The organism is Izhakiella capsodis, from assembly GCF_900115045.1.
Classification (GTDB): Bacteria; Pseudomonadota; Gammaproteobacteria; order Enterobacterales; family Enterobacteriaceae; genus Izhakiella; species Izhakiella capsodis.
The window spans coordinates 57,672-115,342 of record NZ_FOVC01000008.1; the positions used below are offsets into that span (position 1 = coordinate 57,672).

At 50.0% G+C, this 57,671-nt stretch carries 53 protein-coding genes and 4 pseudogenes (2 of these 57 cut by a window edge); 25 read left to right on the plus strand and 32 right to left on the minus strand.

The window, feature by feature from the left end; translation table 11 throughout:
* Positions 1-167 carry the 3' portion of a potassium/proton antiporter gene (locus tag BM191_RS11865; RefSeq protein WP_092878432.1) on the plus strand. 1,555 nt of this gene lie to the left of the window's left edge, so the window shows 167 of its 1,722 coding nt (coding positions 1,556-1,722); the start codon falls outside the window, past its left edge; it ends in the stop codon at positions 165-167.
* 499 nt (positions 168-666) lie between these two features.
* On the plus strand, positions 667-1,857 hold the full coding sequence (locus BM191_RS11870; RefSeq protein ID WP_092878434.1) for a multidrug effflux MFS transporter: 1,191 nt from the start codon (positions 667-669) through the stop codon (positions 1,855-1,857).
* Between the two features lie 3 nt (positions 1,858-1,860).
* Here BM191_RS11870 and dadX read toward each other — a convergent pair whose 3' ends face one another.
* Positions 1,861-2,934, minus strand: a complete 1,074-nt coding sequence (gene dadX / locus BM191_RS11875; RefSeq protein ID WP_092878436.1) for a catabolic alanine racemase DadX — start codon at positions 2,932-2,934, stop codon at positions 1,861-1,863.
* Positions 2,935-2,965: 31 nt separating this feature from the next.
* On the minus strand, positions 2,966-4,270 hold the full coding sequence (locus tag BM191_RS11880; protein ID WP_092878438.1) for a D-amino acid dehydrogenase: 1,305 nt from the start codon (positions 4,268-4,270) through the stop codon (positions 2,966-2,968).
* Between the two features lie 503 nt (positions 4,271-4,773).
* Between BM191_RS11880 and BM191_RS11885 the strand changes: the two genes are divergently transcribed.
* The gene (locus BM191_RS11885) at positions 4,774-6,309 is read left to right on the plus strand and encodes a SpoVR family protein (protein ID WP_092878440.1); all 1,536 of its coding nucleotides are present in this window, start codon (positions 4,774-4,776) and stop codon (positions 6,307-6,309) included.
* A 191-nt stretch (positions 6,310-6,500) separates the two neighbouring features.
* Here BM191_RS11885 and tnpA read toward each other — a convergent pair.
* Positions 6,501-6,954, minus strand: a pseudogene (tnpA, locus tag BM191_RS11890) (IS200/IS605 family transposase).
* A gap of 175 nt (positions 6,955-7,129) precedes the next feature.
* A complete protein-coding gene (gene fadR, locus BM191_RS11895; RefSeq protein WP_092878442.1) occupies positions 7,130-7,855 on the minus strand; it encodes a fatty acid metabolism transcriptional regulator FadR in 726 nt (241 codons plus the stop codon).
* Between the two features lie 270 nt (positions 7,856-8,125).
* Here fadR and dsbB point away from each other — a divergent pair, with 270 nt between their 5' ends.
* On the plus strand, positions 8,126-8,635 hold the full coding sequence (gene dsbB, locus BM191_RS11900) for a disulfide bond formation protein DsbB (RefSeq protein WP_092878444.1): 510 nt from the start codon (positions 8,126-8,128) through the stop codon (positions 8,633-8,635).
* 132 nt (positions 8,636-8,767) lie between these two features.
* Here dsbB and BM191_RS11905 read toward each other — a convergent pair whose 3' ends face one another.
* The 3 genes from BM191_RS11905 to BM191_RS11915 all read right to left on the minus strand — a co-directional run bounded on the left by BM191_RS11905 (position 8,768) and on the right by BM191_RS11915 (position 10,675).
* Positions 8,768-9,205: a YcgN family cysteine cluster protein gene (locus tag BM191_RS11905; protein WP_092878610.1), complete on the minus strand. Its 438-nt coding sequence runs from the start codon at positions 9,203-9,205 to the stop codon at positions 8,768-8,770.
* A gap of 82 nt (positions 9,206-9,287) precedes the next feature.
* Positions 9,288-9,947 carry a fumarylacetoacetate hydrolase family protein gene (locus tag BM191_RS11910; protein WP_092878446.1) on the minus strand — a complete coding sequence of 220 codons (660 nt, stop codon included), beginning with the start codon at positions 9,945-9,947 and terminating at the stop codon, positions 9,288-9,290.
* Between the two features lie 449 nt (positions 9,948-10,396).
* The gene (locus tag BM191_RS11915) at positions 10,397-10,675 is read right to left on the minus strand and encodes a YcgL domain-containing protein (protein ID WP_092878448.1); all 279 of its coding nucleotides are present in this window, start codon (positions 10,673-10,675) and stop codon (positions 10,397-10,399) included.
* A gap of 157 nt (positions 10,676-10,832) precedes the next feature.
* Here BM191_RS11915 and minC point away from each other — a divergent pair, with 157 nt between their 5' ends.
* Genes minC through minE form a run of 3 tightly spaced genes read left to right on the plus strand, consistent with a single transcriptional unit; the run spans position 10,833 to position 12,658 of the window.
* Positions 10,833-11,534, plus strand: a complete 702-nt coding sequence (gene minC / locus BM191_RS11920) for a septum site-determining protein MinC (protein WP_092878450.1) — start codon at positions 10,833-10,835, stop codon at positions 11,532-11,534.
* A gap of 38 nt (positions 11,535-11,572) precedes the next feature.
* Positions 11,573-12,385 (plus strand): septum site-determining protein MinD, encoded by an 813-nt coding sequence (gene minD, locus BM191_RS11925; protein ID WP_092878452.1) that lies wholly within the window; start codon positions 11,573-11,575, stop codon positions 12,383-12,385.
* A gap of 3 nt (positions 12,386-12,388) precedes the next feature.
* Positions 12,389-12,658: a cell division topological specificity factor MinE gene (minE, locus tag BM191_RS11930; RefSeq protein ID WP_092878454.1), complete on the plus strand. Its 270-nt coding sequence runs from the start codon at positions 12,389-12,391 to the stop codon at positions 12,656-12,658.
* A 50-nt stretch (positions 12,659-12,708) separates the two neighbouring features.
* On the opposite strand, the gene rnd is transcribed toward minE, so the two are convergent.
* The 5 genes from rnd to BM191_RS11955 all read right to left on the minus strand — a co-directional run bounded on the left by rnd (position 12,709) and on the right by BM191_RS11955 (position 19,129).
* Positions 12,709-13,839 carry a ribonuclease D gene (rnd, locus tag BM191_RS11935; RefSeq protein WP_092878456.1) on the minus strand — a complete coding sequence of 377 codons (1,131 nt, stop codon included), beginning with the start codon at positions 13,837-13,839 and terminating at the stop codon, positions 12,709-12,711.
* Positions 13,840-13,913: 74 nt separating this feature from the next.
* Positions 13,914-15,620, minus strand: coding sequence for a long-chain-fatty-acid--CoA ligase FadD (gene fadD / locus BM191_RS11940; protein WP_143088827.1), 1,707 nt, complete (start codon positions 15,618-15,620; stop codon positions 13,914-13,916).
* A gap of 199 nt (positions 15,621-15,819) precedes the next feature.
* The gene (locus tag BM191_RS11945; protein WP_092878612.1) at positions 15,820-16,410 is read right to left on the minus strand and encodes a Slp family lipoprotein; all 591 of its coding nucleotides are present in this window, start codon (positions 16,408-16,410) and stop codon (positions 15,820-15,822) included.
* Positions 16,411-16,466: 56 nt separating this feature from the next.
* A complete protein-coding gene (gene tsaB, locus BM191_RS11950) occupies positions 16,467-17,168 on the minus strand; it encodes a tRNA (adenosine(37)-N6)-threonylcarbamoyltransferase complex dimerization subunit type 1 TsaB (RefSeq protein ID WP_092878460.1) in 702 nt (233 codons plus the stop codon).
* A 53-nt stretch (positions 17,169-17,221) separates the two neighbouring features.
* A complete protein-coding gene (locus tag BM191_RS11955; RefSeq protein ID WP_092878462.1) occupies positions 17,222-19,129 on the minus strand; it encodes an ATP-dependent DNA helicase in 1,908 nt (635 codons plus the stop codon).
* 212 nt (positions 19,130-19,341) lie between these two features.
* Here BM191_RS11955 and BM191_RS11960 point away from each other — a divergent pair, with 212 nt between their 5' ends.
* Positions 19,342-19,638 (plus strand): RidA family protein, encoded by a 297-nt coding sequence (locus BM191_RS11960; protein WP_230479586.1) that lies wholly within the window; start codon positions 19,342-19,344, stop codon positions 19,636-19,638.
* A 33-nt stretch (positions 19,639-19,671) separates the two neighbouring features.
* Here the strand turns inward: BM191_RS11960 and BM191_RS11965 are convergent, their stop codons facing one another.
* A complete protein-coding gene (locus BM191_RS11965; protein ID WP_092878464.1) occupies positions 19,672-19,851 on the minus strand; it encodes a YoaH family protein in 180 nt (59 codons plus the stop codon).
* 110 nt (positions 19,852-19,961) lie between these two features.
* Here BM191_RS11965 and pabB point away from each other — a divergent pair, with 110 nt between their 5' ends.
* From pabB to BM191_RS11980, 3 genes are all read left to right on the plus strand, one after another.
* Complete coding sequence (pabB, locus tag BM191_RS11970) at positions 19,962-21,335, plus strand: aminodeoxychorismate synthase component 1 (protein ID WP_092878466.1); 1,374 nt, start codon at positions 19,962-19,964, stop codon at positions 21,333-21,335.
* Positions 21,328-21,909 carry a CoA pyrophosphatase gene (locus BM191_RS11975; RefSeq protein WP_092878468.1) on the plus strand — a complete coding sequence of 194 codons (582 nt, stop codon included), beginning with the start codon at positions 21,328-21,330 and terminating at the stop codon, positions 21,907-21,909. Before pabB ends, BM191_RS11975 begins: the two co-directional genes overlap by 8 nt.
* A 120-nt stretch (positions 21,910-22,029) precedes the next feature.
* Positions 22,030-23,394, plus strand: a complete 1,365-nt coding sequence (locus tag BM191_RS11980; RefSeq protein WP_092878470.1) for an L-serine ammonia-lyase — start codon at positions 22,030-22,032, stop codon at positions 23,392-23,394.
* A 344-nt stretch (positions 23,395-23,738) separates the two neighbouring features.
* Here the strand turns inward: BM191_RS11980 and BM191_RS11990 are convergent, their stop codons facing one another.
* Positions 23,739-25,316, minus strand: a complete 1,578-nt coding sequence (locus BM191_RS11990; RefSeq protein ID WP_092878474.1) for a TerC family protein — start codon at positions 25,314-25,316, stop codon at positions 23,739-23,741.
* A gap of 525 nt (positions 25,317-25,841) precedes the next feature.
* On the opposite strand from BM191_RS11990, the gene manX reads away from it, so the two are divergent.
* From manX to BM191_RS12010, 4 genes are all read left to right on the plus strand, one after another.
* Complete coding sequence (manX, locus tag BM191_RS11995; protein ID WP_092878476.1) at positions 25,842-26,804, plus strand: PTS mannose transporter subunit IIAB; 963 nt, start codon at positions 25,842-25,844, stop codon at positions 26,802-26,804.
* Between the two features lie 69 nt (positions 26,805-26,873).
* On the plus strand, positions 26,874-27,677 hold the full coding sequence (locus BM191_RS12000; protein ID WP_092878478.1) for a PTS mannose/fructose/sorbose transporter subunit IIC: 804 nt from the start codon (positions 26,874-26,876) through the stop codon (positions 27,675-27,677).
* Positions 27,678-27,692: 15 nt separating this feature from the next.
* Positions 27,693-28,538, plus strand: coding sequence for a PTS mannose transporter subunit IID (locus BM191_RS12005; RefSeq protein WP_092878480.1), 846 nt, complete (start codon positions 27,693-27,695; stop codon positions 28,536-28,538).
* Between the two features lie 92 nt (positions 28,539-28,630).
* Positions 28,631-29,107, plus strand: a complete 477-nt coding sequence (locus tag BM191_RS12010; RefSeq protein ID WP_092878482.1) for a DUF986 family protein — start codon at positions 28,631-28,633, stop codon at positions 29,105-29,107.
* On the opposite strand, the gene rlmA is transcribed toward BM191_RS12010, so the two are convergent.
* The 5 genes and pseudogenes from rlmA to BM191_RS12030 all read right to left on the minus strand — a co-directional run bounded on the left by rlmA (position 29,098) and on the right by BM191_RS12030 (position 32,240).
* Positions 29,098-29,922 (minus strand): 23S rRNA (guanine(745)-N(1))-methyltransferase, encoded by an 825-nt coding sequence (rlmA, locus tag BM191_RS12015; RefSeq protein ID WP_092878484.1) that lies wholly within the window; start codon positions 29,920-29,922, stop codon positions 29,098-29,100. The two genes, BM191_RS12010 and rlmA, sit on opposite strands and share 10 nt — an antisense overlap.
* A 127-nt stretch (positions 29,923-30,049) precedes the next feature.
* Positions 30,050-30,259 (minus strand): transcription antiterminator/RNA stability regulator CspE, encoded by a 210-nt coding sequence (cspE, locus tag BM191_RS12020; protein ID WP_002221949.1) that lies wholly within the window; start codon positions 30,257-30,259, stop codon positions 30,050-30,052.
* 13 nt (positions 30,260-30,272) lie between these two features.
* Positions 30,273-30,390: pseudogene (locus BM191_RS17200) on the minus strand (DUF2627 domain-containing protein).
* A 548-nt stretch (positions 30,391-30,938) separates the two neighbouring features.
* Positions 30,939-31,946, minus strand: a complete 1,008-nt coding sequence (locus BM191_RS12025; protein WP_092878486.1) for an MBL fold metallo-hydrolase — start codon at positions 31,944-31,946, stop codon at positions 30,939-30,941.
* Between the two features lie 27 nt (positions 31,947-31,973).
* A complete protein-coding gene (locus BM191_RS12030) occupies positions 31,974-32,240 on the minus strand; it encodes a YebO family protein (RefSeq protein WP_092878488.1) in 267 nt (88 codons plus the stop codon).
* Positions 32,241-32,537: 297 nt separating this feature from the next.
* On the opposite strand from BM191_RS12030, the pseudogene BM191_RS12035 reads away from it, so the two are divergent.
* A pseudogene (locus BM191_RS12035) lies at positions 32,538-32,747 on the plus strand (YobH family protein).
* 36 nt (positions 32,748-32,783) lie between these two features.
* On the opposite strand, the gene kdgR reads toward BM191_RS12035, so the two are convergent.
* A complete protein-coding gene (gene kdgR / locus BM191_RS12040) occupies positions 32,784-33,575 on the minus strand; it encodes a DNA-binding transcriptional regulator KdgR (RefSeq protein WP_092878490.1) in 792 nt (263 codons plus the stop codon).
* A 199-nt stretch (positions 33,576-33,774) separates the two neighbouring features.
* Here kdgR and BM191_RS12045 point away from each other — a divergent pair, with 199 nt between their 5' ends.
* Entirely contained in the window at positions 33,775-35,148 is a 1,374-nt protein-coding gene (locus BM191_RS12045) for an MFS transporter (RefSeq protein ID WP_092878614.1), read from the plus strand.
* A 57-nt stretch (positions 35,149-35,205) separates the two neighbouring features.
* On the opposite strand, the gene htpX is transcribed toward BM191_RS12045, so the two are convergent.
* From htpX to BM191_RS12065, 4 genes are all read right to left on the minus strand, one after another.
* Positions 35,206-36,087, minus strand: coding sequence for a protease HtpX (gene htpX / locus BM191_RS12050; protein WP_092878492.1), 882 nt, complete (start codon positions 36,085-36,087; stop codon positions 35,206-35,208).
* A gap of 273 nt (positions 36,088-36,360) precedes the next feature.
* Entirely contained in the window at positions 36,361-38,412 is a 2,052-nt protein-coding gene (prc, locus tag BM191_RS12055; RefSeq protein WP_092878494.1) for a carboxy terminal-processing peptidase, read from the minus strand.
* Between the two features lie 20 nt (positions 38,413-38,432).
* Complete coding sequence (proQ, locus tag BM191_RS12060; RefSeq protein ID WP_092878496.1) at positions 38,433-39,122, minus strand: RNA chaperone ProQ; 690 nt, start codon at positions 39,120-39,122, stop codon at positions 38,433-38,435.
* 96 nt (positions 39,123-39,218) lie between these two features.
* Positions 39,219-39,719 (minus strand): GAF domain-containing protein, encoded by a 501-nt coding sequence (locus BM191_RS12065; RefSeq protein WP_092878498.1) that lies wholly within the window; start codon positions 39,717-39,719, stop codon positions 39,219-39,221.
* A gap of 196 nt (positions 39,720-39,915) precedes the next feature.
* On the opposite strand from BM191_RS12065, the gene yebS reads away from it, so the two are divergent.
* The 3 genes from yebS to rsmF are packed head-to-tail and all read left to right on the plus strand — an operon-like array spanning position 39,916 to position 45,306.
* Positions 39,916-41,160 (plus strand): membrane integrity lipid transport subunit YebS, encoded by a 1,245-nt coding sequence (yebS, locus tag BM191_RS12070; protein ID WP_092878500.1) that lies wholly within the window; start codon positions 39,916-39,918, stop codon positions 41,158-41,160.
* Positions 41,129-43,768: a PqiB family protein gene (locus BM191_RS12075; protein ID WP_092878502.1), complete on the plus strand. Its 2,640-nt coding sequence runs from the start codon at positions 41,129-41,131 to the stop codon at positions 43,766-43,768. Before yebS ends, BM191_RS12075 begins: the two co-directional genes overlap by 32 nt.
* Entirely contained in the window at positions 43,765-45,306 is a 1,542-nt protein-coding gene (rsmF, locus tag BM191_RS12080; protein WP_269017639.1) for a 16S rRNA (cytosine(1407)-C(5))-methyltransferase RsmF, read from the plus strand. The genes BM191_RS12075 and rsmF overlap by 4 nt, the downstream gene beginning before the upstream one ends.
* 232 nt (positions 45,307-45,538) lie before the next feature.
* On the opposite strand, the gene BM191_RS12085 is transcribed toward rsmF, so the two are convergent.
* Together BM191_RS12085 and copD are read right to left on the minus strand one after the other, a co-directional pair.
* Positions 45,539-45,880: a YebY family protein gene (locus BM191_RS12085; protein WP_092878506.1), complete on the minus strand. Its 342-nt coding sequence runs from the start codon at positions 45,878-45,880 to the stop codon at positions 45,539-45,541.
* A gap of 17 nt (positions 45,881-45,897) precedes the next feature.
* Complete coding sequence (gene copD, locus BM191_RS12090; RefSeq protein ID WP_092878508.1) at positions 45,898-46,776, minus strand: copper homeostasis membrane protein CopD; 879 nt, start codon at positions 46,774-46,776, stop codon at positions 45,898-45,900.
* A 171-nt stretch (positions 46,777-46,947) separates the two neighbouring features.
* Here copD and BM191_RS12095 point away from each other — a divergent pair, with 171 nt between their 5' ends.
* Together BM191_RS12095 and BM191_RS16585 are read left to right on the plus strand one after the other, a co-directional pair.
* Positions 46,948-47,178, plus strand: a complete 231-nt coding sequence (locus BM191_RS12095) for a DNA polymerase III subunit theta (RefSeq protein ID WP_092878510.1) — start codon at positions 46,948-46,950, stop codon at positions 47,176-47,178.
* A 102-nt stretch (positions 47,179-47,280) separates the two neighbouring features.
* A complete protein-coding gene (locus BM191_RS16585; RefSeq protein ID WP_143088823.1) occupies positions 47,281-47,487 on the plus strand; it encodes a hypothetical protein in 207 nt (68 codons plus the stop codon).
* Between the two features lie 494 nt (positions 47,488-47,981).
* Here BM191_RS16585 and BM191_RS12105 read toward each other — a convergent pair whose 3' ends face one another.
* Positions 47,982-48,302 (minus strand): YebG family protein, encoded by a 321-nt coding sequence (locus BM191_RS12105; RefSeq protein WP_092878514.1) that lies wholly within the window; start codon positions 48,300-48,302, stop codon positions 47,982-47,984.
* Positions 48,303-48,433: 131 nt separating this feature from the next.
* Here BM191_RS12105 and purT point away from each other — a divergent pair, with 131 nt between their 5' ends.
* A complete protein-coding gene (purT, locus tag BM191_RS12110) occupies positions 48,434-49,612 on the plus strand; it encodes a formate-dependent phosphoribosylglycinamide formyltransferase (protein ID WP_092878516.1) in 1,179 nt (392 codons plus the stop codon).
* A gap of 42 nt (positions 49,613-49,654) precedes the next feature.
* Here the strand turns inward: purT and BM191_RS12115 are convergent, their stop codons facing one another.
* Both BM191_RS12115 and BM191_RS17565 read right to left on the minus strand, forming a co-directional pair.
* Entirely contained in the window at positions 49,655-50,296 is a 642-nt protein-coding gene (locus BM191_RS12115; protein WP_092878518.1) for a bifunctional 4-hydroxy-2-oxoglutarate aldolase/2-dehydro-3-deoxy-phosphogluconate aldolase, read from the minus strand.
* Between the two features lie 182 nt (positions 50,297-50,478).
* Positions 50,479-50,739, minus strand: a complete 261-nt coding sequence (locus BM191_RS17565) for a fimbrial protein (RefSeq protein ID WP_092878616.1) — start codon at positions 50,737-50,739, stop codon at positions 50,479-50,481.
* 8 nt (positions 50,740-50,747) lie between these two features.
* On the opposite strand from BM191_RS17565, the pseudogene BM191_RS12125 reads away from it, so the two are divergent.
* Positions 50,748-51,424 (plus strand): annotated as a pseudogene (locus BM191_RS12125) (IS1 family transposase).
* 23 nt (positions 51,425-51,447) lie between these two features.
* Here the strand turns inward: BM191_RS12125 and zwf are convergent.
* On the minus strand, positions 51,448-52,923 hold the full coding sequence (zwf, locus tag BM191_RS12130) for a glucose-6-phosphate dehydrogenase (RefSeq protein WP_092878520.1): 1,476 nt from the start codon (positions 52,921-52,923) through the stop codon (positions 51,448-51,450).
* A 1,274-nt stretch (positions 52,924-54,197) separates the two neighbouring features.
* On the opposite strand from zwf, the gene pyk reads away from it, so the two are divergent.
* Positions 54,198-55,640, plus strand: a complete 1,443-nt coding sequence (gene pyk, locus BM191_RS12135; RefSeq protein WP_092878522.1) for a pyruvate kinase — start codon at positions 54,198-54,200, stop codon at positions 55,638-55,640.
* Between the two features lie 150 nt (positions 55,641-55,790).
* Here pyk and lpxM read toward each other — a convergent pair whose 3' ends face one another.
* Together lpxM and mepM are read right to left on the minus strand one after the other, a co-directional pair.
* On the minus strand, positions 55,791-56,762 hold the full coding sequence (gene lpxM / locus BM191_RS12140; protein ID WP_092878524.1) for a lauroyl-Kdo(2)-lipid IV(A) myristoyltransferase: 972 nt from the start codon (positions 56,760-56,762) through the stop codon (positions 55,791-55,793).
* Between the two features lie 143 nt (positions 56,763-56,905).
* A protein-coding gene (gene mepM, locus BM191_RS12145; RefSeq protein ID WP_092878526.1) for a murein DD-endopeptidase MepM crosses the window boundary here: on the minus strand, positions 56,906-57,671 show its 3' portion. Its footprint extends 572 nt past the window's final position; the window shows 766 of its 1,338 coding nt (coding positions 573-1,338); its start codon lies beyond the right edge, outside the window; the stop codon is at positions 56,906-56,908.

Here is a 57,671-nt window from a genome sequence, read left to right on the forward strand (position 1 = left end):
ATGAGCACGTTGATGGCCAACAAACGCTTGGCAACCTGGTATTGACGATGCTGGGCGCAGCACCAGTGGTCGGTGATCAGATTGAATGGAATAATTTACTCTGGACCGTGGCAGAAAAAGAAGAAAATCAGATAGTAAAAGTCGGGATCCGCGTCCCGGAAGAATAACGCTGAATACGTGTTCGGTTTGACCGGTCAATAAAAGCACAGTCACTGACGGCCTCATTCCCTGCTGCCCGAACCGCAATCTGTCTGGGAGGAACCTGAAACTTGCGTTGCCGTCAGGACGGGAAAGGGGAAGATAAGCAAGGGTATTAATCATTAGGATAAATATTACACCGGCAGGATATTAAAACCCCCCGCCGAAATTATTTTCAGAGAAAAACATCAATACTGGCATTGTTAACTTTGCTCATCGTCTCCGCTCTATTTTTCATGTTTATTTTTAATATTTTTTCTCTATGCAGTTGATTAGTTGATCATTACCAGGAAGTAATGCTGATAAACTTTATTATACGCCATTATTATCCTGAATAGCGCGTTTGCTTCTCACCAGATTCATTGCATCCTTAGCAAAAGCGTGTGGACATTCGCGCGCCAGCCTTTCTTTTTTATCTTCATCGTTCTACCCTTAGCCCTTCTGTTTAGTTTTTACCACCGGGTTTACATGCAAAAATTCACCCTGTTATTGCTTACGTTGATCCTGTTTGGTCCGCTGGGTATTGATCTCTATCTGCCAGTGCTGCCAGAAATTGCCACTGGTCTTGGTGCGCCAATCTCTCTGATGCAATTAACCATCCCTCTGTTCCTGCTGATCATGGGCCTGGGACAACTCGTCGCGGGCCCACTGGTGGATAATTTCGGCCGTAAGCCGATCGCGCTGTTGGGCATTGCACTTTATCTGGCAGGTAGCGTACTGGCCGCCAGCGTAACGAGCTGGCCGCTTTTTTTTCTGGCTCGGGTGATACAGGGCTGTGCCGTATGTTGCACCGCAGTGGTTTCATTCAGCGGCGTACGCGATCGGCTTGAAGGAGAAGACGCGGCACGCGCCTACAGCTTTCTTAATGCCGCCCTGAATATCGTCCCGGCACTGGCTCCGCTGCTGGGTGGATTGCTTAGTGCCAGCTTTGGCTGGCGTGCCCCCTTCTGGCTTCTCAGTCTCTATGCACTGGTTATCGGGATGCTGATGGTGTTTTTGCTGCCGGAAACCAAACCGCCAGGAACGCTGCGATCGCGGGGAATTCCCTTACGCCAGTACGGTTTGATTATCAAACGTCCCGAGTTTCTGGCTTTTGCCGCCGCCAATGCCGGTGTGATGGGCATGGTGCTGACCTATGTCTCTCTCGCACCCGAAGTACTGATGAATCAGGGTAAACTTTCGCCGCTGCAATTCTCTTTTGCTTTCGGCGCTAACGGTTTCTGGATCATGTTCTTCAGCATACTCGTTAACAAGATGATCCGAAAAGTTGGCCGCCCAGCTTGCTTACTCGCCGGCAGCCTTGCTCAGCTCTGCGCTGCGCTAATTTTGTTAGCCGAATTCAGCCTGCTACCAGCTGAAACGCAGAGCGCCTGGTATTGCTATATGCTCCCGGTTGTTATCGCCTGTGCCGGTCTTGCCTGGACCGTTGGACCGGCAACCAGCTATGCGCTGGAACCCTGGCCACAACAGGCAGGGGTCGCCTCGGCGTTAATGGGCTTTATACAAATGGCCGGGGGCGCATCGGTTGGCATGCTGATCATGGCATTACCGCTAAACGAAAAAAACGCGCTGATGTTGATGATGTTATTGGGTACACTGCTTTGCGCACTGGCATGGCGAATGAGCAAAAAAATGCGCGGTACGATCACCTCGTTGTAACTGTCAGTTGGCAACGACCACCGGCACTCGCGGTGCCAGCGCACACATCAGCTCGTATCCCACCGTGCCAGCGGCTTGGGCTATATCATCAATTCTGATGTTATTGCCCCATAGCTCCACGCGCGTACCAATATGCACCTCGGGGCATGGCGTGAGATCGATGGCGAGCATATCCATCGAGATAGCGCCGACCGTGCAGGTTCGCACGCCGTCAACATAAACCGGGGTGCCGGTCGGTGCATGGCGGGGATAGCCATCTGCATAACCACAAGCGACAATGCCAATCCGTTGTTCTCTACTCGTCTGATAGCGGCGACCATAGCCAACCGTCTCGCCAGAACGCAGGTTTTGTATTCCAATAATTTCGCTTTGAAGCGACATCGCTGGCCGCAGGCCAGTGCTGGCTATATCCTGCCAGCGACCGCTTGGCGAGGCACCATATAAAATAATACCGGGCCTGACCCAATCACGGCGACTATGAGGATGCCAGAGAGTGGCCGCCGAATTCGCCAGCGACCATGATGAGACAATATCTTTTGCCGCCAACTCTATGCGACGCAGTGGCTCCTGGATACCCTCAGGCTCTTCCGCACAGGCAAAATGCGACATCAGGGTTATCTCGCCGACATTGTCTGAATTACGAAGCTTGTGCCAGGCATTGTTAACCTGCTCCGGCTGGAAACCAAGCCGATTCATCCCGCTGTTAACTTTGAGATAAATATCTAACGGCGCGGAAAGCGTGGCCTGCGCCAACGCCTGAATCTGCCAGTTGCTATGCACGCAGGTCGTCAGCCGGTAGCGATCAAGGGTTTCCAGCTCCTCGGGAGAGAAAAAACCCTCCAGCAGCAGGATGGGCTTTTTCCAGCCCTTTTCACGTAGCAGGATCGCCTCTTCCAGGTTCAACAGCGCAAAACCATCGGTATCGCGCAGGCTTTGCCAGATACGCTCCAGACCATGACCGTAACCATTAGCTTTTACCACGGACCAAATCTGAGATTCCGATGCCACCTGACGAATGATGGACAAATTGTGTCGCAATGCATCGCTGTGAATAGTTGCAACAATAGGACGAGCCATTTTTCCTCCTTTCACTCAGTGGCGTTGATGATCAGCGCACAGTGCCGACACGATGTAATTTTTCGCCAGTGTTGTGGTTAAATCCCGGTAGGTAACGTAGTACAGATAAGTCATCAGCAGCAATAGCTGGCGTATGCCCCGAGATCAGATCGGCCAATAATTGCCCCGAACCGCAGGCCATCGTCCAGCCAAGCGTACCGTGACCGGTATTTAAAAACAAATTACTCACGGGTGTACGTCCGACTATCGGGGTACCGTCAGGTGTCATCGGCCGCAGTCCGGTCCAGAAGCTGGCCCGACTGACGTCGCCGCCTTCAGGGTAAAGGTCGTTGACGACCATCTCCAGCGTTTTACGCCGCGTGGCTGATAGTTCTTTGTTAAAACCAACAATTTCCGCCATACCACCAACGCGTATGCGATTTTCAAAGCGGGTAACGGCAACTTTATAGCTTTCATCCAGTACCGTTGAAACAGGTGCAGCCTCAGGGTTGGTTATGGGGATCGTCAGGGAGTACCCCTTCAGTGGATAAACCGGGATATCTATAATCCCCTTGAGCATCGCCGTTGACCAGCAGCCAAGTGCCAGCACAAAGGCATCAGCAGTCCATGTTTCCGATGCGCACTTCACCCCGGTGATGCGATTGCCTTCGCGCACCAGTTGTTGTATGGCAACCCCAAAACGGAAAGTCACACCAGCAGCACGCGCCATCTCTGTCAACCGGCGAGTAAACAGCTGACAATCGCCGGTTTCGTCATGAGGCAAACGTAGCCCACCGGTGAACTTGTGCTGCCTTACAGCTAATGCGGGTTCAGCACGCCCCAGCTCGTCGGCATATAGCAGCTCATAGGGCACGCCCGCCGCTTTCAAAACCGCAATGTCTTTGTTTACGTTATCAAATTGCCGCGCGGTACGAAATAATTGTAGAGTTCCCCCCTGCCGTCCCTCATAGGCAATACCGGTCTGATCACGCAGCGCCTTCAGGCAGTCGCGGCTGTATTCAGCAATACGTACCATGCGGCTTTTATTTTGCTGATAGTGACTCACATCGCAGTTGCGCAGCATTTGCCACATCCAGGCCAGCTGAAAGCGGCTACCGTCAGGGCGTATCGCCAGCGGTGCGTGGCGCTGAAACATCCACTTGATGGCTTTGAGCGGCACGCCGGGCGCCGCCCAGGGTGCCGCATAACCGGGTGAAATTTGCCCGGCATTGCCCGCACTGGTTTCCATCGCAGAGTCAGGCTGGCGCTCAATAACGGTAACCTCATGACCCGCCTGTGCCAGATACCAGGCACTGGTAACACCAATAACGCCACTCCCCAGAATCACTATTTGCATAACCGCTCCGCATTGCTGAAAAGAACAAAATACGAAAGTGATATTTTACGCCGACAATTAGCCGGAAATAATGACGTGAACTTAGCGTCTGTATTTCACCTCTTTTGTTTGCATTTTGATAATCGTAACTCATTACCTGTAAAGAATTTAGCATTGCATCAAGTCTGATGACGCTCTACAGGAGCAAACGCCAAAAGAGATCAAAGTCAGTCCCTCCACCAGCAGAAAGTAAAGCATTCTGTAGTCAACGTATTCAATAACATCAGAAGCTTATTAAAAACAATCGTCACAGAATTTAACGTTGTTGTGCACCTGACAGCTTACGATGCCAGTGCGTCCCGGCAAGATTTCGGTTGTTTTAATTCCAGAGATGACGAAGAGTGAACTATGATTAGCGATGAAGCTCAGATTCAGGATCTGGCTGGCACGGCGATACATTGAGAGATCAAGAATGAACGGTCCGGGCCTTGTCGGTCCGACCGCTTGTAATTAAGGGGTGCGCTATGACAACGAGGTATGACGAGCCAGTTAAGGATTGCAAACGACTAAGCGATGGACCCGACTGGACTTTCGATTTGCTTGGCGTCTATTTGCACGAGATAGATCGCGTCGCCAAACATTACCGGCTTGAAACTTATCCGCACCAAATTGAAGTCATCACCTCCGAGCAGATGATGGATGCCTATTCCAGCGTCGGTATGCCAATTAACTATGCGCACTGGTCATTCGGTAAAAAATTCATTGAAACAGAGCAGCGTTATAAGCAGGGCCAGCAAGGATTAGCTTATGAAATTGTTATAAACTCAAATCCTTGTATTGCCTATTTGATGGAAGAGAACACCCTGACCATGCAAGCGCTGGTGATGGCCCACGCCTGCTATGGGCATAACTCTTTTTTCAAAAATAACTATCTGTTTCGCAGCTGGACTGATGCCAGCTCAATTGTTGATTATCTGATTTTTGCGCGTGGTTATATCAGCAAATGCGAGGAGTTATACGGTCTTGAAGAGGTCGAGCAGCTCCTCGATTCATGCCACGCGCTGATGAACTATGGGGTTGACCGTTACAAGCGTCCGCAAAAGATTTCGCTGGAAGAAGAGAAAGCACGTCAGAAGAGCCGTGAAGAGTATCTTCAAAGTCAGGTCAGTACGCTATGGCGCACGTTGCCACGCAGGGAACAAGAGGAAGCACAGGCACAACAGCGGCGTTTTCCCTCTGAGCCGCAGGAAAATTTGCTCTATTTTATGGAGAAAAATGCCCCCTTGCTGGAGTCATGGCAGCGTGAAATTCTGCGGATTGTGCGAAAAGTCAGTCAGTATTTCTATCCGCAAAAGCAGACGCAAGTAATGAATGAAGGCTGGGCGACATTCTGGCATTACACCCTCCTTAACCACCTTTATGACGAAGGTAAACTTACCGACCGTTTCATGATGGAGTTTTTGCACAGTCATACTAACGTTGTTTTTCAGCCCCCTTATAACAGTCAGTGGTATAACGGAATTAATCCGTATGCGCTGGGTTTCGCCATGTTTCAGGATATTAAACGTATCTGTGAAGCACCAACGGAAGAGGATCGCTACTGGTTTCCGAACATTGCCGGCAAAGACTGGCTGGACACACTGCATTTCGCTATGCGGGAGTTTAAAGATGAAAGTTTTATCAGTCAGTTTCTATCGCCTAAGGTGATGCGTGACCTCCGTCTTTTCACCGTCCTCGATGATGATCGAAATAACTATCTGGAGATCGCTGCTATCCATGACGAAGCCGGTTATCAGGCAGTTCGTCAGCAACTCTCTGCACAGTACAATTTGAGTAATCTAGAACCTAATATTCAAATTTACAACGTGGATTTACGCGGTGACAGGTCGCTTACCCTGCGGTACGTACCCCAAAACCGTACCCCACTGGATAAGAGCTGTCGCGAAGTGTTGAAACATGTTCACCGGCTCTGGGGCTTCGATGTTCACCTTGAACAGCTGAACGAAAATAGCGCTGTGGAACGGTTGGGGAGCTGTCCACCACACCCCGTTACACTGTGATTCAGATGATCTGCTATTGTCACATCTTTTTAACAAGCACTGATCTACTTCGCCAAGGTTAGCATCATCATCAACAACACCTAATAACTGTCCTCCGGTATAGCCGGAGGTTTTTCATATGCGCCAATAAGCCTCTTTTACCCGCCGCGTCCTTACAGGCGCATACGATCTGACATTTGCATTTGGCTTCTCTACTCGCGGCCCGTAAACGGGCTCCCCGAATAGGGTATGGAAACTGTTCGCCCAATTTATCCTCTTCCAGTTGATGCTTTATGTACTCCTGGATAGGTCTTGTATTTTCCCCGACCGTATCCACACAATATTCCTGCACCAAAAATCCCGGTTACGATAGTTGAACTTGAAATCCCCAAATCGATCGTAAAGCATCAGGCTACTTTTACCTTTCAGATACCCCATGAAATCTCAAACACTCATCTTCGGTAGTATGTCCAGTAGCATATTGATGTGATCCACACAGCATTCGGCCTCAAGAGTGCTTACCATCTTCAATTAACACAGTTTTCTTAAAATGCTCCCAATTATTCTGCGTTTCTCACCGTAGATCGTATGTCTTCTGCACTTTGGTGCAAAAAAATGATAATTACCGTCTCACCACGTGCGTGCTAAGCTTTTATCATCCCCCATCGGGACCACCTATCAATGCCATGAATGCACTTTGCAGTTGCCAGAACGCAAGGTTTTTCTAACGAATCAAAAGGGGCTCTGAAAGACTACTCATAGCTGTGCGTTTAACGGGATCCGCAGCCAGGCTGGGGATTTTCGATGCACAAAAAAACCGGCCATTGACCGGGTTTTTTCATCAAAAACTCTTCAGCCTGCTCGTCTCCTGCTGCGGCATTGACAAATGCATGCTGTGCCAGATCTCTCCGCTGCGACGACCATAATCACGTACGACGTCCACCACGCGGTCAGGATGCGACTGCTGACAGAGCGTCAGCAGCTCAAGATAGAAATGTCGCGCCAGTTGCCGGGCCTCCGGATTGCAGAAATAGTGACGCCCGACCCGGATATATAATCCTTTAAGCCCGTTGAGGATTAGTCCGTAGATGGGATTGCCAGAAGCAAATGCCAGACCGCGAAAAATACCATAATCAAGTTCGGTATAGGCATCCGCTCTATCTTCCACGGTTCCGGCCGTAGAGAGTACGGCTTGCGCTTTTTCCGGAAATTTGAGGACCGCTCGACGGATAAAAATTGAGGCGATATCGGTCCGCACCGAGAGTAAATTATCGATCAGCTGCGGCACGCTATCGTGATCCAGACGCGCGAGCGTTTCAAGAATATTCAATCCTGATGTTTCCCAGAAGTCATTAACTCGCGTTGGTTTACCATGCTGTATCGTCAACCAGCCATCACGAGCCAGACGTTGTAAGACTTCGCGCAGCGTGGTTCGCGTTACACCAATCAATTCAGACAGCTCACGTTCAGCGGGTAAAATAGATCCTGGCGGGAAGCGGTTATTCCATATGCTTTCAACAATATACTCTTCCGCAAACCCTGCCGGGCTCTGCGCTTTTATGACCATAACGTTTATTATCCGTTAAAGGGAAAATGCTATAAATGATGACTCATCATACCAGAGGCATTCTGTGCGATATAGCCCACGGGTAACGTATCAGGCGATATATCAAACAATATTCAGCTGGTAGCCTTAACGTTTAACCTACCTGGGTTGGTAGTGGGGAAATCTTTACCTTACGTTATATCTCAGTACTATATTTTAGCGTCTTGCGGGCTGGCAGGACGTTATTTTTCGTTTAAACTTCTCGTTTATCAGTTATTCATGGAACGTCTTATGCTGACTTATCTTTATCGCTGCTCGCGGGGACGCGGAGCCTGGCTGTTATTGGCACTCTCTGCACTGGCGCTGGAATTAGTGGCACTCTGGTTCCAACACGTATTAGGGTTGATGCCCTGCGTAATGTGCATTTATGAACGCTGCGCTTTGTTTGGTGTGATGGGCGCGGGTATCGTTGGCGCCATTGCACCACGTACACCTCTGCGCGGGTTAGCGATTCTGATCTGGATTTACAGCGCCTGGGAAGGTCTGCGCCTCTCATGGCAGCACACCATGTTGCAGCTTCATCCCAATCCTTTCTCGACCTGTGATTTCGCCCCCAACTTTCCCAGCTGGCTGCCACTGGATCACTGGTTCCCGGCCGTTTTCGTCGCTGGCGGTGAATGTTCGGATCGCGGCTGGACGCTGTTTAACCTCAGCATGCCGCAATGGTTGATTGTCACTTTTGCCGTTTATTTAGTGATCGCCCTGCTAGTAACGATAGCCCAGCCCTTGCGCAGGCGGTAGTCAGGCATACATCCCAACTACTGTGCAAATCACGTTGGCTTCATCAGCTTTGCGTTTCAACGCAGAGTTTCATCCTGCAATCGATTAGAACGCTTTTGGTGTGATCCCGGCGTCAGCCGGGATCTAACGGTCTCATGCTGGACGCCTGATAATATGGTCTTCCCAGTCAACCACCTCGCTTTCACGTACAGCAATGTGGCGTACTGAAATACGCTGCGCGTGCATTGCGGCTTTAGAGCCACTTCGCAGCGGGTGCCATGCCGGTAGCGATTTTCCTTCCGCCAGCAGTCGATAGGCACAGGTCCAGGGTAACCACGAGAAGGTTGGAAGATTTGCTCGTGTGAGCTTTATGCAATCGGGCTCATAGTCAAAGCGGCGCTCATAATTTTTACAGCGGCAAGTTTTAATGTTTAGCTGGTCACAGGCGACATTAGTAAAATAAATTTCGTCGCTTTCTTCATCCTGTAGTTTATTTAAACAGCATTGTCCGCAGCCGTCGCAAAGCGACTCCCACTCAGCATCACTCATCTGTTCAAGGCTTTTGCGCTGCCAGAATGCAAGTTCGTTCATCATTGTTCTCGCACAATCAGGAAGCTGCACCTTATAAAACTTACCGGCGACAGATGCAAGCCCTTCCGCCGGGCTGTTCCCCTTAAAGCACTCGGGTTGAAATGCCATAACCGGCAAACGATATCTCCAGCTTATCGCCGGAAAACATCGGCCCCACGCCTTCCGGCGTGCCAGTTAATATTACGTCACCAGCTCTCAAGGTGAAGAACCTACTCATATAGGCAATCAACGGTAATATGGGGGTTATCATATCAGCCGTATTTCCGCTCTGACGCAGGCTGCCGTTAATCAGCAGCTTAAGTTCGGTATTTTGTGGATCTGCGGAAAAATCAGATGCGGGAATAAAACCTGAAATCGGACAGGCATTGTCGAAAGCTTTGGCTTTTTCCCACGGCTGTCCGGCCTTTTTACAGTCAGCCTGAATATCGCGCAGCGTAAGATCCAGCGCAACACCATAGCCAGCAATCGCCTCAAGTACGTGTTCTTCCCTTGCTTGCTTCAGCGTTGATCCAATCAACACCGCCAGCTCCACTTCGTGGTGTACCGCCCCCATATTCTCAGGGATGGTCAGCGGCTGACGCATATCGCATAGAGCCGTTTCTGATTTAATGAACAGCACCGGCTCTGGCGGCGTGTGACTCCCCATCTCGCGGATGTGCTTCGCGTAATTACTGCCGACGCAAATCACTTTATTGACAGGATAATCTGACAGAACGCCCTGCCAGTTATGGTGCTGATACATGTTGTTCCCTCGCTGATTAATCAGAAGACTCGTCGTCAGTCGCCGATCCCAATTTGCCAATTCTTGAGCCATCATACCGACGCTCAGCGCAAATTAGTGAGAATAGCGCCAACATTTAATAATTCGAGAGTTACCAAAAACCCTAATCGTCCGGTTCTGAACGTGGTCTGACCAAATTATACCGGCGCGCTGTGATCAGCCAGTATTGTGTAAATTAATGACCTGACATTGAGCAACGGAACGCATCTGGCATCAGAATAACGGTTTCCTGTTGCCAAGAGCCTAGTAAGAGAAGTTTAAGTGACGTTGTAACGGGATCTGTCTCTTTTCACTTATATTACGAACTGTTTTAACAACGATTGTAGCCAAGGTGTGAGTAGAGGCCCCGGCTAAATTAAGCCAATGCAGCTAAGTTTATCCAGGGGATACGGAATTTATCCGATGGAAGGCTAAACCGACTTTTTGCCGTTCTCAAGACAGGTAGTTAACAAACTTTCAGGTACGGGTGGGATCTGTAAATAAAAACCCTGTTCTCTGAGCGCGGTCGTCACTTTATCAGGATCGGCGTTAGCCAGTTTCTTTCGCCCATCAAGAGGTAACATCATAACAAACTGCGGCCGGCCGAAACTGCATAAAAGTGCCTCAGGCACACGGGAGAAATCATCTCTTTTTTCAACATACAGATAAGTCTGATCGCGAAAAGAACTTCGGTAAATCACACAAAACATATTTTTTACTCGAATTAACCAGGAAGGCATCTTGCCTGAATATAGCTCTAACTATAACATGCTGCTATAACTTCGGAATATTCCCTCCGCCGCGATTATGCTTAGCAAAAGCAGACATAATTTAAGTAGGGAAGATAACTGGACTGAGTTGATATCGATGTCGCAAGCGCCAATTGAGCTTAAAGGCAGTAATTTTACACTGTCGGTTGTTCACCTTCATCACCCGGAACCAGAAATGGTTCGCAAGGCGTTGCAGGATAAAATAGATCAGGCTCCGGCCTTTCTAAAAAACGCCCCTGTCGTATTGAATGTCTCCGCACTGGAAAGCGACGTGAATTGGCCCCAACTACAACAGGCTATTGCTTCAACAGGTTTGTATATCGTTGGTGTCAGCGGCTGCAAAGACGATGACTTAAAGCGTCGGATAGGTCAGGAAGGACTGCCACTGCTCAGCGAAGGTAAACCGCAAAAAAAACAGAATAAAGCTCCTGCGCAAGAGATCAAGTCTATCGGTGTCGCACCTGAGTCCGCTAAAACGCGGCTGGTCAATACGCCAGTGCGATCGGGGCAACAAATTTATGCCAAAAATAGCGATCTCATTGTAACCAGCAGCGTTAGCGCTGGTGCCGAACTTATCGCCGATGGCAATATTCATATTTATGGCATGATGCGTGGTCGTGCGCTGGCAGGTGCCAGCGGGGATCGGCAATGCCAGATTTTTTGCAGTAATTTATCTGCAGAACTGATCTCTATCGCTGGTGAATACTGGATAATGGATCAAATTCCTGCCGATTTTTTTGGGAAAGCGTCCCGACTGTGTTTGCAGGACGGCGCGATGACAATACAGAAATTGTTTTGAGCAGGCTGTTGAGCCCCACTTTGTAAGGAAATCACTTTATGGCACGCATTATTGTAGTTACTTCAGGCAAAGGGGGCGTTGGCAAAACCACCTCCAGCGCTGCGATCGCGACCGGTCTTGCGCTGAAAGGTAAAAAGACCGTCGTGATCGATTTCGATATTGGTCTTCGAAATCTGGATCTGATTATGGGCTGCGAACGCCGCGTGGTGTATGACTTTGTGAATGTCATTCAAGGCGATGCGACGCTGAATCAGGCGCTGATTAAAGATAAACGCACGGATAAACTCTATATCCTACCTGCCTCACAAACCCGCGATAAAGACGCGCTGACTCGCGAAGGCGTAGAAAAAGTGCTCAACGACCTGGCAGCGATGGATTTCGATTTTATCGTCTGCGATTCACCCGCAGGTATTGAAACCGGTGCGCTGATGGCCCTTTATTTCGCTGACGAAGCGATCATTACTACCAACCCGGAAGTCTCATCGGTTCGGGATTCAGATCGCATTCTTGGCATCCTCTCTTCTAAATCCCGTCGTGCAGAGAAAGGCTTGGATCCGATTAAAGAGCATCTGCTGCTAACTCGCTACAACCCAGGCCGGGTGAATCGCGGCGATATGCTGAGCATGGAAGATGTACTTGAGATTTTACGCATTCCATTGGCCGGTGTCATTCCCGAAGACCAGGCGGTACTGAGCGCCTCCAACCAAGGAGAGCCGGTAATTCTAGCAGCCGACTCCGATGCAGGTAAGGCTTATACTGATACGGTAGACCGATTACTTGGTGAAGAACGCCCCTTCCGCTTTATTGAAGAAGAGAAGAAAGGTTTCCTGAAACGCCTTTTTGGGGGATAAGACATGGCACTCCTTGATTTCTTTTTATCCCGTAAAAAAAACACGGCCAACATTGCCAAGGAGCGGCTACAGATTATCGTTGCCGAGCGCAGACGGGGCGACGCTGAGCCCCATTATTTACCGCAGCTGAAAAAGGATTTACTGGAAGTGATTTGCAGATACGTCAAGATCGATCCAGAAATGCTTACAGTTAAGCTGGATCAGAACGACGACGACATCTCCATTCTGGAGCTAAATGTAACCCTGCCGGAGACGGAAGACACGGCGAAATGATAGGGTATTACAAGGCTCTCTGCTGGCAACCAGCAGAGAGCCTTGAATTTTCAGGTCTCAGAAGTTGTCAGTAAGCTATCCAATGATTGCTTGAGCAGATCGCCACGCCAGCCACTGACCAGTTCAGGAACACGTTGCTGCGGTTTTAACTGCCAGTGCCAATTTAGCAGCTGGTTTATCTGGCGCCGTGACGCCAGCAACTCCTGACTTAATCCGGTATCCTGCGCTACCTGGACTATCTGCGCTTTAATCGCCTTAAATAGCCGTTTATAATCCGGCATATCAATCAGATTCATCATTGGTTCAGGCAGTTTCGATTCGTGCAATTCGTTCGCATCAGTAACCAACGACAGCAGCTGCTTACCGTGATAGCGAATTTCCTGGCCGGGTATACCTAAGTGATCCAATTCACCCAGCGTTCCAGGCAAATAACGCGCCACTTTCCACAGGTTTTCTTCACGCACAACAAAGTTAACTGCCAAATCTTTTTGTCTTGCCAGCTCCAGTCGCCAGGCTGCCAGCAGCTTAAGCGCTGCGAGCTGACGCGGCCGTAGTTGCCAGGCATTGGTAATATCACGCCAAGCCTGTTCGGGAGAGGCCACTTCTTGCCGACGCTGGCATAAAAGCTGGCACTCGTTTAGCGCTGCCGGCAGCCAGCCAGCCACGCGGCACTCTTCAACCAGACGCAACGCAACGGGCAGTAAATATCCGACGTCAGCAGCGGCATACTGGCATTGCTTAGCGGTTAACGGACGCGCCAGCCAGTCGGTACGTGCTTCGCTTTTATCAAGCGCCAGCCCGGTATAACTCTCAACCAGGCTGGCAAATCCCAGCGACATCGTCTTTCCACAAAAAGCAGCAAGAATTTGCGTATCAATCAGCGGCGTAGGCATCACGCCATACTCGTGAAGGAAGACGTCCAGATCCTCGCTACCCGCATGGAGAAATTTGGTTACTGCCGTGTCCTGTAGCAACGAGATAAACGGCTGCCAGTCACTTATATTCATCGGATCGATCAGGCTGATCTGCTCACCATCGAACATCTGTATAAGCCCGAGACACGGATAATAGGTTCGGGTGCGAACAAACTCGGTATCCAGCGCCATCGCCTTTTTATGCCTGGCAGCGGCGCAGACTACCGCCAGCTCAGCATTCCCGCTAATCATGGTATAATTGAGCATAAGATCTCTTTCTTGCCCGCATTGCGGGTTATTCCTGGTGAGTAAAAATGCTGGTAAAAACGGCGTTTTTACTGTTATGGGTCAGGTATGATGCCGTCACCCCCCCGCTTTGCCGCCCTGAGCGCTTCGTCACGCAGTTCCCGGCGCAGTATTTTACCCACGTTAGTTTTTGGCAGCTCCTGGTAAAACTCAACCAGCTTAGGTACCTTATAACCGGTTAGATGGAGTTTGCAATGCGCGATCAGCTCCTCTTTGCTTAGCGAAACATCCTTTTTCACCACACAAATTTTAACTATCTCTCCGGCCACCTCATGCGGTACACCAATTGCTGCAACTTCGCGGACTTTAGGGTGCAGCATCAATACATCTTCAATCTCGTTCGGATAAACATTAAAACCGGAAACCAGTATCATATCTTTCTTACGGTCGACGATACGCAAAAAGCCCTGTTCGTCCACGGTAACAATATCACCGCTGTGGAGCCATCCATTTTTGAGAACCTCATTCGTGGCATCCGGATGCTGCCAGTAACCAAGCATGACCTGCGGACCACGAATGCACAGTTCACCAGGATCACCTGGCGCAACTTCATTGCCCTCATCATCCACCAGACTGATATCAGTAGAAGGCACGGGGATACCAATGCTGCCGGTATGATGAGAAATATCATGAGGATTAACGGAAACCAGCGGCGAGCATTCGGTCAGACCGTAGCCCTCCAGCAGAAAGCAGCCGGTAAGCTTTTCCCAGCGCTCAGCAACCGCTTTCTGTACCGACATTCCACCACCGGCTGACATACGCAACGTTGAGAAGTCAATGTGATGAAAATTAGGATCGTTAAGTAAAGCGTTAAACAGCGTATTGACACCCGTCAGTGAGGTGACGGGATATTTACTGATTTCTTTAATCAGACCGGGGATATCACGTGGATTGGTTATCAGCAGATTGCGCCCACCCAGCTCGGTGAACAGCAGGCAATTAACCGTCAACGCAAAAATATGATAGAGCGGCAGAGCAGTGACCACGGTTTCGTCGCCATCACGCAATAACGTCCCATAAGTCGCTTTGGTCTGAGCGAGATTTGCTTGCATATTCCGATGCGTCAGCATTGCACCTTTAGCAATCCCGGTGGTGCCGCCCGTGTATTGTAGAAAAGCCAAATCATTATTATCAATTATCGGGCGTTTATAGCGCATAACTGCGCCCTGCTGTAGCGCACTGCGAAATGAAATAGCCCCCGGCAAATTATACTTAGGCACCATTCGCTTAATGTATTTAACCACGAAATTAATCACAGAACCTTTCACCGGGGAGAGCTGATCGCCAAGCCGCGTCAGCATCACGTGGCGAACCTGGGTTTTTGCCACGACTTTTTCCAGTGTATGAGCAAAATTGGAAACAATCAGAATAGCCTGCGCGCCGCTGTCATTAAGCTGATGCTCCAGCTCACGCGGTGTATAAAGAGGATTCACGTTAACCACTATCATACCCGCGCGCAGCACGCCAAACAGCGCAATAGGATATTGCAAAAGGTTAGGCATCATCAGGGCTACGCGATCGCCTTTTTTCAAGCCTAATCCCTGCTGAAGCCAGGCAGCGAAAGCGCGACTACGACGATCGAGCTGGCTGAAGGTCATATTACGACCCATGTTAACAAACGCGGTCTTGTCGCCGTAACGTTCAACCGCCTGCTCGAAGAGATCAACTAATGACGCATAGCGGTCAGCATCAATTTCTGCCGGAACATCCGCTGGATAGCGGTCCAGCCAGACCTTTTTCAACTCAGCACCTCGAAAGTTATTATTGGTCGTCATCTGGTCCCCACACGCTATTTATTAACATTATTTTAACTCAGCGTACCAGTTTGCCATTCTTAGGTTGTACAGGTTGCGAAGCCCATCACTAAAATTTTACACATGATTTGAGGCACAAAATAACGCCCTGCCATCATTGAGGATAGCAGGGCGTTAAGAGGGAAATTTATTCTGTCAGGAAGGTCTCGACCCGCGCCGGTCCAGGATTATACCAACCAAAGGGTGGCGGCCCCCAGTAGCCGCGGTGATGAAAGCGATCAGGACCATACCATATCCAGGGATCGACAGGCATTGGGGGGGAGACGATTTGCTGTGCAATACGCCAGCGTTGATAGCCAGTAGCATCCACCGTGATAAAATTGTACTTCGCACCACCGATTTTACCCTCCCGGGTACCGGTGATTGGCCCAACGACCGTGACCCAATGGTTATTAAAATCAATCGGATCGACGAAGCCCTTGATGCGGGCAAACAACCGCCCAGTAGAGGCCGCACCCAGAATTGGCCGACCGGAATCGTCAAGCTGGCTGGCAGCGATTTCCAGAAGCGTGTAACCATTTTCGTTAATAACCTTCACCACCTTGCCGCCAAAGCGTGACTCCTGTCCAACGTACAATTGTGGCGCATTCATTACCCGAATTAAATCCTCCTGCGGCGTCGGTGAGGTTCCTTTAATAGAGTCCGGTATGCTAACGCAGCCCGTCAGCAGCAAAATACTCGCGAAAAACGAGAACGTCAGTAAAGCTGATTTACGCATAAAAATCTCCTCAATACCGCTGCTTAGACTGAGCACATAATGAATAGTTGCTTGATCTATTCGCGTCCCGGTAGTTTTTTCCATGCTACTTCGTTACGCAAATAGACAGGCTCCGCATGTTCTGCATCAACCGCTTTGCCCTGAGCCAGCGCCAGCAACGCCAGTGGCAGCATATCTTGCGCGGCAGGAAGCATTACCTCACAGCCAGTCAAATTCAGTTTACTCTTCTGTGTCAGCACAGGCCAGGCCTGCCAGCCGGTGCCTACAGGCGTCCAGTCACCATCGAGCTGTTTCATACGAAGCACAGCAGCTTCAGGATTAAGCACCGCCTCAGTCGATTCACCCTGCCAGTCGCCGACGTCGCTGCGCTGATATTGCGCCCAGTAGACTTCGCCCATCCGCGCATCAATAGCTGCCAGCACGCGCTGCGCACGATGGAGCCGCCAGGCACCTTGAGCCATCGTCTCAAGAGAGGAAACGCCAATCAGTGGCAGTCCAGCGCCAAACGCCAGCCCCTGAGCGATACCGATACCAATACGCACACCGGTAAAACTCCCCGGCCCGCGGCCAAAAGCCAACGCGTCCAGCTGGTTGAGCGCCAGCCCGGCCTCAGCCAGAATCTGTTGCACAAGGGGTAATATACGCTGGGTGTGTTCACGGGCGCAGAGTTCAAACTTCGTGAGCACCTCCTGACCGTCTGACAATGCAACGGAACAGGCTTCAGTGGCGGTATCCAGCGCCAGAATGCGAGTTGACATGCTTACTCCACGGCTGACAATTTTCGGCGCGCATCATATCACAGAGTTTCTCATCAGGTGCGCATCGCACGCAGGAATTCCATCGCCTGATTAATGTCGCGGGTGCGGGGGGTTGCCGGTAAGCTGTTAATAAAAGAGGCCCCATAGGGGCGCATTACCAGACGGTTATCGCATATCACCAGTACGCCGTAATCATCAACATCACGAATTAAGCGCCCCACCCCCTGCTTTAATGTAATCACCGCATCAGGGAGCTGGACATCGTTAAACGGATCACCACCACGCAGCTGGCAATCCTCCATCCGTGCCTTGAGCAGGGGATCTTCTGGCGAGGTGAAAGGTAGTTTATCGATAATAACCAGCGACAGTGCATCGCCGCGCACGTCAACGCCCTCCCAGAAGCTGCTGGTCGCGACCAGCAGTGCATTACCCGCGGCGACAAACTGTTTCATCAGCTGCCCTTTGCTGGTTTCTCCCTGGAGTAGCACCGGCAGCGTGAGGCTGGTACGAAATTCTGCGGCCAGCTCACGCATCACCAGGTGGGAGGTGCAGAGAAAAAAACAGCGACCCTGGTTGGCTTCAATCAGCGGTGCCATCATCTTTGCCAGACGCCGCGCGCCACCGGGTTGATTTGGCGATGGCAACTGGCGCGGTACGCAAAGTAGCGCCTGCCGACTGTAATCAAAGGGACTATTTAAAATCAGCGTCTGCGCTTTCTCAATGCCGAGCCGTTCTACAAAGTGGGTCATCTGTCCGTTGACCGCTAAGGTCGCTGAGGTGAAAATCCAGCTGGCCGGTCGGTCGTTCATAACCTCGCGGAAGCGTTCTGATACCGAAAGCGGCGTTAATGCCAGAACAAAGTGACGGGTGCTACATTCATACCAATAGCTGAATCCCGGCTGATTCACATCTTTCAGCCGTTTTAACCGACTGCGATAAATGACCGTTCGTTCGAAAGCCGCATCGAGTAATGCTGAGCGCCCCAGCGACAACCTGGCGACGTCATAACACAACTCCAGAGCATCATCGAGTAGCACCAGCATGCGCTGAACCGCTTGGTTTTTAAGCAGCTCACGCAGATTTCCGCGAAAGCCTGGCTCGCCAAGCGCAAGACGAAAGTCCTGCGCGCACTGTGCCAGGCGATCGGCCGATTTTTGCAATTGCTGAACGTCACGTAACTCAGTGCGATAAGCCATAGTGATATCTTTTGCCAGGTCCAGCAGCTGGCGACTGGCAAGCTGCTGGCCAAAATACTGACTGGCAATATCCGGCACCTGATGCGCTTCATCGAAAATCATGATGTCGGCCTGAGGGATCAGTTCAGCAAACCCACTCTCCTTGACGACCATGTCGGCGAGAAACAGATGGTGGTTAACTACCACCACATCAGCCTCCATCGCTTTACGCCGCGCTTTCACCACAAAGCAGTCTTTGTACAGCGGACAGTCGCTGCCGAGACAGTTATCATTGGTACTGGTCACCAATGGCCATACCGCGCTGTCTTCGGCAACGGCCGCACAGGTGCTGATGTCACCGTCAACGGTCGCGGCGGACCAGCCGCGTAAATGTATTAAGTCGCTCATCGCCTGCGCAGCCAGATCGCCACCGGATAAGGAATGCTGTTCCAGACGTTCGAGACAGAGATAGTTTGAACGACCTTTTAGCAGCGCCAGCGCGCCTGTGTAGTTAATTGCGCGGATGATAGTGGGTAAATCGCGACTATAAAGCTGATCCTGCAACGCTTTTGATCCGGTGGAGATAATAACTTTTTTATTAGCACGCAGCGCCGGAGCAAGATAAGCATAGGTTTTACCCGTTCCGGTGCCGGCCTCGACCACCAGTTCACCCTGCCCGGCAATAACCCGCGCCACGGCCTGCGCCATTTCACGCTGAGGGGCGCGGGGTTTAAAACCGGGTATTGCCTGCGCCAGTGCGCCGTCGGCTTCAAAATCGTTTGTCACAGATTATCTCAGGCCTGAAAAAGTACTGTGGATTATGTCAGTATCAGACCGTGGAGACAAATGCGGCCAATAGCAACCGGTGGCAATAATGACAGCTCGTGATTACTGTGGCAGGCTGTTATCAGCAATTTTCCGGTTCAAGTTTAAAAGGATCAATACAGACAATGACCATTGAAAGAGTTGATGTGGGACGAAGGATGTCGTAAGCGGTTATTCACAACGACACCATCTATTACACCAGCGTACCGGAAAACCTCGATCTGGATGCAGAGGCACAAACGGCTGACGCGCTGGCGGCAATAGATAAGCTTTTAGACCGCCTGGGTTCAGATAAACGAAAAATCCTTGATGCCACCATTTTTCTGGTTGATATGGCAGATTTTGTTGCGATGAACCGCGCATGGGATGCCTGGGTTTCTCCTGGCTTTGCGCCTGTACGCTGCACGGTACAGGCCCAGTTAATGAATCCGAAATACCGCGTCGAAATAAAAATTATCGCCGCGAAATAGGACCGGACATAGCCTGGGCGGCAGCATCACGGCTTAATCGTCCTCTTCCTCAAAACGCGCATGGATCATACCGCCGGAATGACTTTCGCGGATCTCCTGCGCAACTTGAGCAATCGCCTGACCGCTACTCATGCCAGATTGCATAAGTGACTGAATTCGCTCTACCGCCTGCTGCTGCTGATCGTGAGAAAGCGCCGGTAACCCCTTAAACATAAAATCCTCCTGAATTGGTCCGCTATTATTTCACGCGTAATAAACAGATGCCAGCAACAGAAAAATATGCCAGGCTTCACGCTTGTTGCCGCCACTACATTACGTTTGCCATGTTATTGAAATATCATTCACTTCCTTATCGTCGTGACGCATTGCAAGAGCGCTTTGCACCGCTTGCGTCCCTGCACTGGGCAATGCTATTACATTCAGGGCATGCTCCCCATCCCGACAGCCGGTTTGATATTTTGGTAGCTGACCCGCTGGCCACCCTGGAAACGCGTGGAATGCAAACCACAATCAGCGAAAAAGGGTGCCTGAGGCTGAGCGAGCAGGATCCCCTGCACCTTTGTAAAACACTACTGCAACAGCTCCTGCCAGAAGTCAGGCCGACTGAATCGCTGCCTTTTCAGGGAGGCGCACTCGGACTTTTTGGTTACGATCTCGGGCGGCGCTTTGAACGCTTGCCGCAGCTGACTCAACGCGACCTGCAAACACCCGATATGGCTATCGGCATTTATGACTGGGCAATGATTGCTGATCATCAGCTGCAGCGACTCACGCTGGTTTGCCACGGCGATTTGCAGCAGCGGCTTGACTGGCTGGAAAAGCAAAGTAGCAACTCAGAGAGTGACGCGTTCAAACTTACCAGCCCCTGGCGTTCAAATCTGAGCAAGAAAGACTACAGCCAACGCTATGAGCAGGTTCAACGCTGGATAGCCAGCGGTGACTGTTATCAGGTTAACCTGGCGCAGCGTTTCAACGCAGGATACAGCGGCAATCTCTGGCAAGCGTTCGATCAGCTGTTACGGACGAATAAAGCGCCGTTTAGCGCCTGGCTTAATCTTGCCGACAGTCAGATCCTTAGCTTTTCCCCCGAGCGCTTTTTACGCCTGCAGGCAGGTACAATCCAAACGCGCCCGATTAAAGGTACACGTCCCCGTCTGACAGACGTTGAGGATGACCGGCAACAGGCGCTGCAACTTGCAGAATCGGAGAAAGATCGCGCTGAAAACCTGATGATTGTTGATCTGCTGCGTAACGATATCGGCCGGGTAGCGCTGCCTGGCAGCGTCAGCGTGCCAGAATTGTTTGCTGTCGAAGCCTTTCCCGCCGTCTACCATCTGGTGAGTACCATCAGCGCCCGTCTAAGGCCGGAGCTGCATGCCAGCGATTTACTTCGTGCCTGCTTCCCCGGCGGCTCGATTACTGGCGCACCGAAGGTCAGGGCAATGGAAATTATCGAACAGCTGGAGCCTCATTGCCGCAATGCATGGTGCGGTAGCATCGGCTATTTCAGCGCCTGCGGCACAATGGACAGCAGCATAACCATTCGCACGCTAATCGCTGAAAATCAACAACTTTACTGCGCCGCTGGCGGCGGCATCGTTGCCGACAGTCAGCTGGACGCAGAATACCAGGAGACGTTCGATAAAATTGGCCGCATTCTTTCAGCGCTTACTGCCTTTGCGGTACACGATGAATAGCCCCTATCCCCTGGATGATTTTCTTGCGCATTTTCAGCTACAGCTGCCAAGGTTACCGTGTCACTTTGGTGCAGGCCGTCAGGCGGCGGTATTGGTGCCGGTGGTCAATCGGGCGCAGCCTGGGCTGCTTCTGACTCGCCGTGCGCGATCATTACGGAACCACGCCGGGCAGGTAGCCTTCCCCGGCGGCATGCGTGATGAAACTGACCGTTGTTTGCTTGAAACCGCACTGCGTGAAGCACAAGAGGAGATCGCTCTTCCACGCGATCTGGTGCGGGTGATCGGCCAGCTTCCCACTGTCACCAGCTCTACAGGTTTTCAGGTAATACCGTACCTCGGGATTGTCCCAGCCGATTTGCCGTTGAGCGCCAATAAAAGTGAAGTTGAATCCATCTTCGAAATGCCGCTTCAACTGGCGCTGGATACCGCTCGCTATACTGCGCTGGAGATAAATCATGATGGCCAGACGCGTCGGCTATGGTTCTCACAATTTGATCAGTATTTGATTTGGGGTATGACGGCCGGAATCATTCGACAGCTAAGCCTGCAGGTGGTGCCTGCATCTGTGACTTAATTGCTGGGATGTCATTAGTTTATTTCATGTGAAATGATGCAATGTTTAAACATCCCGAGATTACTATTAGTGAATTAACCTGCTTTATACGGCAGTGTTGCCATTTCAGGAGTTTCCAGCGTGATTAGCGTATTCGATATGTTTAAAGTCGGCATTGGCCCTTCGAGCTCTCATACCATGGGGCCAATGAAAGCCGGAAAACAGTTCATAGATGAATTAGTGCAGAAGGGAATACTGCATGAGACCACCCGCGTGGCAGTTGATGTCTTCGGTTCACTGTCGCTGACCGGAAAAGGGCATCATACCGATATCGCCATTATCATGGGACTGTCCGGCGCATTGCCAGAAGATGTTGATATTGATGCCATACCGGCCTTCATTGAAGACGTCAAACAACGTCAACGACTTCTGGTCGCTAATGGTCAGCATGAAGTCGATTTTCTACGCGAAGGTGGAATGATATTTCGCAGCGAGAATTTACCGCTTCACGAAAATGGGTTGACATTTTATGCCTGGCAAGGTGACCGACTGTTATACACCAATACCTGGTACTCAACGGGCGGTGGTTTCATCGTTGACGCAGCTCACTTCGGTCAATCAACGCTGAACGAAGTTTCAGTACCCCACCCGTTTCACTCTGCTACCGCGCTGCTCATTGAATGTAAGGATACCGGGCTTTCCCTGTCAGGTCTGGTGATGAAAAATGAATTGGCACTTCACTCCCGCGCGGAAATTGAAGCCTATTTCAGACGCATCTGGCAAACAATGAGTGACTGTATTAACCGTGGTCTGAATACTGAAGGCGTGCTGCCCGGCCCACTGCGTGTTCCACGTCGCGCAGCCGCGCTACACAGAATGTTAATGGCTTCGGGCAAGCTAAATAACGATCCGATGAGCATTATTGACTGGATTAATATGTTTGCCCTGGCGGTCAACGAAGAGAATGCCGCAGGCGGACGTGTCGTGACAGCCCCCACTAACGGAGCCTGCGGCATCGTTCCAGCGGTGCTGGCTTATTACGATCGTTTTGTCGAGCCAGTTACCACAGAAATTTTCACCCGCTATTTTCTGGCAGCCGGTGCCATCGGCGTGCTGTATAAAATGAATGCCTCAATTTCGGGTGCAGAAGTTGGCTGTCAAGGTGAAGTGGGCGTCGCCTGTTCGATGGCAGCAGCAGGCATTGCTGAACTGTTCGGGGCCAGTCCGGAACAGGTTTGCGTCGCGGCGGAAATTGGCATGGAGCATAATCTTGGCCTGACCTGCGATCCGGTCGCCGGTCAGGTGCAGGTACCCTGTATCGAGCGAAACGCGATTGCCGCCGTTAAGGCGATCAACTCCGCACGCATGGCACTTCGCCGCACCAGTCAGGCACGCGTTTCCCTCGATAAAGTTATTGAAACCATGTATGAAACCGGGAAAGATATGAATGCGAAATATCGCGAGACCTCGCGTGGCGGTCTGGCAATTAAGGTACAGTGCGATTAACCAGTAGTCCCGCCATTTCTGGCGGCCGAGGCAGCCGGCTGCCAGATAATCCCTTCCCTTCGCCTTTATCTCTTCGCAAACGTTTATTCATCGCTTTTAGTAGCCAAAAAACAGCACAGCAGCACTCCAGCCCGACGAACCAGCCTTATCGACTTTTCAGCCGGAAAGATATTAACGGGATTACGGCGTTGACGCTCTGCTGCTGTTTTCACACCGCCGGTAGCGCGAAAGGATGTCGCATTGGCGGAAAACTGTCAGCAACTGGCCCCTGTCATCTGAAAAATAAAAGCCCACCAGATGATGGCGGGCCAGATATGGACAGAGAGAACCACAAAGATCGGCGATTATGAGTCGCTGTCTTCATCCTTATCGCGAGGAATGCGGGTAACCTTGACAAGGTCAATACGATAGTCCGTCGCTTCAACAATACGGAAGCTAAAGCCGTTCAACTCAATGACATCGTTTACACGCGGTAGCTGGCCATGATGGTGGATTAATAAACCGGCCAATGATGCATAATCTTCGGCTGGATCGACCAGACCGCGGATATCAAGCCGCTGTTGCAGGGAGTGCAAGTCGGTCCCCCCTTTAACCAGCCAGCCATCTTCGTAAACTGAGATATCCGGCGTTTCATCCTCATCAGGGAATTCGCCGGCAATGGCTTCCAGAACATCCAAGGGGGTTATCAGCCCTTGCACCATACCGAACTCATTAGTCACAATCACAAAGCTGCCCTTGGCGCGGCGCAGCACACCGAGCAGATTGATTGGGTCAAGGGTCTCCGGAACGACAATTGCCATATGCGCTGCGGCAAATGCGGCCACATCCATACCATGCTCAACGGCAACCAGCAGTTCCTTCGCCCGCACCACACCGATAATTTCATCCAGCTCGCCACGACATACGGGAAACAGGCTGTGCGGTGTATCCAGAAGCTGGATGCGGATCTCATCGGCCGGACGAGTGGCATCCACCCATGATATTTCCCCGCGTGGCGTCATAATGCTTCGCACTGAGCGTGAGGCCAGCGTTAAAACACCGTTAATCATGTAACGTTCTTCTTCTTTGAACGCCTCATGCGGTAGCTCCTGCTGCCCGGCAGCGGATTCTGGCTCAGTCTGTTGATCCTCATGCTGATTCTGCCTCCGCGTGCCAATCATCTTGATTATTGCTTCTGCGGTTCGCTCACGCATTGGACGGCGCGCTTGATGGCGTAGGAAATTACGCCGGGCAATCTGATTGAACAGCTCGATCAAAATTGAGAAGCCAATTGCGGCGTACAGATAGCCTTTAGGTATATGGAAGCCAAATCCCTCCGCTACCAGGCTCAGACCGATCATCAGCAGGAAACTCAGGCAAAGCACCACCACCGTCGGATGTGCGTTGATAAAACGCGTTAAAGGCTTTGATGCCAGCAGCATCACTGCCATAGCAATAACCACCGCCGTCATCATAATAGCGAGATTATTTACCATCCCCACGGCGGTAATAACCGCATCAAGTGAGAAGACCGCATCCAGTATAACTATCTGTAGCACTACCGCCCAGAAGCTGGCATAACCTTTGCTACCTTCGCTGTTAGTCTCATGATTTTCTAATCGCTCATGCAATTCCATCGTGGCTTTGAACAGTAGAAAAATACCACCAATGAGCAGGATAATGTCGCGCCCCGAAAAGCTGAAATCGCCTACGCTGAATAAAGGTTTTGTCAGCGTGACCATCCAGGATATAAGTGAAAGTAGAGCCAGACGCATCAACAGGGCCAGAGAAAGGCCGATTAACCGCGCTTTGTCACGCTTTTTGGGCGGAAGTTTATCGGCAAGAATGGCAATAAAAACCAGATTGTCGATACCCAGAACAATTTCAAGCACTACCAGCGTAAGCAAACCGGCCCAGACAGAGGGATCCAGAAGAAATTCCATTACCTACTCCGAAGAAATGAAAAGGTTGAACCCGCCGACATAAAGTAATTACGTGAGCAACATGCAGCACGGCAGAAAGAGAAGAAATTACGTTCGGACACATAACAATGAGCCGGATGACCCGGTGGCATGGTGAAAGAACTTCGGTGACAGTCCATATAGGGGGCTGATGCCCGTTACTCCTGTTCAATAAAAGGACCATTACTCTAACAGTGCCTTATAAAGTCACAAAATAGATTGTGAGTTTTAACTGTAAAGTTACTTCAAGTGCTGTGAAATCAATCAACAGGAACCCAGAATGGAATCGACCTCTAAATAACTGATCAATGTCACATAATTTATTTTTTTGCAGACTAAAATAATTCGCGAATTCACTTTTGGTTACTGTATAAGTTTGCAGTCATCCGACCTGAAATATCAGCTCTCCATCAGGAAAAAGTGATGATTAAATGTTGATACAGATAAAATCACACGAACCTTAGTTTCAGTCAGGGTTTGTATAATAAAAGAGACAGGAGGTAGCAAGTGACCATTGCTATTATGATTGGCACACACGGTTGGGCAGCAGAACAACTGCTCAAAACTGCGGAAATGCTATTGGGAGAGCAGGAAAATGTCGGCTGGATCGATTTTGTCCCCGGTGAGAATGCCGAAACCTTAATCGAGAAGTACCAAGCGCGCCTTGCCGAACTTGATACCGGCGGGGGTGTTCTATTCCTCGTCGATACCTGGGGCGGAAGTCCGTTTAACGCCGCCAGTCGGATTGTTGTCGATAAAGACAATTACGAAGTCGTAGCCGGCGTCAATATTCCTATGTTGGTTGAGACGCTGATGGCGCGTGATGATAACCCGGCGTTTGCTGAGTTGGTGGCACAGGCGGTGGAAACCGGTCGGGAAGGCGTAAAAGCGCTAAAAGCAAAACAACCAGAGGCGCCAGTAATAGACGCACCAGCTGACGCCGCTACACCCGTCGCGCCGCAGGCTCCCCTCGGCCCGAACGATCACATGAAAATTGGTCTTGTGCGCATCGATGATCGCTTGATTCACGGTCAGGTAGCCACCCGCTGGACAAAGGAAACGAACGTTACGCGAATTATTGTCGTCAGCGACGAAGTTGCAAATGACAATGTACGTAAAACCCTGCTCACCCAGGTTGCTCCGCCAGGGGTAACTGCACACGTAGTCGATATTGAAAAAATGGTGCGCGTCTGGAATAACCCCAAATATGCTCGCGATCGCGTCATGTTGCTATTCACCAATCCAACAGACGTTTTACGGGTCGTGGAAAAAGGCATTGACATTAAGTCGGTAAACGTTGGTGGTATGGCATTCCGTCAGGGTAAAACTCAGGTGAACAATGCAGTTTCCGTAGATATTAAGGATATTGACGCATTCCGTAAGCTGAACGAGCGCCACATTGAGCTGGAGGTGCGTAAAGTCTCAAGCGATCCTCGACTAAAAATGATGGATTTGATCGCGAAAATCTAATTTCAAAGGTGTGTTTCTTATCCGCAGATGCGGTTTAACTCAGTTATTGATTGTCAGAGGAGAAGTACAATGGAGATAACAATCCTTCAGCTTGTACTGATTTTTATTGTGTCCTGTATTGCCGGGATGGATTCAACACTCGACGAGTTTCAGTTTCACCGTCCGCTGGTCGCCTGTACCCTCATTGGCCTTATTCTGGGTGATATTGAAAAAGGTATCATCATCGGCGGTTCACTAGAGATGATTGCACTTGGCTGGATGAACATCGGTGCGGCAATGGCGCCGGATGCCGCCCTCGCCTCTATCATTTCTACTATTCTGGTTATCGCTGGCGGTCAGAGCATCGGTGCCGGTATTGCGCTGGCTATTCCTCTGGCGGCTGCTGGACAAGTGCTGACCATCGTCGTTCGTACTATTACTGTTGCTTTCCAGCATGCGGCGGATAAAGCCGCGGAAAAGGGCAATCTGACGGCTATTTCCTGGATCCACTTCTCTGCTCTGATCCTGCAGGCATTACGCATCGCCATTCCAGCGCTAATCGTCGCCGTTTCCGTTGGCACCAGCGAAGTACAGGGCTTGCTCGCCTCAATCCCCGAAGTCGTCACTAACGGTCTGAATATCGCTGGCGGAGTGATCGTCGTGGTTGGTTACGCAATGGTGATCAACATGATGCGTGCAGGCTATCTGATGCCCTTCTTCTATCTGGGCTTTGTTACGGCCGCATTTACCAGCTTCAACCTGGTTGCGCTGGGCATAATCGGCGTAGTGATGGCAATTCTCTATATTCAGCTGGCACCAAAATATAACCGCACCGCTGGCTCTGCCCCGGCTGCGGGTCCGGCAAATAACGATCTTGATAATGAACTGGACTAATTGAGGGAATCTCACATGGTGGATACAACAAGCCAGACCAAAAAGCTGACACAGGGCGACGTACGCGGCGTGTTTCTCCGTTCCAATTTATTTCAGGGATCGTGGAATTTTGAACGTATGCAGTCGTTGGGTTTTTGCTATTCAATGGTGCCGGTAATACGTCGTCTTTACCCAATAAATAATGATGAACGGAAACAAGCAATCAAGCGCCATCTGGAATTTTTCAACACACATCCCTACGTGGCAGCACCCGTGCTGGGCGTTACTCTGGCGATGGAAGAACAGCGTGCTAACGGCGCGTCCATTGACGACGCGGCCATTAATGGCATTAAAGTCGGTCTGATGGGACCACTGGCCGGTGTCGGCGATCCTATTTTTTGGGGAACGGTACGGCCTGTATTCGCAGCTCTGGGGGCCGGTCTCGCAATGGGTGGCAGCATACTGGGTCCTATCCTGTTCTTCGTGCTGTTTAACCTGGTGCGCCTGCTGGTTCGCTACTATGGGGTTGCTTACGGCTACCGTAAGGGTGTCGATATTGTCGGCGATATGGGCGGCGGCTTCCTGCAAAAACTGACGGAAGGAGCGTCTATTCTCGGCTTGTTCGTTATGGGAGCCCTGGTAAATAAATGGACCCACATTAATATACCGGTGGTCGTCTCAAAAATTACTGACCAGACAGGAAAAACGACCGTCACGACTGTTCAGACAATCCTCGATCAGTTAATGCCGGGACTGATACCGCTGCTGCTGACCTTTGGCTGCATGTGGTTGTTACGGCGTAAAGTTAACGCCTTGTGGATCATCATGGGCTTTTTCGTGCTGGGAATTTTTGGTTACTGGGTCGGCCTTCTCGGTCTGTAAGCGTTACAGCGGGGGCTTGACTCCCGCTGTTATTAAAAATGATGCGCAACTGCTCTCCCGAGCGGTTGCGCATCATTTTTTAAGGAGAAGTTATGACGTTGAATGACGTAATACTGGTGCTGGTCATCTCTCTGTTTCTGGCTTATGCCATCTACGATGAATTGATCATGCCACGCCGGATGGGGAAAACGGGCATGACGGTAGCACTCAAACGGCGTAATCGCGTCGACAGCCTGATTTTTGTCGGGCTGATCGCTATCCTGTTGTGGCAGAATCTGCAACATCAGGGACCCCAGCTTACCACTACCCTACTCCTGGTGTTGGCGTTTATGTCGCTGTACGTGTTTTGGTTTCGCCAGCCCAGGATCGTATTTAAGCGCTCCGGATTTTTCTATGCCAATATATTTATCGACTATGAGCGAATTCAGTCGATGAATCTTTCGGAAGATGGCGTGCTGGTTATCCAGCTTGAACAAAGACGGCTGCTGATAGAAGTACGCTATCTGGACGATCTGGAGCGTATTTATCACTTCCTATTAGCAGAACAACCCGCTACGTCTCAGCGCTGAAGTCGCCAGAGACGCAACATAAAATCAGTTTCACATGCAAAATGCTCAACAGTCGCAAGGCGCCCCCAGACTTCCGGACGAGCACGCCAGGCAAAGGGCGTCATTTGCAGAAGCGTCGCTGCGCTGTCGCTGCTTAATGATAACGGATATGCCAGGGTTTCCTCGTGACACAATGACCAACCTGATAACGATTCCGGCGCAGGATCATGCATTTTTACTTCCCGGTAGATTAGCGCCTTAAACTGCAATAAATGCCGGGGGCCGGGTGTCACAGTGAGTAAATAACCGCCTGGACACATAACCCGCGCCAGCTCTTCAGGGTTAAAGGGAGCATAAATACGAAGCGCTGTACTGATGCTGCTGTTCATAAAGGGTAAGCGCTGGCTGGAAGCAACACAAAATGACACTTCCGGATAGCGTTTTGCTGCGCTGCGTATCGCTTCACGCGACACGTCCAGTCCACAGACTTCAACGTTGGCACGTGCTGAGAGAGATTGTGCCACTGCGCCGGTGTAATAACCCTCACCACAGCCAATATCCAGCACGGTTTGCTGCTGAGAGCCATCACCAGTGATCCCTGACAACAATTGACAAACAACACGTTGTAACGCCTGATAATGCCCTTCATTAAGAAACTGCCTGCGAGCCTGCATCATTTCAGCATTATCACCCGGCTGCTTAGAGCGTTTATGCTGCACTGGCATCAAATTTACGTAGCCTTCTCGCGCCTTGTCAAACTGATGGCGGTTAATGCATTCCCAGCCCTTTTCTTGCGTAGATAGAGGCTGATGGCAGAGCGGACATTGATAGTGCATTACAGGTGGTCTCACTGGTCAATCAGGCGCGCAGTGTACTGCAAAATAAAAAACCCTGCTATGTTGGCAGGGTTTTATTGATTAGAGTGTCACGCTGCTGGTCTGTGTCGACCAGCGCTGTGGCTCATCAGATAGCAGTAACGTTTACAGCCGAAGGACCTTTCTGACCATCCTGGATTTCGAACTCTACGTTCTGACCTTCAGCCAGAGTTTTGAAACCATTACCCTGGATTGCAGAGAAGTGTACGAATACATCCTTGCTGCCGTCAGCTGGGGTAATGAAACCAAAGCCTTTAGACTCGTTGAACCACTTAACCTGACCTTTAATCTTTGCCATTTTACAAATTTCCTTAGAGTGTATTTTTTGCCCGCAGGCGGTACTGATAGAGAAACCAGAGACATTACTGAATGAGGCACTGATTAAGGTTCGGCAAGGAAGCGGTATTCAACGTCAACGTCTGTACTCAAAACTTCTTTACTGAAATGCCATGCATAAACAGAACTGTACCTCGATTTATCCAACAGGATTTATCACATATCCTCAATATAATGGCAAGCCATTTTTAGACAACAAATGAGATAATGCGCATGAAAAAGAGAGTCAAGCACGTAAAGTGAAAATATCAGCGCTGAATCGCATCAACCGATCAATGGGAAAACAACTTTTAATCAACAGATTATAAATATTATCGAGCAATACATCATTGTATAAGGCAGGTTTATCCTGATAACGTATCCTAAACAAGGATATCTTCCTACCCAATCTCATTGCTTAAATTTAATAAAGATTTATTGTTAAAGTACGAATAAAAAGCCCCGGATAATTAGCCGGGAACATGAAAATGTGTTCATTAATAATCCCGATGCACAGGGTAGTCGTGCAATGTACTAAATTTATGAAAAGCGTTATTCTGCGACTAAAAAAGAAGCAACCTCAATACAAATATAATTTCGCTAACCATACGCAGCAAAAATACAAAAATCATCGACATTGTTTTGGTCTCGCCTGGACTGAATCAGGATGAATTGTTCAGATTCTCCACCAAATATCTCTCGCCTATTCTCCAGGGACGAAAAAACTGAGCTGATAACCCGGCGTCAATTAACGCCTGACGCAGTGCCAACGGTGGTTCGTCCAATGGCTCGTCCGCCAGTTCAAACACCCCCCAGTGTATCGGTATTGTGAGTGGGCAACCTGCTGCTTTATGCAGGTGCACTGATTGTGAAGGATCCATATGTTGTCCCTGCATAAACCATTTAGGGGCATAGGCACCAATCGGCAACGCCAGCAGATTAAATGGGCCGAGACGATCTGGGATAGTCAAAAGATTTTCAGAGTAACCAGTGTCACCGCTAAACCAGAAATTAAGCCGGCTGTGTCTAATCACCCAGCCGCACCACAATGAACGATTTCGATTCCACAGGGTTCGCATACTCCAGTGGCGAGCAGGTACTGCCTGAAAGGTCATGGAACCCCGCTGTGTGGCCTGCCACCAGTCTAGCTGCGTGACATGTCTGGCTCCTAGTCGCTTAAACCAGGGTGCCAATCCAAGTGGGACAATGAATTCCACCTGCGGAAAACGACGTAAAATTTGCTTTATCGTCGATCGATCAAGATGATCGTAATGGCTATGAGAAATAACAACGTAGCTCAGTGCCGGTAAATCTGCAATTTGCAGAGGGGCAGGCGTCTTACGTTGCGGTCCATAAAAGCTCAGCGGAGATACGCGGGGTGAAAGCGCAGGATCGATCAACGTATATTTCCCGTCCAGCCTTAACATGAGTGCGGCGTGTCCTAACCACCAGGCCGCGTCCTGATCGCCCGTGAGATCAGTTTGCTGGCACCATTGGCTTATAAATGACGGGTAGCCTGCTGCGGGTGGAAGAGGTAACCCGGCCGCTTTACGCTCCTTCTGCCATTTTTTGAAATCGCGTTTTTGAGGTAGTTCCGGATCGGGGTTTTTAAAGCCTGTCGGTGAATGATGCTCCAGATGCGGATTATACCAGGGATTTTTCCATGCCACTTATTTAGCTCCTGTGTTAACTGGGGCTTAACGCTCAGGTATCAGGCGGATAAAATCTTTATTTTCATCTGTTGATTCAACCGCTTCCTCTTCTAAGACGAGTCTATCTGTAAGACGGCGTAACAATGTATTTTGTTGCTTTTGCTCTTCGAGTAAGGCCTCTAACAGGCGTATTTGTGCGTTCGCCTTCACACTTGCTCTGTTAACAAAATACCATGCGATTAGCGCAACGATAACCACCGCTAAAGCGATGATTGAAAAAAAACCGGAAGAAACATTCAAAAATTGATTCATTTATCTTTTCCCGGCATGCAATCAGCACACCAAATTATCAGCACAGGATAGGCTGATTTTCAAATCAGCTTGCGAATTCTACCCTGTTACTCCTGCATTTATAAGTCGTCGTAATAATAAAACCCGTATCAGATACCAACAAAAAGCGTCCCTGTACCGTGGATTTCAGTATCCTCTTAACGCTTTCATTATGTGTGAAAGCCATCCTGCAGTTGTTGATTCTAACCGCGTAATATATGCGGCCTGCGTGTTCTTCAACAAGGAGAAAATATGTAACTTATCGTAGGCATCCTTGCGATGCTGATTCTTATCTGGCTGGCGATGCCAGTAACGGGCTAGGGTGTACTACCGAGCGGCAGTAAAAACGTCGCCGGTCTTGAATTCAAATGTCAGTATCTGACAGCCCGCAGTGTGGTTGCTTCACAATATTTGCATAACGACAGTGCTGCAGTCGGTGTGTCTGAGTGTCCGTTATTGAAAAGAAGTAATGAGGTGATGGATGATTAATGTACACGCAGCGGGCTGTTTTCAGCTTCCCAATTTTTACCAAGGATAATCAGGATAACCCATCTGTGCAGATATCTTACGACCCGCAATATGCAACATTGTTACATAATCAGATCTTTGCTCTTCATTAAAACGCAGCGTAGGAAAAGAGAGACTCAGACCGGCGATCACCCTACCAAAACGGTCATATATCGGCACGGCCAGACAGCGGATACCCACTTCCTGCTCTTCGTTGTCTTCGCCATATCCCTGCCCTCGCATCCTATTCAGCACCACCTGTAACGCGGTAGTGTCGGTCAACGTGTGCTCTGTCGTGCGAACAAAATTCAATCCGGCAAGAATAGTGGTAATTTCAGTTTGTGAACGCCATGCCAACAGCACTTTGCCAATGGCGGTGCTGTACAACGGATTCCGTCGCCCGATACGTGAATACATACGCAGATTATAAAGAGAATCTATTTTATGAATATAGACGATGCTATCTTCATCCAGCGCACCGAGATGAACCGTTTCACGAGTCTGACGTGATAAATTGCGCATTTCCTGGTCTGCCACGCGGATTAAGTCAAGGTTTTGCAGCGATTTAGCGCCCAGTTCAAACAGTTTGAGCGTCAGCGCATACTTTTCACTTTCTCCTTCCTGTGAAACATATCCCAGCGACTTCATTGTTTGCAAAAAACGATAAACCGTGCTTTTAGACATCATCAGGCGCTGCGCCAGCTCAGTAATGCCTATTTCCCGTTCGTCACCCAGCGCCTGAAGTATGCCGAACACCTTGCGTACTGACGAAACGGGATCCGGCTGTTTATTATTTTCCAGCGCAGACATAAGCACTCCTGAATTCAGTGTTGGTTTTTTAATTACGTGAAACGCTTTTTAGTATACTGGGAGCATTGATTCACAGCAATTGTACGCCTGACGAGTCGGTGCAATTATCCGATATTTGTTATACGGGCAGATAGATTTGTGACGCCATAATGATTAGCATGTTAATTATCCATCTTAATCATCTGCTGATATGCCTGATATGCAAATTACCACGCCCCCAGACGGGCTTCCGCTGCCGCAGCGCTACGGTGCAATCGCCACCATTGCGCTTGGAATCACCATGGCGGTTCTGGACAGCGCGATTGCGAATGTTGCTCTGCCAACCATCTCGCGTGAATTTCAGGCCAGCCCCGCCGAGTCAATCTGGATCGTGAATGCGTATCAGCTGGCTATTGTCGTTTCATTACTGACACTCTCTTTTCTGGGCGACATCCTGGGGTACAGACGTATCTACCAATGGGGGTTAGTGCTGTTCACCTGCACTTCTCTGGGCTGCGCTTTATCGTCCTCACTTGACGTGCTAACGATGGCGCGCGTTGTGCAAGGCTTAGGTGGTGCTATGCTGATGAGCGTAAATACGGCTTTAATCCGTATTATTTATCCTAAGCGCTTCCTTGGCCGTGGCATGGCGATCAACTCACTGGTGGTCGCGGTCGCTACTGCAGCAGGTCCAACGGTAGCCGCCACTATTTTGTCAATTGCCAGCTGGAAATGGCTATTTCTGATTAATGTCCCATTCGGCATTATTGCACTCTGGCTGGCGCTGCTTTTTCTGCCCGATAACCAACAAAAAAACAGCCAGCAACATTTCGATGTTATCAGCGCGATAATGAATGCACTTAGCTTTGGTCTGATGCTCTCGGCGCTGAGCGGTTATGCCCAGGGCGTAGCGATGAAATGGGTGTTGCTCCAGCTAGCCCTGCTGTTGATTATCGGTACTTTGTTTATTCGCCGCCAGCTTCGGATGCCGGTACCACTGTTTCCCGTAGATTTGCTGCGGATTCCACTTTTTTCTCTTTCGATGTGTACCTCCGTGTGCTCCTTTTGCGCACAAATGCTGGCGATGGTTTCACTGCCGTTCTTTCTACAGAATTCGCTGGGGCGCGATGAGGTCGCCACCGGCCTGCTGTTAACACCATGGCCGCTTGCAACTATGGTACTGGCACCCATTGCCGGAAGGCTCATCGGGCGTTTTCATAGTGGCCTGCTCGGCGGTATTGGCCTGACAGTATTTGCTGCTGGTTTATTCACCCTTGCACTGCTTCCAGCCAAACCTGTCGATTGGGACATTATCTGGCGAATGATGCTGTGTGGTGCCGGTTTTGGCCTGTTCCAGTCACCGAATAATCACGCTATTGTTAGTTCAGCGCCCCAGAATCGCAGTGGAGGGGCTAGCGGCATGTTGGGAACTGCCCGGTTGGTTGGGCAAACCACGGGCGCGGCACTCGTGGCCCTGATGTTTAACGTGTGTGGTGAGAATGGGACGCATGCAGCGTTGCTGCTGGCCAGTGCGTTCTCAACTGCCGCAGCCATCATTAGTCTGATGCGTATTAAGCAACCAGTGAACCCCTGAACCGTCCGGCAAAAAAAACCGGATGCTTTCGCATCCGGCTCATGACTCATCTCGCATTTACTTCAGATAAGCGCCGCTACGCAGCGCTTCTATACGCTTATCCAGCGGTGGGTGCGACATAAACATCTCGCTGAAGGTTTTTGATTTACCGTTAATACAGAAAGCCATCATGCTATTACTTTCCTGAGGCTCGTAGCTGGTTTTCAGACGTTGAAGCGCTGCAATCATCTTTTCTCGCCCTACCAACTTCGCTGAACCTGCATCTGCATGAAACTCACGATGGCGCGAAAACCACATGGTAATAATGCTGGCGATGATACCAAAAACAATTTCAAGCACCATAGAGACCACAAAGTAAACCAACGGATTACCGCTGTTATTTTCTTCATTATCACGGTTACCTGAGACGAAGCTCGCTACAACCTGAGCAACAATGCGCGACAAGAAGATAACGAACGTGTTAACTACGCCTTGGATCAAGGTCATCGTTACCATGTCTCCATTAGCTATATGGCTAACTTCATGAGCCAGTACAGCCTCTGCTTCTTCGCGACTCATGTTCTGCAGCAGACCCGTTGACACGGCGACCAGCGAGGCATTACGGCGAGCACCGGTCGCGAACGCATTGATATCAGGCGCATGATAGATAGCAACCTGCGGCATACCAATCCGGGCTTGTTGCGCCTGACGAGAGATGGTTTCCATTAGCCAGCGCTCGGTTTCATTACGCGGCTGTTCAATAACTTCACCGCCAACTGAGCGCAGCGCCATCCACTTTGACATCAGCAGTGAGACGAACGCACCGCCAAAGCCAAACAGACCCGCCATAATCATCAGAGCCGGAATACTGCTTCGCTGGATCCCTGTCAGGCTAAGAATCAGCCCGAAGACCACCATGACACCCAAGTTGGTCAGCAGGAAAAGAGCAATACGCATCATAGATTAGTTTTCCTTAGTTAAAAATGTCTTGTTACGAGTTACATCCTATGGACTGCGTGGCACAATTCAAGCAACCTTAACCATTAAAGGTTTATAACGACATAACTTTACATTTTGTAGCATTCATCCGATCGTAGGACGCATTAACGGCCCCACAAACTCTGCACTGGTATGGAAAGTCGAGATCGAGTGGCGTCGACGAAGGCGTAATCCCCACTCTCTTTGCCGGGCGAGGGAACTGCAAAAAAAAGGGCAGCTAAGCTGCCCCGTGAACTATTTAGAACTTACTGGCGTATCCGGCTTTCTGCTGGCCTCAAGCTGCGCCAGGTCATTGGCTATGTGTACCGTTTCATCCAGATAGGGATCGGGCCCTTTATAATCTTTCGGCAGATCTTCCAGACTTTTTAGCGGCTTTTTACCTTCCTCCTCAAAGCGCGCATTTATCCGTTCCAGACGCAACGCATCCTCTTCCTTATCCTCTTTTTCACGCTGCGCGAGGTTCAGAGAAATAGGGTTGCGCTTTTCTTTCATAGCATTAAAGCGAGCAATGTCTTTTATGATATCCTGGAATTCACGATCTTTATCGATACGCTCATCATGCATCTTTTTCAGCGCAGGCACATAAGTCTTGATATCACCTAATTGAGCATACGTCGCCGGATTAATACTGTCCCAGGGCAATGCGTTATCTTCAAACTTTTCGCCGGTATCTGCCGCTTCAACACCTGTCGGCATAATCAGGTCAGGCGTAACACCTTTAAGCTGGGTACTCCCACCGGTAATACGATAAAACTTCTGAATAGTATAAGTAAGGGTACCCAACGACGGCCACTCAGGACGCAGCATCTGATCATAGATGCGGTTTAGCGAACGGTACTGCTGCACAGTTCCCTTACCAAACGTCGGTTCGCCAACAATCAACGCACGCCCGTAGTCCTGCATAGCGGCAGCAAAAATTTCTGATGCTGAGGCGCTGAAGCGATCGACTAAAACCACCAGCGGACCTTTGTAGTAAACGATGCTATCGTCATCGCTGTCTTCACGCACCTTACCGTTGTTGTCTTTTACCTGCACGATCGGGCCGCTTGGAATAAACAGTCCGGAAAGCGACACTGCCTCGCTAAGCGCGCCCCCCCCGTTAGTACGCAAGTCAATAACAATACTATCAACTTTCTGTTTTTCCAGCTTTTGCAACTGGGTTTTGACATCGTCCGTCAGCCCAACGTAAAAACCAGGAATATCCAGTATCCCGACCTTTTCCTTGCCAACGTTTTTCACTGACATTTTCACTGCGCGGTCCTCGAGACGGATCTTTTCACGCGTCAGAGTCACCGTGCGGGGTTTCGTTCCCTTACCAACAGGCAATATTTCGAGACGAACCTTACTGCCCTTCGGCCCTTTGATCAGTGCTACGACGTCATCGAGACGCCAGCCAATGATGTCTACCATCGGCTTACCGGATTGCCCAACTCCAACAATGCGATCGCCCACATTCAGTAATTTACTCCGTGCTGCCGGACCGCCGGCAACCATAGAGTTAACCACCGTATAATCATCATCCATTTGCAACACGGCACCGATACCCTCAAGCGAGAGGCTCATCTCGGTATTAAATTGCTCGGTATTGCGTGGGGACAGATAGTTGGTGTGCGGATCAATTTCATGAGCAAAGCTATTCATTGCCAACTGAAATACATCTTCGCTGTTGCTCTGAGTCAGACGACGAATGGCAAACTGGTAGCGTTTCGTCAGAATCTCACGAATTTCTTTTTCGTCTTTACCGGCCAACTTCAAGTTAAGCTCATCGTATTTAACTTTAGCGTCCCACAATGAATTAAGCTCTGCTATCGATTTCGGCCACGGTGCCTTACTGCGATCGATATCAATGGTATCGTTGCCGTTAAAGTTCATTGGTCGCTTCAGCACGCTGAGCGCATATTCGTAACGCTCAAAGCGACGCCGCTGCGCCAGATTATATAAGTCGTAGAATACTGTCAGCTGGCCGCTGCGAAGCTCATCGCCAAGCGTACTTTTTTTATCAGCATAGCTTGCAACATCAGAGGCCAACAGTACATTGTGGCTGTAATCCAGCATATTGAGGTAGCGGTCAAAAATTTTCGCTGAAAAGGCCTTGTCCAGATCAAACTTACGGTAGTGAGACTGAGTCAGACGCGATGTAACGCGTTCGCTCACTGTCGCGTCCTGAGGCTCCTGCTTGAGGATAGGGATCTGGTTTTCATTGGTTATTGCCGCGCTATCTTTGGCCATAACAGGGCCAGATATAAGCAGGCCGGTGAGAATAATTATTTTAAACGTAGTGTTCATGCCCCTAATCGGCCTCCGTTTCAGAACTGCAAATGTTCTGCGCGTACAATCATTGCCAGGCCGGAAGCCAGCTCTACCCGAACGCCATCTTTTGTAATTTCAAGAATCGTGGCATCCATTGCACTCTTACCTGCTTTAACCTTAATATTCTGACCAACTGACAGCGAGGCGGTATCGGTAACAAGTTTGCGGGGTTCAGCTTCCTCAACGGGCTTGCGCTTTGCAGTAGCCGGTTGAGGCGGTCTGCTAATGTTACGCGGCTTACGTCCTTCATCTCCCACAACAGCAGCTTTACGAACTACAGGCTTTGCCGAACGACGCACGCCTACGTCCTCACCTGCTTCTCGCTTCTTAGCCAGCTGCTTTTCACGCTGCGCCTGAACACGAGCTTTGGCTTCTTCTAACTGCTTACGGGCATGCTCAACGTGCTGCTCATCGAGTTCCCCACAGGGATTACCATCTAAGTCCACACGAATGGCACCGGCTTTAACACCATACAAATAGCGCCAGCTGGAAGTATAGAGACGCAGAGCGGAACGCAACTGCGTTTTACTCAGACTCATTTCCCCCTGCACACGATTAACGAGATCCTGAAAGATGCCGATTTTAAGAGGACGTGCTTCACCTTCGGCGCTGAAACATTGCGGGAAACGCTCGGCCAGCCAGGCGATGACTTCTTTACTGTTGTTCAACTTGGGTTGATTTTCCATGAAATTTCCTGATTACAACGGGTTTGCCAACCAGCGCAGGCATGAACAGGCGACATTATAATGACCGTGACGCCAATTGCTACGTGATCGCGCGTTTTAGCGACGATTGATCTGCAAAAATTGATACAGGTCGGTTGCAGCTAACGCCTCACTCAGCCATTCACTGAGTATTTTGAGCCCCGCCTCGTCTCCGTCATCAAACCGGTTATAAGCAATGCTGTCGATGTCCAGGATACCAACAACTTCATTATTTAGCGTCAGGGGTAATACAATTTCCGCATTGCTCGCAGCATCGCAGGCAATATGCCCGACAAAGGTATGGACGTCGCCGACGCGCTGGATAGTTTTTTCCGTTATCGCAGCGCCGCATACGCCGCGATCAATCGGAATACGCACGCAGGCTAACTTGCCCTGGAACGGCCCTAACACAAGAGTATCCTTTTCACTTAGCAGGTAAAAACCCGCCCAATTTACCTGTTCCAGACGCTCATAAAGCAGCGCACTGCAATTGCTCATCAGAGCCAGAAAGCTCGTCTCACCATCTACTAAAGCGCGTAAGTCACGATTCAATTCACGATAAAATTCTTGTTTATTCATTAGCTACCACTGTTTAACTGATAAATAAATACGCCTCAAATACGCAAAGCTGATAAATAAGCATTAATTGTTCATTTCGACAAGGTGAAACATTCCTTTAGTTAATATACCCTTAATCTTGCGGTTTCGGGTGACATAGATTGATCGCTTATTTTAGTGCATGACAGAATACAAATACGGCATAAAGATTATAATTATGAAAATTAACGCTATCAGCCATATTCTGCCACAGGCACATTATCTGCGGTGCCCCGAATGCGATACCCTTTTTTCACTGCCACCGATAAAATCGATCCAGTCGGCTTATTGCCCGCGCTGTAATGCCCGCAATCTTGATGGTCGTGACTGGTCAATGACCCGGCTTTGTGCCATCGCAGTGACGATGCTATTGCTGATGCCTTTTAGTTTTAACGAGCCGCTGATGTCGATTTCACTTCTTGGCACCACTATCAGCGCCAGCCTAATCGGTGGCATTATGCAAATGGCTCGTCAAGGCGACGTTATTACTGCTTCGATGGTTGCTTTTTGTACCATCGCCACCCCTCTTATACTGGTTATATCGATTCTTTATCTAGATTTTGGTCATCGTCTCGGCATGAATTTACGGCCGGTATTATTGATACTGCGACGCCTTAAAGAATGGCTAATGCTGGATGTTTATCTGATTGGCATCGCAGTAGCCTCAATTAAAGTTAAAGATTACGCGATACTGCAGCCGGGGCCGGGTCTGATTGCAATTATTACCCTGACAATGCTAGGCCTGCTATTGTTAATCCATATAAATACTGATGAGCTTTGGCAGCGATATTATCCACAGCGCGAAGCTAACCACCCTTCAGCCTCGCTGCGTATTTGCTTAAACTGTCACTTTACTGGTGAGCCCGATAGCCTTGGGCGCTGTCCCCGCTGCCTTACACCACTCCCACTACGGCGTCGACATAGCCTGCAAAAGTCATGGGCTGCGCTGATTACTTCAATTATTTTCCTTATCCCGGCTAATATGCTGCCGATATCGGTTATTTATCTGAATGGCGCGCGTAAAGAAGACACCATTCTGACTGGTATTATCTCTCTTGCCAGCGATAACGTGCCGGTAGCAGCCGTGGTATTTATTGCCAGTATTCTGGTTCCCGTAACCAAAGTTCTGGTGTTGCTTACGGTGCTAATAAGTATCCACTTTCGCTGTGAACAAGGCCTTAAAACCCGCATTCGTCTGCTACGCGTAGTCACATGGGTTGGCCGCTGGTCAATGCTGGATTTATTTGTTATTTCACTCACCATGTCGCTGGTCAACCGCGATCAGCTTTTGGCATTTACCATGGGGCCGGCCGCATTTTACTTTGGTTCGGCGGTAATCCTGACTATTCTTGCCGCCGAATGGCTCGACAGTCGCTTACTTTGGGACGCACATGCAACAGGAAACGCCGAATACACCGATTGAAGCTCGCATCCGCTACCGGCGGAAAATATCGCCATTCTGGCTTTTACCGCTAATAGCCGTGTTGATTGCCGGTTGGCTACTGTGGACTAATTATCAGGAGCGAGGCACCTCTGTTACCATTATCTTCAATTCTGCTGACGGTATCGTCCCCGGGCGCACACCTATACGTTATCAGGGTGTTGAGATCGGTACGGTACAGGGCATAAATCTGAGTGACGACCTGCGTACTATTCGTATCAAGGCCAGTATCAAAAATGATATGAAAGGTGCCTTGCGGGAAAACACCCAGTTCTGGCTGGTAACGCCTAAGGCTTCGCTGGCAGGCGTATCAGGTTTAGATGCCTTAGTAGGCGGCAACTATATCGGCATGATGCCAGGTAAAGGCCAACCACGCACTGATTTTATTGCCCTTGATACTCAACCTAAATACCGGATGAACACTGGCGAAATGCTGATACATCTGCATGCGCCAGATCTGGGTTCGCTCGGTACCGGTTCATTAGTTTACTATCGTAAAATCCCCGTTGGCCGGGTTTATGACTACAGCGTGAATCCGACCACTCAGGGCGTCACAATTGACGTATTGATCGAGCGCCGTTTCACCAATCTGGTCAAAAAAGAGAGTCGTTTCTGGAACGTCTCCGGTTTTAAAGCCGATCTAAACCTCAATGCCCCTAAGATACAAATGGAAAGTATCTCAGCGCTGGTAAACGGCGCTGTCGCCTTCGACTCCCCACCATCGTCGCCTCAGGCTAAATCGGAAGATAATTACCCGCTCTACCCTGATCTACAGCACAGTGAGCGTGGCGTGAACATTACGCTGGATCTGCCAAATGGCAAAGGGCTGAAAGCCGACGCCACGCCGCTGGTGTATCAGGGGTTACAAGTGGGTACGCTCAGCGCAATGCAATTGCAGGACAGCGGGCGGGTTAAGGGCGAGCTGCTTATCGATCCCTCAGTCGTGGGTCTGATGCGTAAGAATACCCGCATCGCACTTCACATGCCTAAGCTCCGTCTTTCTGATGCCTCCATTAGCAACCTGCTGACGGGGCCCACGCTTGAGCTGATACCGGGCGATGGCACCCCTGTAGATCATTTTTCTGTTGCTGCCGTCAATGACGCACCGCTACAGCAGCCAAATGTTCTTAAACTCACACTTAATGCCAGTGACAGTTATGGCATCAGTGCCGGACAGCCGATAAAGCTGCATGGCATGACAATCGGGCAGGTTGTTAGCCGTAGCCTTACGGAAAAAGGTGTCAGCTTTGCTATTGCCATTGATGCCGATTATCGCCATCTGGTTCATCGCGACAGTAAATTTATCGTTAACAGCCGACTTGACGTGAAGTTTGGTTTAGAGGGGGTGCAGGTACTGGCCGCGAGCGCCCGAGAATGGGTAGATGGGGGAATACGTCTCGAACCGGGCGACAAAGGCTCACCCGCTGCCAGCTATCCGTTGTATGGCGATTCAGCAAAGGCTGAAGAAGGGATAACGGGCGATCAGCCGCCAACCACCCTAACGCTGATTGCCAACAGCCTGCCAGATATTCAGGCAGGATCGGTAGTGCTATACCGGAAGTTCCAGGTCGGCGAAATCGTTTCAGTCACGCCCTATGCTAATAAGTTCGATATTGGCGTTTACATTCGTCCAGAATACCGCAAGCTGCTGACGAGAAACAGCGTGTTCTGGGCGGAAGGCGGCGCCAAAGTGCAGTGGAATGGTAGCGGGCTGACAGTAAAGGCTTCCCCCCTTAACCGCGCGCTGAAAGGCGCTATTAGCTTTGACAACCTGTCTGGTGCAAGCGCTGATATTGGCGACAATCAGAAGCGCGCACTCTATGCATCAGAAACTGCAGCCCGTGCTGTGGGAAGTCAGATCATCTTGCGTACCTATGATGGTGCTAAGTTGTCACCAGGAATGCCGATTCGCTATCTGGGCATCAGTGTAGGACAAGTGGAAAATCTGGCACTCAGCCCGGATAACCGACAGATAGTAGCCAAAGCGGTACTTTATCCTGAATACGTAGATGAGTTTGCACGCTGGGGCAGCCAGTTTTCGGTAGTTTCACCGCAGATTTCCGCTGCGGGTGTTAGCCATCTGGAGACTCTGTTACAGCCCTATATCAACGTTGATCCGGGAAAAGGTCGGGTGATGCGTAGCTTCGAGCTGCAAGAAAATACCATCACCGACGCACGTTATATTGATGGGCTTAATGTGATCGTTGATACCAATGAGGGGGGTTCTTTACAGGTAGGTACTCCGGTGTTTTTCCGCGGTGTCGAAGTAGGTACGGTAACCGGTACAACGCTTGGGTCAATGGCAGATCGCGTACTGGTATTCCTGCGTATCAGCAGCAAGTACCAGCACCTGGTGCGAAATAACTCCGTATTCTGGCTATCATCCGGCTATAACCTGAAATTTGGCCTCATTGGCGGAGTGGTGAAAACAGGTACTTTCCAGCAGTTTATCCAGGGCGGGATCTCATTTGCAACGCCGCCGACGGTGCCACTGGCACCGCAGGCAACGCCAGGTAAACATTTTTTACTGGAAAACGAAGAGCCAAAAGGGTGGCGCAACTGGGGAACGGCGATACCGCAGCCCCGATGATCAGAGTACCACTTTCGACAACGGCTATCCGACAGGGCATAATGGCGTTTTATCGTAACGGGGGCTCACTGCCCCCGCTGGCCCGGATTAAGCCTGTGACCCTCACTGCAACACCCTTCTTCCCCGACGCTTTTTTGCAGCAAATGCGCCAACTCCTGCCTGATGAAGCCGATTTCAACGCATTCATCACTATTTGCCAGCAGCCGCTGCGCCGAAGCCTGCGGGTCAATACGTTAAAAATTGACGTACACTCGTTCCTAAAGCTGGTTGCGCCCTGGGGCTGGCAGCTAACGCCGATCCCCTGGTGTGAGGAAGGTTTCTGGATCGATAGAAATGAGGATAATTTGCCCCTCGGCAGCACCGCAGAGCATCTCAGTGGATTGTTTTACATTCAGGAAGCCAGTTCAATGCTGCCAGTTACGGCTCTGTTTGATGCGCTATCCCACCCCGAGCGAGTGATGGACATGGCTGCTGCGCCGGGATCAAAAACCACCCAAATTGCCGCCCGCATGCAACGAGATGGCGTGATTCTCGCCAATGAGTACGCTGCCAGCCGCATTAAGGTGTTGCATGCTAATCTCAGCCGCTGCGGCGTCAGCAACGTCGCCCTCACCCATTTCGATGGCCGGGTATTTGGCGCAGCGTTACCAGAACAGTTCGACGCCATACTGCTGGATGCACCTTGCTCCGGCGAAGGCGCAGTGCGCAAAGACGTTGATGCATTAAAAAACTGGTCTCCGACCAGCAATCTCGAAATAGCTGCAACGCAACGCGATCTTATTACCAGCGCCTTTCACGCGCTGAAGCCAGGAGGGGTCCTGGTTTATTCTACCTGCACCCTCAACCGTGAAGAAAATCAGCAAATCATTGACTGGTTGCTGGGACAATGGCCTGGCGCCGCTGAGCGTCTCCCGCTCAACACACTGTTTCCGGACGCCGGCCGTGTTGCTACAGCGGCGGGCGATCTGCACGTCTTCCCCCAGCGCTTCGACAGCGAAGGATTCTTTGTTGCCCGCCTGCGTAAAGTCACCTCTATCCCTGCACTTACGGCTCCTGGCTACAGGCTGGGCAAACTCCCCTTTACCCGCCTGTCACACGCGAACAGCCAGCAGGTAACCGAAGCTGCCCGACAGGTCGGTCTACGTTGGGATAGCTCATTACTGACACTCTGGCAGCGCGATAAAGAAATTTGGCTATTTCCGGAAGCTATCGTGCCACTGCTCGGACAGGTTCGCTTTTCACGCATTGGTCTACGACTGGCGGAGACCTTTGCCAAAGGTTATCGCTGGCAGCATGAGGCGGTTATAGCTTTAGCCGATCCGCAGTCGAAAAACAGCCTTGCGCTGACGCCAGAAGAAGCTGAAGAATGGTACCGTGGGCGGGACATTTATCCGGGCAGTGAAATTAACGCCAGTGAAGTGATAGTGACATTTCAGCTACAGCCACTGGGGCTAGCTAAAAAGATCGGCAGCCGATTGAAAAACAGTTATCCAAGGGAGCTGGTGCGCGATGGCAAACTTTTTACCTCTGTTCGTTGAGAATGACGACAACTCACCCCTCATCTCCATGCCTGGCCCAGCAACATCGCGGAAGTATTGAACGAAAAACGTAATAAGGAGTAAAGATAAACCTTCCGGAATAAACTAACTGTCCACCATTATTCTTCTGGCGCATTTCCCTTCTGGTATCGTAAAAAGGCGAAAAAGCAGAGTGTGACGTCAGCAGCACTGACGTCAAAAACGTCACTGGGATAACGTCGAACGTCGCCGGTCAGCGGCAAAGCTGCTCTGCGCGATCGATAAAAGGCTGTAAACTTTTCTTTTTACCTGGGTTCGCCGGGTCATCCAGCTGGATGATTGAGACAGGTTTAGCCTGGACCTCACCGGCTATCATCATTGCCTCGGCCTTTTTATTTAGCGGATACTGCAATAGCGTGCCGGGATTAATAGCAAACAGAGCGCCGCCCTTTTCGCAGCTGAGCATAATTTCTTCACGATTAAATGCCCATTTGTCTTTACCGATCTCAAAACGACTAACAGTCACAATTTTCGAGGCAGCAACAGCGCTGTTTCCTATCCCCAATAACAGCAGAATACTTAACCATTTTTTCATAGTTTAACCCTTACAATTTAACCCGGTGATAGCGTTGCCAAAAACGAAACAAGAGTAAGCACGCAGGTAGCCAGTACCAATTCAAGGCAAGTCGCAGCAATAAACCTCTGTTGAGCCTGATAATCTGCACGTTGAAAACGCGGAACCAGCCAATAGCGATTGTAAAACGCGATGGCAATCATCAGCATCACCAACAACACTTTTACCGATAACAGCTGGTTATATAGCTGAAAGCTTCGTGGCGGAAAGCCAAGCAATATCCAGCTGTCAATTATGCCAGTTACCAGCACTAACGCTACGGCAAAATGGCCATAAGAAGAAAACCTCATCATAGTGCAAATAGCATCACAGCGTGACGACTCTCGATACGCTGCCCGCATGATAACAGTCAGCGGAACCAACCCGCCGATCCAAAACGCGGCGCTGATTAAATGAATGCTTTGGTTGATACATTGCAGGATACCGAGCATACCGTCATACATCGCGGCATGGCCGACCATAGCCAGCCCACAAAGCTGAATAAGCGCCGACAGTAAAGCCAGATTACGTCCAAACTGCTGTGTAAAAAATAGGGCTGACAGGCTGATTATTGGTAGCCAAAGTTGTATTTGCCACATGCGGCCGAAAGCAGTGCTAAACACGGACTGCCAGACGCCCGGCATCATAATATCATGCCATCCGTCCCCCATCAGGCCGACCTGTGCTGCCAGCAGCAACCAGGCGGAAAGCAAACATCCGCCAGCGCTATATAGGGTGAAAGAAGAAAGTCGGTGTGATAACGTCAAACGCCAGCGTCGCGGCGCAAGCAGCGCAGTGTAAAAACAACAGCCAGAATAAATGAACAGCAGCGTAAAATGTATCCAGCGGCTGAACAGATAAACACTCTCCAGTGGCATAATGTCCGAATTCAGACCTCAGGTCATTCAACACATGAAAGTTAACATCCGCGTCAGCATACTCCGCCCCCTTCTCCGTGTCGAGATCAGTTAAGTCTGGCTCGTCAGGCAAAGACTTGTCAGCCCGCAACGACTAAGGTACTTTCTGCTCAACTAATAAGGAGTGAAGATATGTCATTTAATCTGGCAGAGCTCGACCAGCAGGAAAAAGATCGCGTCAATACCGATTTAGCTGCTGCAGGCGTGGCCTATAAAGAGCGTTATAATATGCCGGTCATCGCGGAACAGGTTGAAAAAGATCAACCTCAAAGCATGCGCACATGGTTTCGGGAAAGATTGCAGCACCACCGCAAGGCCTCTCTTTCGCTAAGCCGTCTACCCTGGGAACCAAAGCAAAAATAAATAATCTTCACCGGTGATTTCATTTTTCGTTGTCGTTCCCGTTGAGATAGCCTGCTGGATCATCACGCTCAGGCGTGGTTTTCTTTTTTCTCGCCAATTACAGTGTCACAATCCGGGCCAAAATCGGGTGCGTCGGGATGGAGCATCCTCTACCAGTTAGCTTTTGTTAGTCAACCGGCGCAAAAGCTGGATGAGTATCGTTATTGGTCTTCTGTCGTTGGCGGTAACTGGCAGGGCGACACTATCTCTTTCGTTAAACCGGAGGCGATAAAAATTGTCCGGGATAAAGGGGGCTCACGTAATTGGTAATGAAATCTGTCGTCTTGAGGCTGAAATCGTCAGAATTGCATCCATCGATAGGTTTGGCGACGGCATCATCCATCTAAGAGCGATTTGGCAACCAGATCGAGCTTCCAGCCGACAGACAGTAGCGATCTCTCGGATCGCCTCCCAGGATAGCTGGGGTATGCCAGCGTTTTAAAAACCACTCTGGACGACCAGGTCTGCGAAGAGTATACCGTTCAAAATAGCCGCGTCGATCGACGCATGCTACCTGAAAAATGGAGGGTAACTGACTGGGTACCATAAAGCTTGCACATCATCCGCGGGCATCAGGACCTGAACATCACAACCAGGGATTACAGTACCCGCCGCATCACTATGCGCATCGTGCGCTTTCAGTAACATCACCATAATCTGCCCTATGGGGATGATATTTATCGCGACCGTGTTCAACCGAATATCGAGGGTGCCAGACGGCGCTAAATGATAGAACGCCGGAGGAGTAGCCACCGCGCAAAGAGTCACGCGGCATCCACGGCTTTAATGGGTGTTCTCTTTTGCCTGCTCAACAGATTATCGCTATCTGTGTTCTGCCGGACGATAATTTCAGGTAATTTACTGGTACGAATAATATACTGGATTGCTTCTTTCTCAGCGGCAAGATGTAAACCGACCGCCTCGCACTGTGCTTCATCAAGCTCCAGCGTGCTCTGCGCTAGCCAGCCGGCGAAGGTTTCAGCCATATCCAGCATTTTGTCATGGGAATCCGCCTCTTTCTTACTGGCAAACGTCATTTTTTCCTCACCATTACGCATTACGACAAATTTAATTTCTACCGACATCACTCACCCCGATACTGTGTTTTTATCCAGTATAGTAGATTTTTTTTCAAGTGCAATTGAGGAAAGCATGTGCCGACGCAAACGTTTTCTTTTATACTGCGCACGATTTTAGTTAACTCAGGTATGCGATCATGACAACTCTTGGCACCGCGTTGCGTCCCTCCGCCACGCGCGTAATGTTATTAGGTTCCGGCGAGCTGGGTAAAGAGGTGGCTATCGAATGCCAGCGGCTGGGAGTTGAAGTTATTGCAGTCGACCACTATGCCAACGCACCGGCAATGCACGTCGCACACCGCAGCCATGTGATCAACATGCTTAATCCGCAGGCCCTTAAAGAGCTCATCACCCTGGAGCGACCGGATTACATCGTCCCTGAAATTGAAGCTATCGCCACCGATGTACTGGCAGAACTGGAAAATCAGGGTCAACGAGTGGTGCCATGTGCACAAGCTGTGCGACTGACGATGAATCGCGAGGGGATCCGCCGACTGGCAGCGGAAATACTCAGCTTGCCAACGTCCAGTTATCGTTTTGCAGATCACCAGGCCGATTTCTTGCAGGCCGTCAGGGAAATTGGTTTTCCCTGCATTATAAAGCCGGTAATGAGCTCATCGGGTAAAGGGCAGAGTTTTGTTCGTAGCGAAGACGACCTCAACAAGGCCTGGTGGTATGCCCAACAAGGCGGCCGCGCTGGCGCCGGACGGGTGATTGTTGAAAGCGTGATTAAGTTCGATTTTGAAATCACCCTGCTGACTGTTAGCGCAGTGGACGGCATTCATTACTGTGCGCCAGTGGGACATCATCAGGAAGATGGCGACTACCGTGAATCCTGGCAGCCGCAGCAGATGAGCGCTCTGGCATTACAGAGGGCGCAGCAAATTGCCGGAAAGGTGGTTAGCGCTCTTGGCGGACATGGGCTATTTGGCGTTGAACTTTTTGTCTGCGGCGATGAAGTGATCTTTAGTGAAGTCTCACCGCGACCGCATGACACCGGTATGGTGACGCTGATATCTCAGGATCTGTCCGAATTCGCACTGCACGTACGCGCATTCCTCGGTTTGCCAATTGGTGACATTCGCCAATATGGCCCAGCGGCTTCGGCAGTCATCCTGCCCAGGCTCACCAGTGAGAATATTTCTTACAGTAATCTCTCGGCTGCTTTGGGCTCCGGATTACAGTTGCGCCTGTTTGGCAAGCCGGAAATGAGCGGTCATCGTCGCCTGGGCGTAGCGCTGGCAACAGGGAATAACGTTGAACAAGCAATCAGCCGCGCCGTAGACAGCGCCCGGCAGGTCGTAGTGAAAGGCTAAATCTCTATCGTCGGTTAGAGCCGGCGCATCGCGACCTGACAATTAGCCCCGGGCACCGCCAACGGCTTCGCGAGCAAGCCTGGTGATACTCAAAAAGTCACCTGATTCCAGTGTGTCGGCGGGAACCAACCAGCTACCACCAATGCAATGCACACTTTTTAACGCCAGATAGTCGCGATAATTTTGGGGCGTAATGCCGCCCGTTGGACAGAAACGAACCTGGGGAAACGGTCCGGCAATGGCTTGCAATGCTTTTACACCACCGTTAGCTTCTGCCGGAAAAAATTTAAACTCACGCAGTCCGTGCTCCATACCCAGCATCAACTCCGAAACGGTACTGATTCCTGGGATCAGTGGTACTGATCCAGCCAGTGCAGCTTGCACCAGGCTCTCACTGATGCCCGGACTGATGATAAACTGCGCGCCAGCATCGGTAGCCTCCCCTAGCTGCTGACGATTAATCACCGTTCCGGCACCGACGATCGCCTGCGGCACGGCTCTGGCTATCGCCTTTATGGCCTCCAGCGCACAAGACGTTCTCAGCGTCACCTCAAGAACTTTTACGCCGCCGGCTACCAGCGCTTCGGCCATCGGCACCGCATGTTCCAGCTTGTTAACCACAATGACCGGTACAACGGGTCCAGTAGTCAGGATCTGTTCAGCGCTGGTATTCCAGTTTTTCATTAGACCAAGCTCCTTGCGTCGATAATCAGTCGCGACGCTAAAACAGTGAATGTAGACACATTGTACCTTACCGCAGTGAGTCACTGATCGTCTATGAGAAACACAATTTTTTAAAACGCAGTTTCAAAATTAAAACTCTGTTGTTCCGTATAAAACTGCGTCAGCTCTTCGCTCAAAAAATTTCAATAATACGTAATATTAAATTCCGCAATGGCAGAGGCCGAACCTGGCTGAACATTATCACTCATTGCTTTATAGCGGGCAAAAAATAGCAGGGTCGCATTCCCACTGGCATCAACCTCAACTTTTTTCGTCTGTATACCAAGTGATAAAGGTCGGTGATATTTATCGCTAAGTTCTATACCGACATTGCCTGCATTGGCGCTATCATCAAGTGCTAATAATGCCGTGGTGATGCCTCCGATCGGTCGGGCTGATATGATGAACTCTTTTGAGAGCTACAGCTTCATGGCATCCATCACCGTTCACTGTCCTCGTTGCAACTCTGACCACGTATATTGCCATGGGAGGACCCCTGCCAGCCATCTTCGCTATCGTTGCCCTGTCTGTCCGCACGTGTTTCAGCTCACCTGCACCTGTAAAACACACAAGATTGTTGATATGGCGTTCAACGGCTCAGGTGTTCGTGATACTGCTCGCGTCCTCAGGATTGGCATCAACACCGTCATTCGCGCCCTAAAAAACTCACCACAAGGCAAGTAACCTCCGATGACGTGGCGCTTATCTGTGAACCTGATGAGCAATGGGCCTGTGTCGGCAACAAACAGCATCGACACTGGCTTTGGTACGCCTTGATACCAAGAGAAAGCGAGTCGTGACATGGACCGTTGGCCCACGCAATGATGAGACATGCCGTGGGTTGCTGAGCCTGCTTTCTCCATTGCAGGCAGGCTTTATCACCAGTGGTAACGGGAAAGCTATACCAGAGAGATGCTGAGCGAGATGCATCTGACCGGGAGGATATTCCCCCAGCGTATCGAGCGTAACAACCTGACGCTCAGAACGCACATCAGTCGATTGGCTCGCAAGACCATCTGCTTCTCTCGTCCCGTTGATCTCCACGAGAAAGTGATTGGTGCCTTTACAGAAAGGCACCATTTCAACTGATTGGAGGCATCACCGACTGGAGATTATTCGACTTCGTTCCAGGAGCGGCCATCGCGAGTAATCATTGCCACTGACGATACCGGCCCCCACGTACCCGCCTGGTAGGGTTTCGGCGGCTCTTTATCCGTTGACCATGCATCGATGATTGAATCAACCCACTTCCAGGCCGCCTCAACCTCATCACGGCGTACAAACAGGGCCTGAATACCGCGCATGGCCTCCAGAAGCAGACGTTCGTAAGCATCAGCGAGGTGTGACTGATTAAAAGTTTCTGAATAGCTCAAATCCAATTTAGTGGTTTGCAGGTTGTGCTTATGATCAAGCCCAGGCACCTTATTCAGAATTTCGATATCCACCCCTTCATCAGGTTGCAGTCGAATAGTCAGTTTGTTCTGTGGTAACTCCTGCCAGGACTCTTTAAACAGGTTCATTTCAGGATTCTTGAAATAAACCACTACCTCTGAGCATTTAGACGGTAAACGTTTACCTGTACGCAGATAAAAAGGCACGCCAGCCCAGCGCCAGTTATCTATATCAACCCTGATGGCGACAAAAGTTTCTGTGCTGCTATGTTTATTGGCACCTTCTTCTTCCAGATATCCAGGTACTTTTTTCCCCTGAACGAAACCGGCGGTATACTGACCGCGAACGGTTTTTTCGCGCACATTAGTATGGTCAATCATACGCAGCGAACGCAAAACGCGAACCTTTTCATCTCGAATGCTATCGGCGCTCAGATCCGCCGGTGGCGACATGGCAATCATAGTCAGCACCTGCAACAGATGGTTCTGAATCATGTCACGCATCTGACCAGCTTTATCGAAATATCCCCAACGACCTTCAATACCAACCTCTTCCGCGACAGTTATCTGTACGTGGTCGATGGTACGGTTGTCCCAATTATTGGCAAATATCGAATTGGCAAAACGCAACGCCAGCAAATTGAGCACGGTCTCTTTACCCAGGTAGTGATCGATACGAAATACCTGACTTTCATGAAAGAATTCACCAACCTGATCGTTAATTTCCTGAGAAGTTTCCAGTGACGTACCCAGTGGCTTCTCCATCACCACTCGCGCCGGATATCCATTTAGCTTTGCATGGCCAAGCCCTTTACAGATTGCACCGAAGGTTCCAGGCGGCATGGCAAAATAGTTGATCGTCACGCGCTTTTTCTGATCAAGCATTTTTCCAAGCCGCGTAAAATGTGAAGTGTCATCGACATCAAGATTGCAAAAATCAAGGCGCTTGCTGAGCTTTTCCCACAGTGCTTCATCAATTTTTTCTTTCATGAAAGTGTCGAGAGCTTCGCGTACCACTTTGATATAGGCGACCTGGTCCCAGTCAGCACGGCCGACGCCAATAATGCGGGAGTCTTCGTTGATCTGCCCGGCTTTTTCTAACTGATACAGCGAAGGCAACAGTTTACGACGTGCAAGGTCGCCTTTGGCACCAAAAATAACTAAATCGCACGCCTGGGCTGTTTGTATTAACGCCATTTGTTTCTCCTCATTGAAGGATTGCATAGCCTGAGTAATCCATCATTGGCCAAGCACTTCGTGTCATTTTGTCAAAGTATAATGAACCTGATTTGCCTGAATAGGGTAAACCAGATAACAGGTATCCTGCACACATACTGACAGTTTTTTAATTTAAGTCGTTAGCGCTGTTCCCATGACTCAATTTGTACGTCATTTTCGCTAAATTTGTTAAATTATGTTCATGCTTAAATTTCAATCCAAGGCAAAAAAGATAGAAGAAACGTAGCTTGCATTGCTCTGTTCTGCAGACATCAGAATGGTTCAGGTTATGATCATGAAAAATCTTTATGCATTTCAGTCTATTATTCATATCGCCAGAATTAATGAGCCTGTCAGATGATTGCTCACGATAACATTGAATTCAGGCAGAGCTGCAAGTGAACCTGAGCGCAAAGTGACCGGAATCATTCTATCCACGTCAGTATGAGCAAATATAACGAATCAGGCAGAAGTATACGCTTTACCGATTTCAGGATTGCGCTGGCACAGCAGATCGACGCCAGTACACCGCGAGCACGATGCTATATCACAGTGTGTAACAGCATTAACACCGATAGGATGGAACCTATGACCTCTTAGCGTTCTGGCTTTCTCCGATCTGTCGAGCATCGGATATGCACATCATTGATTGTACGAAAGACAACGTTGCTATGCTTGAGAGTGACCTGCTATAGCCAGGAGGCTACGCTACAGTAGCGATGAAGCAACAAATGAATTTCTGCTGCAATATTCCCGTTTTTATTCTGATGATAGTGTGTGCAGCACATAAATTGTAATAACAACAATCACGTTGAACGGTGTTTTAATTTTCGATAAGACCCTACCAGTCACCTTATTAGCACGTTGGTATGGGTCAATGATGCAATGGCGCTTTTTTCTCTTCTGCTGATACCCTGCTAATCAGAAAACAACCCGGTCGCTGAGTGTTTTGCAAGACACTATAAGTGTATGCTGGCGATATCAGGTCTGGCGCAGATACTTTATTAAGATGCTGGTAGCCTGACGACTTTGGGGGCAAGGGAAAATTCCTGGAGAGTCTGAAGTGGATAAATGAAGTCTTTAAACATTCGCGATTTGATAGAGAATGCCTCAATTTCATCCCTCCAGATCAATGACTGGCTTTTTTAATATCGAGTAAGGGAGATTCGGGATCATTCGCAGCTAATGGTATAACCTATGATTTCTTATACCGATTGCTACAGCAACAACGACTACCAGATACGGAGTTATGCATGTCAAGACGTCTCAGAAGAACCAAGATCGTAACCACACTGGGGCCAGCTACCGACCGCGACAATAATCTAGAAAAAATCATCGCTGCTGGCGCCAACGTCGTCCGCCTCAATTTTTCCCACGGTACCCCTGACGATCATCAGCTACGCGCAAATAAAGTGCGTGAAATCGCGGCAAAACTGGGCCGCCACGTTGCTATTCTCGGTGATTTACAAGGACCTAAAATCCGGGTTTCAACATTCAAAGAAGGGAAGATTTTTCTCAATGTTGGCGACCGCTTTCTGCTTGATGCCAGTCTCGACAAAGGTGAAGGGGATAAAGAAAAGGTCGGAATTGACTATAAAAATCTGCCCGCTGATGTCGTCCCGGGTGATCTGCTGCTGCTCGACGACGGTCGGGTTCAGCTCAAAGTGCTGGAAGTACAGGGTATGAAAGTTTTTACCGAAGTTACCGTCGGCGGCCCGCTGTCAAACAATAAGGGCATCAACAAGCTCGGCGGCGGTCTTTCTGCAGAAGCGCTGACGGAAAAAGATAAGGCCGATATTCTTACCGCAGCGCAAATTAACTGTGATTACCTTGCTGTTTCTTTTCCACGTAACGGCGAAGATCTTAACTATGCACGTCGCCTGGCGCGCGATGCCGGTTGCGAAGCTAAAATTGTCGCGAAAGTTGAACGCGCTGAAGCCGTTGCCACCCAGGAAGCCATGGATGACATCATTTTGGCTTGCGATGTCGTGATGGTCGCCCGTGGTGATTTAGGGGTTGAAATTGGTGATCCAGAGCTGGTTGGCATTCAGAAAGCATTGATCCGTCGAGCCCGCCAGCTTAATCGTTCAGTTATCACCGCCACTCAGATGATGGAATCGATGATCACTAATCCGATGCCTACACGCGCCGAAGTTATGGACGTGGCGAACGCGGTACTGGATGGTACCGATGCCGTTATGCTGTCAGCGGAAACCGCCGCTGGCCAGTATCCGGCAGAAACTGTTGCGGCAATGGCGCGCGTTTGCCTGGGTGCGGAAAAAATACCGGCGATCAATGTTTCAAAACATCGCCTTGAGGTTCAGTTCGATAATATCGAAGAAGCTATTGCCATGTCCGCCATGTACGCTGCTAATCATTTGCAAGGTGTTACCGCAATTATCACTATGACGGAATCTGGTCGTACATCACTGATGACTTCACGTATTACTTCAGGCCTGCCGATCTTTGCTATGTCGCGCCACGAGCGTACTCTGAATCTTACTGCGCTTTATCGCGGTGTAACGCCTGTTTATTTTGACAGTAATAATGACGGCGTCGCCGCAGCACATGACGCCATTAACCTGTTACGCGACAAAGGTTTCCTGGTTTCCGGTGATCTGGTGATTGTGACTCAGGGCGACGTAATGGCGACTACCGGCACAACAAATACCAGCCGCGTTCTGCGGGTTGAATAATTATCATTAATTTACTGCAAGCCAGCCCATCGCTGGCTTTTTTAACACTGAGCTGCCTTCAATGACATCGGAGGTGTTAACAGAACTGAACAACGAATCTACTCAACGGAGTTAGTCGAACAATTCTAATTTCCGCTAAAAATTTGAATATCAGCGATAGAGATCGTCGCGACTATAGGGTTCCATCTCACCGGGCCTGCGCGTTTTCAGTAGCTTGAGGATCCAGGTGTATTGCTCAGGATTCGGGCCAACAAGAAGCTCAACTTCTTCATTCATGCGTCGAGCCTGCGTAGGATCATCTGCCTGATTAAGATCATCCATCGGCGGGCGGACATAGATCTCAAGACAATGAGTTTTGCTGTTATAAACCGGAAAAAGAGGTATCACTCGCGCCCGACATACCTTCATCAGGCGTCCAATCGCCGGCAATGTAGCCTTGTAGGTAGCAAAAAATTCAACAAACTCACTTTGCTCCTCTCCGTGATCTTCGTCAGGTAAGTAATAACCCCAATAGCCCTGTCGTATCGAGCTAATAAACGACTTGATACCATCGTCCCGCGCGTGCAAACGGCCTCCGAAACGCAGACGGATACGGTTCCAGACGTAGTCCATCACCTGATTGCGCTGATGATGAAACATCCCGGCGACCTGCTGACCTTCTGAGGCCAGCAGCATTGCAGGGATATCGATGCCCCAACCATGAGGCACCAATAGGATCACGTTCTCATCACTGGCTTTTAATTCATCAATAATTTCACGGCCAAACCACACTATGCGCTGACTTAATGCCGACGGATCACGCAATGCTAGCTCCGCCATCATTAATATAGCCTGCGGTGCAGTGGCAAACATTTCAGTTATGATGGCCTCACGTTCGGCCTCACTTTTTTCCGGAAAACAGTAATAAAGATTTATCTGCGCGCGTCGCCGTGCACTTTTAGCAAACTTTCCTGCCAGGCGGCCAAGTCCACCCAGCACAGGATCGCGAATGACTGCGGGTATCAGAGCTGTGGCAGCAAACGCACCGACTGCCAGCCAGCTGCCCCAGTAACGTGGCGCACAAAACTCCCTTTTGAATACCGGTATAAAAGACTCACTATTTTTTTTCTTACTGTTTTCCATGCACTCGCCTCAAACGATAACTGGCTAATGATAATATCAGAACCCAAATTTACAATAAGCTTCGCCAGAGCTTAGGGGTGGCTAAATAATGGATAAAAAAAAGCCGGCGTGCCATCGCCGGCTATGTTCAATTCAGGCAGGGTTTATTTACCGAAACTTAGCTGGGGCACAACGTCACGTACCTGAACGAGGAAATCACGGCGATCTTTGCCACTTAAACCTTCCATGCGCGGCAGCTTCGCCGTCAGTGGATTAACAGCCTGATTGTTGATCCAGATTTCATAATGCAGATGCGGCCCCGTTGAACGCCCGGTATTACCGGACAACGCCAGTCGATCACCACGCTTTACCTTTTGTCCCGGTTTAACAAGAAGCTTTTTCAAGTGCATATAGCGCGTCATATACTGACGCCCGTGACGGACGGCGACATAATTTCCCGCCGCACCGCCATTTTTCGCCACCACGACTTCACCATCGCCAACAGCGAGCACCGGTGTACCAATTGGCATAGCAAAATCTACCCCCCGGTGCGGAGCGATGCGACCGGTGACCGGATTCAGCCGACGAAGATTAAAATTAGAGGAGACTCGATATTGCTTAACAGTAGGGAAGCGCATAAACCCTCGCGCCAATCCGGAAGCGTTGCGATCGTAGAACTTTCCATCCTCAGCGCGAATCGCATAGTAGCTTTTACCAGCCGTTTCCAGTCGTACACCTATCAGTTGGCTCTGCTGACGCTTTCCGTTGAGCATTTCACGCGAGATTAACACGGAGAAACGATCGCCTTTACGCAGCTTACGAAAATCGAGCTGCCATTGTAGTGACTTAATTACCGCACTTATTTCATTACGGCTGAGTCCCGCGGCCTGTGCACTGGCAACGAAGCTACCGTTTAGCTGTCCGCGCAAC

What these genes read in the sequence shown, in the direction of transcription:
- BM191_RS11870 (WP_092878434.1), top strand. Translation starts at nt 667, where the DNA reads ATGCAAAAATTCACCCTGTTATTGCTTACGTTGATCCTGTTTGGTCCG.
- dadX (WP_092878436.1), bottom strand. Translation starts at nt 2,934, where the DNA reads ATGGCTCGTCCTATTGTTGCAACTATTCACAGCGATGCATTGCGACAC.
- BM191_RS11880 (WP_092878438.1), bottom strand. Translation starts at nt 4,270, where the DNA reads ATGCAAATAGTGATTCTGGGGAGTGGCGTTATTGGTGTTACCAGTGCC.
- BM191_RS11885 (WP_092878440.1), top strand. Translation starts at nt 4,774, where the DNA reads ATGACAACGAGGTATGACGAGCCAGTTAAGGATTGCAAACGACTAAGC.
- fadR (WP_092878442.1), bottom strand. Translation starts at nt 7,855, where the DNA reads ATGGTCATAAAAGCGCAGAGCCCGGCAGGGTTTGCGGAAGAGTATATT.
- dsbB (WP_092878444.1), top strand. Translation starts at nt 8,126, where the DNA reads ATGCTGACTTATCTTTATCGCTGCTCGCGGGGACGCGGAGCCTGGCTG.
- BM191_RS11905 (WP_092878610.1), bottom strand. Translation starts at nt 9,205, where the DNA reads ATGAACGAACTTGCATTCTGGCAGCGCAAAAGCCTTGAACAGATGAGT.
- BM191_RS11910 (WP_092878446.1), bottom strand. Translation starts at nt 9,947, where the DNA reads ATGTATCAGCACCATAACTGGCAGGGCGTTCTGTCAGATTATCCTGTC.
- BM191_RS11915 (WP_092878448.1), bottom strand. Translation starts at nt 10,675, where the DNA reads ATGTTTTGTGTGATTTACCGAAGTTCTTTTCGCGATCAGACTTATCTG.
- minC (WP_092878450.1), top strand. Translation starts at nt 10,833, where the DNA reads ATGTCGCAAGCGCCAATTGAGCTTAAAGGCAGTAATTTTACACTGTCG.
- minD (WP_092878452.1), top strand. Translation starts at nt 11,573, where the DNA reads ATGGCACGCATTATTGTAGTTACTTCAGGCAAAGGGGGCGTTGGCAAA.
- minE (WP_092878454.1), top strand. Translation starts at nt 12,389, where the DNA reads ATGGCACTCCTTGATTTCTTTTTATCCCGTAAAAAAAACACGGCCAAC.
- rnd (WP_092878456.1), bottom strand. Translation starts at nt 13,839, where the DNA reads ATGCTCAATTATACCATGATTAGCGGGAATGCTGAGCTGGCGGTAGTC.
- BM191_RS11945 (WP_092878612.1), bottom strand. Translation starts at nt 16,410, where the DNA reads ATGCGTAAATCAGCTTTACTGACGTTCTCGTTTTTCGCGAGTATTTTG.
- tsaB (WP_092878460.1), bottom strand. Translation starts at nt 17,168, where the DNA reads ATGTCAACTCGCATTCTGGCGCTGGATACCGCCACTGAAGCCTGTTCC.
- BM191_RS11965 (WP_092878464.1), bottom strand. Translation starts at nt 19,851, where the DNA reads ATGTTTAAGGGGTTACCGGCGCTTTCTCACGATCAGCAGCAGCAGGCG.
- pabB (WP_092878466.1), top strand. Translation starts at nt 19,962, where the DNA reads ATGTTATTGAAATATCATTCACTTCCTTATCGTCGTGACGCATTGCAA.
- BM191_RS11975 (WP_092878468.1), top strand. Translation starts at nt 21,328, where the DNA reads ATGAATAGCCCCTATCCCCTGGATGATTTTCTTGCGCATTTTCAGCTA.
- BM191_RS11990 (WP_092878474.1), bottom strand. Translation starts at nt 25,316, where the DNA reads ATGGAATTTCTTCTGGATCCCTCTGTCTGGGCCGGTTTGCTTACGCTG.
- BM191_RS12000 (WP_092878478.1), top strand. Translation starts at nt 26,874, where the DNA reads ATGGAGATAACAATCCTTCAGCTTGTACTGATTTTTATTGTGTCCTGT.
- BM191_RS12005 (WP_092878480.1), top strand. Translation starts at nt 27,693, where the DNA reads ATGGTGGATACAACAAGCCAGACCAAAAAGCTGACACAGGGCGACGTA.
- BM191_RS12010 (WP_092878482.1), top strand. Translation starts at nt 28,631, where the DNA reads ATGACGTTGAATGACGTAATACTGGTGCTGGTCATCTCTCTGTTTCTG.
- rlmA (WP_092878484.1), bottom strand. Translation starts at nt 29,922, where the DNA reads ATGCACTATCAATGTCCGCTCTGCCATCAGCCTCTATCTACGCAAGAA.
- cspE (WP_002221949.1), bottom strand. Translation starts at nt 30,259, where the DNA reads ATGGCAAAGATTAAAGGTCAGGTTAAGTGGTTCAACGAGTCTAAAGGC.
- BM191_RS12030 (WP_092878488.1), bottom strand. Translation starts at nt 32,240, where the DNA reads ATGAATCAATTTTTGAATGTTTCTTCCGGTTTTTTTTCAATCATCGCT.
- kdgR (WP_092878490.1), bottom strand. Translation starts at nt 33,575, where the DNA reads ATGTCTGCGCTGGAAAATAATAAACAGCCGGATCCCGTTTCGTCAGTA.
- BM191_RS12045 (WP_092878614.1), top strand. Translation starts at nt 33,775, where the DNA reads ATGCAAATTACCACGCCCCCAGACGGGCTTCCGCTGCCGCAGCGCTAC.
- htpX (WP_092878492.1), bottom strand. Translation starts at nt 36,087, where the DNA reads ATGATGCGTATTGCTCTTTTCCTGCTGACCAACTTGGGTGTCATGGTG.
- prc (WP_092878494.1), bottom strand. Translation starts at nt 38,412, where the DNA reads ATGAACACTACGTTTAAAATAATTATTCTCACCGGCCTGCTTATATCT.
- proQ (WP_092878496.1), bottom strand. Translation starts at nt 39,122, where the DNA reads ATGGAAAATCAACCCAAGTTGAACAACAGTAAAGAAGTCATCGCCTGG.
- BM191_RS12065 (WP_092878498.1), bottom strand. Translation starts at nt 39,719, where the DNA reads ATGAATAAACAAGAATTTTATCGTGAATTGAATCGTGACTTACGCGCT.
- yebS (WP_092878500.1), top strand. Translation starts at nt 39,916, where the DNA reads ATGAAAATTAACGCTATCAGCCATATTCTGCCACAGGCACATTATCTG.
- BM191_RS12075 (WP_092878502.1), top strand. Translation starts at nt 41,129, where the DNA reads ATGCAACAGGAAACGCCGAATACACCGATTGAAGCTCGCATCCGCTAC.
- rsmF (WP_269017639.1), top strand. Translation starts at nt 43,765, where the DNA reads ATGATCAGAGTACCACTTTCGACAACGGCTATCCGACAGGGCATAATG.
- BM191_RS12085 (WP_092878506.1), bottom strand. Translation starts at nt 45,880, where the DNA reads ATGAAAAAATGGTTAAGTATTCTGCTGTTATTGGGGATAGGAAACAGC.
- copD (WP_092878508.1), bottom strand. Translation starts at nt 46,776, where the DNA reads ATGCCACTGGAGAGTGTTTATCTGTTCAGCCGCTGGATACATTTTACG.
- BM191_RS12095 (WP_092878510.1), top strand. Translation starts at nt 46,948, where the DNA reads ATGTCATTTAATCTGGCAGAGCTCGACCAGCAGGAAAAAGATCGCGTC.
- BM191_RS12105 (WP_092878514.1), bottom strand. Translation starts at nt 48,302, where the DNA reads ATGTCGGTAGAAATTAAATTTGTCGTAATGCGTAATGGTGAGGAAAAA.
- purT (WP_092878516.1), top strand. Translation starts at nt 48,434, where the DNA reads ATGACAACTCTTGGCACCGCGTTGCGTCCCTCCGCCACGCGCGTAATG.
- BM191_RS12115 (WP_092878518.1), bottom strand. Translation starts at nt 50,296, where the DNA reads ATGAAAAACTGGAATACCAGCGCTGAACAGATCCTGACTACTGGACCC.
- zwf (WP_092878520.1), bottom strand. Translation starts at nt 52,923, where the DNA reads ATGGCGTTAATACAAACAGCCCAGGCGTGCGATTTAGTTATTTTTGGT.
- pyk (WP_092878522.1), top strand. Translation starts at nt 54,198, where the DNA reads ATGTCAAGACGTCTCAGAAGAACCAAGATCGTAACCACACTGGGGCCA.
- lpxM (WP_092878524.1), bottom strand. Translation starts at nt 56,762, where the DNA reads ATGGAAAACAGTAAGAAAAAAAATAGTGAGTCTTTTATACCGGTATTC.